The 44,520-nt window shown below is 58.2% G+C and carries 39 protein-coding genes and 1 pseudogene; 26 read left to right on the top strand and 14 right to left on the bottom strand.

What is annotated here, in order from left to right; genetic code table 11:
- Positions 1-126 precede the first annotated feature (126 nt).
- The gene (locus RCH93_RS03590; protein WP_306546946.1) at positions 127-2,304 is read left to right on the top strand and encodes a diguanylate cyclase domain-containing protein; all 2,178 of its coding nucleotides are present in this window, start codon (positions 127-129) and stop codon (positions 2,302-2,304) included.
- Between the two features lie 379 nt (positions 2,305-2,683).
- On the opposite strand, the gene RCH93_RS03585 is transcribed toward RCH93_RS03590, so the two are convergent.
- On the bottom strand, positions 2,684-4,930 hold the full coding sequence (locus RCH93_RS03585) for an ATP-binding protein (protein ID WP_306546945.1): 2,247 nt from the start codon (positions 4,928-4,930) through the stop codon (positions 2,684-2,686).
- A 202-nt stretch (positions 4,931-5,132) separates the two neighbouring features.
- Between RCH93_RS03585 and RCH93_RS03580 the strand changes: the two are divergent.
- The 14 genes and pseudogenes from RCH93_RS03580 to RCH93_RS03515 all read left to right on the top strand — a co-directional run.
- A pseudogene (locus RCH93_RS03580) lies at positions 5,133-5,435 on the top strand (YajD family HNH nuclease); the annotation flags it as partial.
- Between the two features lie 201 nt (positions 5,436-5,636).
- Positions 5,637-5,981 carry an FUN14 domain-containing protein gene (locus RCH93_RS03575; RefSeq protein ID WP_306546944.1) on the top strand — a complete coding sequence of 115 codons (345 nt, stop codon included), beginning with the start codon at positions 5,637-5,639 and terminating at the stop codon, positions 5,979-5,981.
- Positions 5,982-6,191: 210 nt separating this feature from the next.
- Complete coding sequence (locus RCH93_RS03570; RefSeq protein WP_306546943.1) at positions 6,192-7,025, top strand: EFR1 family ferrodoxin; 834 nt, start codon at positions 6,192-6,194, stop codon at positions 7,023-7,025.
- 129 nt (positions 7,026-7,154) lie between these two features.
- Positions 7,155-9,281: a Tex family protein gene (locus tag RCH93_RS03565; protein ID WP_306546942.1), complete on the top strand. Its 2,127-nt coding sequence runs from the start codon at positions 7,155-7,157 to the stop codon at positions 9,279-9,281.
- Between the two features lie 265 nt (positions 9,282-9,546).
- Complete coding sequence (locus tag RCH93_RS03560) at positions 9,547-10,725, top strand: CaiB/BaiF CoA-transferase family protein (protein WP_306546941.1); 1,179 nt, start codon at positions 9,547-9,549, stop codon at positions 10,723-10,725.
- Between the two features lie 26 nt (positions 10,726-10,751).
- Positions 10,752-13,652, top strand: coding sequence for a response regulator (locus tag RCH93_RS03555; RefSeq protein ID WP_306546940.1), 2,901 nt, complete (start codon positions 10,752-10,754; stop codon positions 13,650-13,652).
- A 112-nt stretch (positions 13,653-13,764) separates the two neighbouring features.
- The gene (locus RCH93_RS03550) at positions 13,765-14,310 is read left to right on the top strand and encodes a nitroreductase family protein (protein ID WP_306546939.1); all 546 of its coding nucleotides are present in this window, start codon (positions 13,765-13,767) and stop codon (positions 14,308-14,310) included.
- Between the two features lie 137 nt (positions 14,311-14,447).
- Positions 14,448-15,032, top strand: a complete 585-nt coding sequence (locus RCH93_RS03545; protein ID WP_306546938.1) for a hypothetical protein — start codon at positions 14,448-14,450, stop codon at positions 15,030-15,032.
- A 99-nt stretch (positions 15,033-15,131) separates the two neighbouring features.
- Positions 15,132-16,205 (top strand): carboxysome shell carbonic anhydrase domain-containg protein, encoded by a 1,074-nt coding sequence (locus tag RCH93_RS03540; protein ID WP_306546937.1) that lies wholly within the window; start codon positions 15,132-15,134, stop codon positions 16,203-16,205.
- 117 nt (positions 16,206-16,322) lie between these two features.
- Positions 16,323-16,847 (top strand): outer membrane beta-barrel protein, encoded by a 525-nt coding sequence (locus RCH93_RS03535; RefSeq protein WP_306546936.1) that lies wholly within the window; start codon positions 16,323-16,325, stop codon positions 16,845-16,847.
- Positions 16,848-16,993: 146 nt separating this feature from the next.
- Positions 16,994-17,461 (top strand): flavodoxin family protein, encoded by a 468-nt coding sequence (locus RCH93_RS03530; RefSeq protein WP_306546935.1) that lies wholly within the window; start codon positions 16,994-16,996, stop codon positions 17,459-17,461.
- A 207-nt stretch (positions 17,462-17,668) separates the two neighbouring features.
- Entirely contained in the window at positions 17,669-17,974 is a 306-nt protein-coding gene (locus RCH93_RS03525; protein WP_306546934.1) for a putative quinol monooxygenase, read from the top strand.
- Between the two features lie 27 nt (positions 17,975-18,001).
- Positions 18,002-19,534: a polyphosphate:AMP phosphotransferase gene (pap, locus tag RCH93_RS03520; protein ID WP_306546933.1), complete on the top strand. Its 1,533-nt coding sequence runs from the start codon at positions 18,002-18,004 to the stop codon at positions 19,532-19,534.
- Positions 19,535-19,573: 39 nt separating this feature from the next.
- The gene (locus tag RCH93_RS03515) at positions 19,574-20,200 is read left to right on the top strand and encodes a LysE family translocator (RefSeq protein ID WP_306546932.1); all 627 of its coding nucleotides are present in this window, start codon (positions 19,574-19,576) and stop codon (positions 20,198-20,200) included.
- Between the two features lie 53 nt (positions 20,201-20,253).
- On the opposite strand, the gene RCH93_RS03510 is transcribed toward RCH93_RS03515, so the two are convergent.
- Both RCH93_RS03510 and RCH93_RS03505 read right to left on the bottom strand, forming a co-directional pair.
- Positions 20,254-21,327 carry an acyltransferase family protein gene (locus RCH93_RS03510; protein ID WP_306546931.1) on the bottom strand — a complete coding sequence of 358 codons (1,074 nt, stop codon included), beginning with the start codon at positions 21,325-21,327 and terminating at the stop codon, positions 20,254-20,256.
- Between the two features lie 159 nt (positions 21,328-21,486).
- Positions 21,487-21,732 (bottom strand): hypothetical protein, encoded by a 246-nt coding sequence (locus RCH93_RS03505; protein ID WP_306546930.1) that lies wholly within the window; start codon positions 21,730-21,732, stop codon positions 21,487-21,489.
- A gap of 248 nt (positions 21,733-21,980) precedes the next feature.
- Here RCH93_RS03505 and RCH93_RS03500 point away from each other — a divergent pair, with 248 nt between their 5' ends.
- From RCH93_RS03500 to RCH93_RS03460, 9 genes are all read left to right on the top strand, one after another.
- Positions 21,981-22,799 (top strand): Sir2 family NAD-dependent protein deacetylase, encoded by an 819-nt coding sequence (locus tag RCH93_RS03500; protein ID WP_306546929.1) that lies wholly within the window; start codon positions 21,981-21,983, stop codon positions 22,797-22,799.
- Between the two features lie 165 nt (positions 22,800-22,964).
- Positions 22,965-23,603 carry a pyridoxamine 5'-phosphate oxidase gene (pdxH, locus tag RCH93_RS03495; RefSeq protein WP_306546928.1) on the top strand — a complete coding sequence of 213 codons (639 nt, stop codon included), beginning with the start codon at positions 22,965-22,967 and terminating at the stop codon, positions 23,601-23,603.
- A gap of 69 nt (positions 23,604-23,672) precedes the next feature.
- Positions 23,673-25,916, top strand: a complete 2,244-nt coding sequence (locus RCH93_RS03490; RefSeq protein ID WP_306546927.1) for a mechanosensitive ion channel family protein — start codon at positions 23,673-23,675, stop codon at positions 25,914-25,916.
- 18 nt (positions 25,917-25,934) lie between these two features.
- Positions 25,935-27,344, top strand: a complete 1,410-nt coding sequence (locus RCH93_RS03485; protein ID WP_306546926.1) for an FAD-binding oxidoreductase — start codon at positions 25,935-25,937, stop codon at positions 27,342-27,344.
- Positions 27,345-27,355: 11 nt separating this feature from the next.
- Entirely contained in the window at positions 27,356-28,615 is a 1,260-nt protein-coding gene (locus RCH93_RS03480; RefSeq protein WP_306546925.1) for a (Fe-S)-binding protein, read from the top strand.
- Complete coding sequence (locus RCH93_RS03475; protein ID WP_306546924.1) at positions 28,612-29,874, top strand: lactate racemase domain-containing protein; 1,263 nt, start codon at positions 28,612-28,614, stop codon at positions 29,872-29,874. Before RCH93_RS03480 ends, RCH93_RS03475 begins: the two co-directional genes overlap by 4 nt.
- 130 nt (positions 29,875-30,004) lie before the next feature.
- Positions 30,005-31,354: a cytochrome c biogenesis protein ResB gene (locus RCH93_RS03470; RefSeq protein WP_306546923.1), complete on the top strand. Its 1,350-nt coding sequence runs from the start codon at positions 30,005-30,007 to the stop codon at positions 31,352-31,354.
- A gap of 49 nt (positions 31,355-31,403) precedes the next feature.
- Positions 31,404-32,252: a c-type cytochrome biogenesis protein CcsB gene (ccsB, locus tag RCH93_RS03465; protein WP_306546922.1), complete on the top strand. Its 849-nt coding sequence runs from the start codon at positions 31,404-31,406 to the stop codon at positions 32,250-32,252.
- Between the two features lie 163 nt (positions 32,253-32,415).
- On the top strand, positions 32,416-32,805 hold the full coding sequence (locus tag RCH93_RS03460) for a cytochrome c3 family protein (protein ID WP_306546921.1): 390 nt from the start codon (positions 32,416-32,418) through the stop codon (positions 32,803-32,805).
- Positions 32,806-32,902: 97 nt separating this feature from the next.
- Here RCH93_RS03460 and glyS read toward each other — a convergent pair whose 3' ends face one another.
- The 11 genes from glyS to nrfH all read right to left on the bottom strand — a co-directional run bounded on the left by glyS (position 32,903) and on the right by nrfH (position 43,323).
- On the bottom strand, positions 32,903-34,984 hold the full coding sequence (gene glyS / locus RCH93_RS03455) for a glycine--tRNA ligase subunit beta (protein WP_306546920.1): 2,082 nt from the start codon (positions 34,982-34,984) through the stop codon (positions 32,903-32,905).
- Between the two features lie 63 nt (positions 34,985-35,047).
- On the bottom strand, positions 35,048-35,797 hold the full coding sequence (locus RCH93_RS03450; protein ID WP_306546919.1) for a GTP cyclohydrolase, FolE2/MptA family: 750 nt from the start codon (positions 35,795-35,797) through the stop codon (positions 35,048-35,050).
- Between the two features lie 38 nt (positions 35,798-35,835).
- Entirely contained in the window at positions 35,836-36,192 is a 357-nt protein-coding gene (locus tag RCH93_RS03445) for a response regulator (protein WP_306546918.1), read from the bottom strand.
- An 8-nt stretch (positions 36,193-36,200) separates the two neighbouring features.
- Positions 36,201-37,199, bottom strand: a complete 999-nt coding sequence (gene galT / locus RCH93_RS03440) for a galactose-1-phosphate uridylyltransferase (RefSeq protein ID WP_306546917.1) — start codon at positions 37,197-37,199, stop codon at positions 36,201-36,203.
- 8 nt (positions 37,200-37,207) lie between these two features.
- A complete protein-coding gene (gene dksA / locus RCH93_RS03435) occupies positions 37,208-37,570 on the bottom strand; it encodes an RNA polymerase-binding protein DksA (protein WP_306546916.1) in 363 nt (120 codons plus the stop codon).
- A gap of 45 nt (positions 37,571-37,615) precedes the next feature.
- A complete protein-coding gene (gene moaC / locus RCH93_RS03430) occupies positions 37,616-38,110 on the bottom strand; it encodes a cyclic pyranopterin monophosphate synthase MoaC (protein ID WP_306546915.1) in 495 nt (164 codons plus the stop codon).
- A complete protein-coding gene (gene dnaJ, locus RCH93_RS03425; protein WP_306546914.1) occupies positions 38,103-39,260 on the bottom strand; it encodes a molecular chaperone DnaJ in 1,158 nt (385 codons plus the stop codon). The genes moaC and dnaJ overlap by 8 nt, the downstream gene beginning before the upstream one ends.
- A 23-nt stretch (positions 39,261-39,283) precedes the next feature.
- A complete protein-coding gene (gene rpoZ, locus RCH93_RS03420) occupies positions 39,284-39,553 on the bottom strand; it encodes a DNA-directed RNA polymerase subunit omega (protein ID WP_306546913.1) in 270 nt (89 codons plus the stop codon).
- Between the two features lie 176 nt (positions 39,554-39,729).
- Complete coding sequence (locus RCH93_RS03415; protein WP_306546912.1) at positions 39,730-41,034, bottom strand: adenylosuccinate synthase; 1,305 nt, start codon at positions 41,032-41,034, stop codon at positions 39,730-39,732.
- Between the two features lie 253 nt (positions 41,035-41,287).
- Entirely contained in the window at positions 41,288-42,787 is a 1,500-nt protein-coding gene (gene nrfA / locus RCH93_RS03410) for an ammonia-forming cytochrome c nitrite reductase (protein ID WP_306546911.1), read from the bottom strand.
- Positions 42,788-42,810: 23 nt separating this feature from the next.
- Complete coding sequence (nrfH, locus tag RCH93_RS03405; protein ID WP_306546910.1) at positions 42,811-43,323, bottom strand: cytochrome c nitrite reductase small subunit; 513 nt, start codon at positions 43,321-43,323, stop codon at positions 42,811-42,813.
- A gap of 472 nt (positions 43,324-43,795) precedes the next feature.
- Between nrfH and RCH93_RS03400 the strand changes: the two genes are divergently transcribed.
- Together RCH93_RS03400 and tatB are read left to right on the top strand one after the other, a co-directional pair.
- Complete coding sequence (locus RCH93_RS03400) at positions 43,796-44,134, top strand: nitrous oxide-stimulated promoter family protein (RefSeq protein WP_306546909.1); 339 nt, start codon at positions 43,796-43,798, stop codon at positions 44,132-44,134.
- Positions 44,135-44,244: 110 nt separating this feature from the next.
- On the top strand, positions 44,245-44,520 hold a 276-nt coding region (gene tatB, locus RCH93_RS03395), incomplete at its 3' end, for a Sec-independent protein translocase protein TatB (RefSeq protein WP_306546908.1).

The following is a 44,520-nucleotide window of genomic DNA, read 5'->3' as shown; positions in this document are numbered from 1 at the left end:
TCATAATGGCCAAAAAATTGTTGAGCATTATGCACACACTCATCGTGCATCAGAAAACCTTCGATTATTCAAAGGCTTTTCAGGTTACGGCTTGACAATTCCCTTTAACGGGCATTTTGGGCGCCCGTGTCTGTGAAGAAGTGCAACGGCTCCAGGAAGACGCAGCTAACATTCCCACCTTTGGCTTTTATTGCTGTGGTGAATTTGCACGAACAGCCGGGGTTCTTGGCACCCACAACGCCACCATCACTGCCATGGCCCTTTAACTACTACATGGCACATGGACAACTTGCCACCTCCCAGGGCTCATCTTCTGGCTTTCCTGATAGTGCCCTTGTGCAACTGCAGACAGCACGGGATGCTGCCTTACAGGCGGCGCGTGCAGCTGTGCGTGACACCACCCGATTGACCCGCCTGCTCGCTATCCTTAGCGAACCTGGAACACTTGACCAACTCCTCGACAGAGCCCTATCGACGCTTTCGGAATTGTTTATCGCCGACATCATCGTCCTACTCGATCCTATAGGTACGGGGGGATTTCTTCCGCTTGCTTCCGTAGGGTTGCCTGAGTCGATGACGCTGCAACCTTTTTCTTTCGCACCTGACCACTATCTCCACCAGATGATGCGAGAAAGAAAATTACGGATAATCGACAATGTGGCCGAGGACGAAATCCTTGACCCCCGTTTTCGTGAACTGGAAGCCCAAGTCGTGGTAGGCTTACCGGTCTTCGGGGAAAACTCGATCCGGGGTGTGCTGGTCGTTGCCCGCTGTCAAGGTGAACGATTTGCTGATTCAGAGATCGATTTGCTGGCCACCATGGCCTATCGCATCGGCCTGACCCTTGAAGATGACCAACGTAAAGTGCAATTGGAGGAAATTATTCAAAGTGGGAATGTGATCGGCCGCCATCTTGACCCCCACATGATCACTTCACAGGCTGCTCGACTCATTCAAAATATCACTCGGGCTAAGAGTGGCGCCGTTGCCTTACGTAATAGCCGTGGTGAGTTTTACTGTGCGGCGCTGCATGGCTTACCTATGAATGGCTCGCAAACGGTCTGCCGCCTCGCCTCGCAGCTTGTAAAACATCCGCAATTTACTATCGATCTCCCCTACAGCACCGACGCTGTCGCGGAACTGCTGCAACTGGTCGACACGGATATATTGCCCCCAACCCCTATCCAAACCATGCTGGCTTTTCCCATTCACCAGAATAATTGCCTGGTAGGGATACTCTTTGCCTTTCGGTTCCATTCGTTAGCCTTTAACGCCATTACCTCACAGATGGGCATGCTGTATACCAATTATGTGGCAGCAGCCCTGGAAAATGCCCATTTATTTCAGACTGGCCAGAGAGAATTGACAGAACGCATCAAAGCGGAGCAGGCGTTGCGGGCCAGCGATAACCGTTTTCGGGCTATTATTCGCAGTGTCTCTGATATCATCACTATTCTTACCCCAGACGGGATCATCCACTATATCAGCCCAGCGGCGGAACTGTTGTGGAAATACTCCGTGATCACTCTATATGGACAGAATATTCTTGATTACCTACCCAATGATGATCGCACCAATCTGAACGAACTGCTCCAGCAGGTTATTTCTCAGGATGAAAAAAACGAAATAAAGGGGGGGGTTCGCATCCTCGATAAGGAACAGCAGTGGCGTTTTTTCGAAGTCACTTTGGTCAATCTTTCCCACGACCCTGAAATTATGGGAATCGTAGCCACCTTCCATGACGTGACGGAGCGTAATCTCTATGAACTGGAACTCAATAGGTTAGCCTTCCATGACCCCCTAACTAGCCTTCCTAACCGTGCCCATTTCATGGAACGGCTGCGCATTGCCCTGGCGCAGGCCGACAGAGCGGACCTATGTGTAGCGGTCATTTTTTTTGATTTGGATAATTTCAAGCAGGTCAATGACACCCTGGGGCACGAGTATGGGGACAAAGTGCTTTGTACTGTTGCTGATAGAATGCGATCTTGCATGCGCCAAGGCGATACTGCCGCACGTTTGGGTGGTGACGAATTTACCCTAATGATCGAAGGGCTGTCCTCCCTCGAGCAGGTTATCCCTGTGGCCAAACGCCTGCTTCATTTACTCCATGAACCCATTGAAATCGATGGACACACAATTTTGGTGGGTGGCAGTATGGGTATTTCTTTGAGCATACCGTTCAAGGACAATCGTGAGCAACTGCTCCGAAAGGCGGATTTGGCGATGTATCAGGCAAAAAAAAGCGGTAAAGGATGTTTTAGAATATACGAGGAGAATTGGGCAACAAATCCTGACGGCTGAGCGCTAGTTGTGCTGTTCTTTTAGACAAGGTCGAAAGACGAACTGATGACCGATCCCAGCGCCCCCAGAACCGAGCGGCTAAAATAGCTGTCGATTACATCACACCCAACCACGCTCCAACGTGATTCAAAATTCAAGATCTGACCCTGGCAACCCACTGAAATTTCTTCTTCAGCCAGGGATAGATGCTGCACCCTTCGTCAACCATTGGCAAAAGAGTATGTACCAAGCTTTGATGCATGCATTGGTTAGTGACCAGCGAGGTGAGTATTTTCAGTGACGATAGCAGCGTAAATGGGGACGAATTTTTAAAAAAGAAGTCAATACTCCTCCTGTTTCTATGAACCGACACCTCCGACCGTTCAAAATTCGCCTATTTTCAGCCATTCAACATCCGATATACTTTGTCGGCCAGGATTTTTACGGTGAAGGGCTTCTCGATAAACTGAACGCCTTCGTCAAGAATGCCTTGATGCGTGATAATATTTGAAGTGTAGCCGGACATGAAGAGGCATTGCACCTCCGGGTGAAGTGCCTTGATGCGGTCCGCCAACTCGCGGCCGTTCATTTCCGGCATGATGACATCGGTAATCAGCAACCGGATCGGACAGGAAAGCTCGGTGATGCTGCTTAACATTTCGCCCGGCGTGGCGGCGGCGATTACCTGATAGCCCAACTGCTCAAGCATTGCTTGAGCGAGGTGGAGAATGGTGAGTTCATCCTCCACCAGCAGAATGAGCTCTCCGTGGCCTTGAGGGATTTCGGTTCGCAGCTCCTTTGCCTCCTCTGTCGTCGCTCCAACATATCGAGGAAAATAAATTTTAAAGCAGGTCCCTTTTCCGGGTTCGCTGTACACGCCGATAAACCCCTTGTTTTGCTTCACCACGCCATAAACGGTCGCCAAGCCCAGTCCGGTTCCCTTGCCCAGCCCCTTGGTGGTGAAAAACGGTTCAAAGAGCTGGGCCTGAGTTGCCTTATCCATGCCGTAGCCATCGTCGCTGACCGAGAGCATGACGTAATCTCCGGGGACGCATTCGAAATGGTCCGCAGAATAGGCCGCATCAAGCGTCATATTAGCCGTCGCAATAGTAATGGTTCCCACGCCGTCTATTGCGTCGCGCGCATTCACAGCAAGGTTCACCAGCAGTTGGTCGACCTGCGCCGGATCGACTTTGATTGGCCACACGGCCATTCCCGGGGCCCAGACTATGCGAATATTTTCTCCAATCAATCGCTGCAGCATTTTCAGCATGCCAACAATGGTGTCATTGAGTTCCAAGACAACCGGAGAAATGGTCTGTTTGCGGGCAAAGGCCAAGAGTTGTCGGGTGAGATTCGACGATTTGTCTGCCGCTTGGCGAATGTTTTCCAAGCTTGCCCGACTCGGGTCATCACTGGAAAGTTGGCCCAAGAGCATTTCCGCATGCCCAAGTATCACCATCAGCATATTGTTGAAATCGTGCGCCACACCGCCAGCCAACCTTCCTACGGATTCCAGTTTCTGCGCCTGAATCAATTGCTGTTGCAGCCTGTCTCTTTCCATGTCGGCTTGGCGCAATCTGCCTGCCATTTGATCAAAAGCCTCAGCCACCTGGCCGATTTCTCCATCCTTGGGGTCTACGCCGGTCAACATGTTGAAATTGCCGGCCCCAAACTGTGAGGCGCAGTCTGTCAGCCTTCTGATTTTTTTTAAAAATAGATTTCGACCGATCCCCCATGAGAGAAGCAACGCCAGCAGCCATGAACCGCCTGTAAGCAGCGCATTGCTAAACATGACGTTGCTTGCGTTCTTTGCCAGGATCTTCTCAGGTATGCCAACAAACATATACATATAGGCAGGAGTCCCCGGCCCCAGGTTCAATCTGCTAAAGGCTATGATGCGGCGGACCTTGTCCGAACCTTCTTGAAACATGACGCCGTTTTTTTCGCCTGTTCTCACGAAGTCCCAAACCAATGGCGCAATGGGTTTGCCCAAATCAAATTCCGCGCCGGGGACTGGAATTCGGAACAGCCGCAGGCCGGCATGATCCACGATGCCAAAAAACGAGCCTTTGGGAACCGATTGCTCTGAGAAATGCTCCCTGTATTGTTTCAGCTCCACAGCTGCGATCAAAACAGCTTGAACTTGGCCTTTCTCATCCAACAGGGGATAGGAAAATGGAAAAGCTGGTTCGTAAGTCGTGCGACTGATGATATATTCCCCGGTGGAAAATTTTCGGGTGAGGCAGGCGTCCTTAAAATGTTTGCGATCTGCGAGGTTGACCGGCGGCGAGGGGATGGCTGAAGCGATGACGTCACCATTACGGTTTGCCATGAGTATATTGGTGTAAATAGGATTAAGCCGGATGATCTCTTTGAACAGTTCGTTGCACGCTGGCAGATCAAACTTGTTCACTGAAGGAACCAGCGTGAGGGAGGACAACATGACCTGGGCTGAAGCGGTAATACGCTCTTGAGTGACGGCCATGCTCTGCACCAGGCGCAGGGTTTCCAGCTCTCCATCTCGCAGGGCTTTTTTGCGCGCCTCGAATCCGGAATAGAGAAGGGCCAACAAAGAGGGCAGAACAGCAACCGTCACCAAAACCGGGATCAACAGGCGGACGGAATGAAAAAAACGAAGATTCATAAAGTTAATCTGCAAGCACGCAGTTTTGGTTAGATGTTAAAAAAAAATCGCTGAGCCAAAGCACACTTGAAAAGTTCATGATAGGGCTTTGCCTCTTTGGATTTTATAGTGTTAGCAAATTTTCCATTTGACGGCTTGTTCAATTTTCTGAGTCCACTTCTCCGCTGAGCGCAGCGGTAAAAAGTTAACTTTCCTCCTGCCAATGAAAAAAGTAGATTATCGAAACCAAGCACTCAAGCTGCTTCCATGGGTTTGCGGGAAATGCGGTCGTGATTTCTCTGGAAAAAACCTGCGCGAATTGACGGTTCACCACAAAGACCATAATTACAAAAACAACCCGCCCGACGGCAGCAATTGGGAGCTGTTGTGCATCTACTGCCACGACAACGAGCACTCCCGCTCCCTCGACGCTGAATGGCTGCCCACCGAAAATCCAGATCGAAGCGCAGGACCGGCCATCACCCACAACCCTTTTGCCAATCTCTCGCATTTATTGAAAATAAACCGACCCAAGGCAGAGAACAGCGAATTGGCGGCAGAGCCGACCTCTACCTCCGACGAAATGGAAACGCGCCCTGAAGGCGGCACGCGGAAATCACCTTGACCTGAACACGGCCTTGAGGGTTTAATGCCCGGACTCACGCCCTGGGCATCCGGGGCACTGCACGCCCCCATCGCCGGCCCCCTGCCGTTTAGAGGAAACGCTTTGACTCAACCCATACCTCATCCAGCCTCTCTGGACTTTTTTTCCGCCGCCTTTCTCTTGCCCAATATCGGCGCGCCCTTCCTCGTTGGCCTGGCCGTGGGCTACTTTGCCAAGAAAATGCTCAAGGTGGCCCTATTCCTGGGCGGAGCAGCGGTGGTGCTGCTCTTTGTTGGCGAGTACTACGGCGTTACCCAGATCAACGACCAGGCCCTGCACCAGACCGCCCAAGCCGCTGCCGATCTCGCCAACCAATCCGGCAGCTTCCTTTACAGCCGCCTGTCCCAACTCACCTGGAAGGGCGGCAGCGCGGTGGCCGGCTTTCTGGCGGGCCTGAAACTGGGATAAAACGCTCCTGCTGTTCCATAGGTTGGAGCAGCCGTCATCAGGGTCAAGGCGCCTGGCTTTTCAACCCAACATGGTCCCGCCTCCGCCCAATCCGCAGGGAAGAACGCATGGAACAAACTGGGCAAGGAACCCGCCAGGCAAAGGCATTTTCAAACGCGGCATCGATCATACTGATGCAATGCAATTAATCGGACCCGAAACACCACCGCCATGAAACATAGTGTCGTTTATTTTTCACCAGCAGGGTCAACACGGTTGGTCGCTGACGCCATCCACAGCCGCTTAACCGAACATGGCCAGGAGGTCGTGCTCGTTGATCTCAGAACGAGCCGTCGGGCAGCGACTGAACAATCAGCCTTTTTGCGCCATCCCTGCTGTTTGTGGATAGGCTCTCCAGTCTACTGCGACCATGCCGTGCCGCTCGTCGCAGACTTCATCGAAGGGCTGCCGCCCGCGCTCCCAAGGAGCTACGCGGTTCCGTTTGTCACCTGGGGAGGAGTAACCAGCGGCGTCTCTCTCGCTGAGACGGCGGAACAGCTCCGCAAGAAAAACTTCATGCCGCTGGCTGCGGCCAAGGTGCTGGCGGTGCATTCTTCCATGTGGCGCGCCTCGCAGCCATTGGCGGCAGGGCATCCAGACCAGGAGGATCTGGCCCAGATTGCGCTGATGGTGGACAACGTGATCGGCAACCTGCAAAGGGCGGAGATTGCGCCGCTGGATATAAAGGTTCTCGACTACCTCTCCCCTGCTTTACGGGCTGACGCTGCGAATAAAAGTTTGGCGGCGGCCAAGGCGGCAATGCCGCCCCTGACGGTGGACGAACAGCGTTGCCTGCAATGCGGCGACTGTGCCGAGAGATGCCCTGTGGCCGCGATCAGCCTGGCGCCCTTTCCGACGATTGCCGACGATTGCGTGCTGTGTTTGCAATGTGTCCGCGCTTGCCCGCAAGAAGCATTTATTTTTGACAATGACGCGGTTGCCGCCAGGATTGCAGCCATGGCCGGGCGCAGTGATGAAAACAAGGCCACTCAGATTTTCCTCTGAAAAACCCGGCCTCGCCGGATTGCTCTCTCCACCGACAGGTCGGGTTGCCGGGCCAAGGCGCAATCCGGAACAACCTATCAAACTTCGCCTTGCAAGCGCCACTCTATCGCCCCCTTACCCAAACACACTATGATACGGTCCCACGCACAAATTATTGCCAATGAATTGCACATCAGGACGGAGCAGGTGGACACTGTTGCGGCGTTGCTGGATGACGGCGCCACGGTTCCCTTTCTTTCCCGCTATCGAAAAGAAGCCACCGGCGCCCTGGACGAGGTGCAGATTGCCGCGATTCGTGATCGAAGGAGCGAACTGGCCGACTTGGACAAGCGCCGTTCAGCGATCCTTGCTTCGCTTGGCGAGCGGGACCTCTTAAACGACGCCTTACAGCAGGCTGTGAACGCCGCCCCTGATCTTGCCGCCCTTGAAGACGTTTACCTGCCCTTTCGCCCCAAACGACGAACCCGGGCGCAGATTGCCAGGGAACGCGGCCTCGAGCCCTTGGCAAAAATATTCTATGGGCAAGATGCACAGACAGCGGCGCCTGAAGCGTTTGTCGATCCCGACAAGGAGGTGACGACCGTTGAGGACGCCCTGAGCGGCGCCCGCGACATTATTGCCGAATGGATCAGCGAAGACGGCGCCGTCCGTTCGCGTTTGCGAACTTTTTTCCACCGGAAAGCCGTGGTCAAGGCCGCCGTGGTGAAAAACCAGGAGGAGAGCGGCAGCAAATTCAGGGATTACTTTGATTGGCAGGAGCCTGTCGGCAAGGCGGCGGGCCATCGGTTGCTGGCCATGCTCAGGGGGGAAAACGAAAAAGTTCTGAGCCTTTCCATCCGCCCTCCTGAAACCGAAGCCCTGGAGTTGCTGCGTCGGTTCCTGGTCCGCTCCCAGAGCATTGCAGGACAGCAGGTGGCCCTGGCCGCTGAAGACAGCTACAAAAGGCTGCTCGCGCCTTCCCTGGAAAATGAGCTGCGCGGAGAGTTGAAAAAGCAGGCGGACCAGGAAGCCATTCTTGTTTTTTCAGAGAATTTGCGGGAATTGCTGCTCGCCGCGCCGCTGGGGCAAAAAAGAACCCTGGCGTTGGACCCGGGGTTTCGGACCGGGGCGAAGCTGGTCTGCCTGGGCAAGCAGGGAGAATTGCTCCATTTCACCACCATTTACCCAACGCTCTCCCGAAAACAACAGGAAGAAGCGGCGCAAACGGTTGTCGAGTTATGTAAACGCTACGCTATTGAGGCGATAGCCATTGGCAACGGAACCGCAAGCCGGGAGACGGAAGCCTTTGTCCGCGCGCTGGAACTGCCGGCCGAAGTGATTGTCGCCATGGTCGATGAAAGCGGCGCTTCTATTTATTCCGCCTCCGAGGTCGCCCGGGCGGAGTTTCCCGATCACGACCTCACGGTCCGGGGCGCGGTGTCCATAGGGCGCAGATTGCAGGATCCCCTGGCGGAACTGATCAAACTTGACCCTAAGGCCATCGGCGTTGGTCAATATCAGCATGACGTCAATCAAAAAGCGCTCAAACAAAGCCTGGATGATGCGGTCGTCAGCTGCGTGAATAAAGTCGGGGTCGAAGTGAACAGCGCCAGCAAAGAACTTCTAACCTTTGTTTCCGGACTGGGGGAAACGCTGGCCGCCAATATCCTTGCATACCGCAGCGAACATGGTCCGTTTGTTGAGCGGCGGCAACTGCTCAAGGTTCCTCGATTGGGGAAAAAGGCGTTTGAGCAATGCGCCGGTTTTTTGCGCATCCATGACGGCGCCAATCCCCTGGACCGTTCCGGCGTTCATCCCGAACGATACGGCATTGTCCAGCAAATGGCCAAGGACTGCGGTTGCGCCGTGCCGGCGCTTATGCACAATGAACCCCTGCGCCAACAGATCGAGCTTGATCGATATGTCGACGAGCAGGTCGGATTGCCGACATTGCACGACATCATGGCCGAACTCGGCAAACCGGGCCGTGACCCAAGGCAGGCGTTTGCCGCTTTTGCCTTTGCAAAAGGGGTTGAAAAGGTAGAAGATTTGGAGGAAGGGATGCGTCTTCCCGGCATCGTGACCAATGTGACCAAATTCGGGGCCTTTGTGGATATTGGCGTCCATCAGGACGGCCTGGTCCACATCAGTCAGTTGGCTGACCGTTATGTCAAAGATCCGGCGGAAGTGGTCAAGGTCCGGCAGCAGGTGCAGGTGCGGGTGCTTGAAGTGGACGCCAAAAGAGGACGCATCGCGCTTTCCCTGCGCGACGTCTGATTCCCGTGGCCGCAGAGCGTGCAGCAACGGCTGCAAAGCGCTTTCGGCGGCAGCCTGCGACTCAAATCCCCGCCGGAAAACGCCAACACCAGCAACCGGGGATGACGCCGGCGATCAACTGGGCACAACAACCGGCTGGGCCATCGCCCGCCACGGAGTACTGACCGGAAAGCAAACACTGGGCCAAGCGCCGCATCGCCTTTAGTTCGCCTTTGACGCGCTGCGGCGCAGCGCAACTCATCCCCCATGACGTAAGGAGCGTTCCATGACGGCTGCATTCACCGGAGTGAAAGTGTTGGATTTGTCGCGTCTCCTGCCCGGACCGTTCTGTTCCATGCTGCTGGCTGATTTTGGCGCCGACGTCGTCAAAATTGAAGATCCCAACGGCGGCGACTACATCCGCTGGTGGCCGCCGCTGCTGGGGAACAACAGCGGGTTTCACATCGTTTTGAACCGCAACAAGCGATCCCTCACCTTGAATCTGAAAAAGCAGGCAGCCAAGGACATCTTCAAGCAATTGGCCGCTGAGGCCGACGTGGTGCTGGAGGGTTTTCGCCCCGGCGTCATGGATCGGCTGGGCTTGGGATACAAGCAGTTGCAGGCGATCAACCCGCGTCTGATCTACTGCGCCGTCACCGGCTACGGCGCCGATGGGCCGAGGGCGCAGCGGGCCGGGCACGACATCAATTATCTGGCGCTGGCCGGCGTGCTGTCCTACAGCGGCCAGGAGGGCAACCCGACCATCTCGGGGGTGCAGATTGCAGATCTGGGCGGCGGGGCCTTATACGCGGCGTTCAGCATCGCGGCTGCACTGTTTGCCCGGGAGCGACTCGGCAAGGGCCAGTTCATCGACATGGCCATGGCCGACGGGGCGCTCACCTGGAACTGCCTGCGCTGGGGCAAGCATCTGGCCGACGGGATTGTGCCCACCCAAGGCGACGATTTCCTCAACCATGGTTTTGCCTGTTACAACCTCTACCAGACGCGCGACGGCCGCTCCATGTCGCTGGGCGCGCTGGAGCCGCAATTCTGGCGGCTGTTTTGCCAAACTGTCGGTCGCCCCGAATGGAACCAACCAAATTATTTTGAACCAGGCCCCCATCAAAAGGAGCTGCAGCAGCAAATAGCCGACCTCTTTGCGAGCAAGGATCAAGCCCAATGGATTCGAGTGTTTGCCAACGCGGACTGCTGCTGTGAACCGGTGCTGCACCTGGACGAGGCCATGCGCGACGAGCAGATACTGCAGCGCAATATGGTGGTCGAGTTGCTCCATGAACGCTGGGGCGTCTATCGTCAACTGGGCGTTGCCCCCAAATTGTCGCTGACGCCGGGAACCATCCGCAGCCATGCCCCGGAACTGGGCGAACACACCGCCGCCATCCTCGCGGAAATTGGCGTAACCGAAGGCGCACAGGAACAGTTGAGAGCAGACGGCGTCATCTGACCCAGAAACAACCACCAAGGCCCATCATGAAAGATCGTTGGATCATTCCCCTTTGTTTGTTGTTGTCACTTGCCTGTTTCGCCGTGTTCAACCCGTCGGCTCTCCATGCCGACGGGGAAAAAGGTCCGCAAGGCGTTGTCCGCGTTGGCGTCTTTCCCTTTGAACCCTTTAATTTCGTCGACCAAGATGGAATGGCGCAGGGGTTGAACGCCGACCTGCTCCGGGAAATTGTTAAAGATGAAAACTGGTCGATACGTTTTATTGCCGGAAGTTGGGCCGAGGGGTTGCAGCGGTTGCAAAACCAGGAAATCGACTTGATGGTTTCCGTGGCCTATTCCGAAGAGCGCAGCAAAACAATGGATTTCACCTACGAATCGGTTGCCGAGTTGTGGGGCCAGGTTTTTTTGCGGGCGGACATGCCTTCGCAGAACATTTCCGATCTCGCCGACAAACGCGTCGCGATCATGCGCAAGGACATCAGCGGCGCCAATTTTATTAAAACGGCCGAACAGTTAAACATTCATTGCACCATCGTTGAACTCCCCAGTCACGCCGACGTCTTTGCCGCCGTGCAGAAAGGGGAAGCCGAGGCCGGCGTTGCCCCTCAGCATTTTGGTTTGCGCCATGCCGGAGAGTACGGCCTGGTCGCCAGCACCATTATGTTCAGCCCGTTCTCCATCTACTTTGCCAGCAAGAAGGGAACCCAGCATGAACTGCTGAGCCATATCGACGCTCACCTGTCCCGTTGGAAAAAAGATAAAAATTCGTATTTGTACCAACGGCAAAACTATTGGCTGGCAAATCAAAAGGGCCCATGGAAATGGCCCCCTTGGCTCACCTACGTTTCCTTGGCCGGGGGCGGCGCGATTCTGGTCTTTGCCGGATTTTCCTTTTTCCTCAGGAAAGCCGTAGTCCGCAAGACCAGTGAGTTACAGCGCAGCGTGGCGTGGCATCGAGCCATCCTGCAGACGGCGATGGATGGATTTTGGGTTTTTGACGGACAAGGCCGTCTCCTGGAGGTCAATCAGGCGTACTGCCGAATGAGCGGGTACAGCGAGCAGGAACTGTTGACCATGCACATAGCGGATGTGGAAGCCGGCGAATCCGAAGACGACATCATCGCCCGGATTCAAACCATTACGGCGCAGGGAGAAGCCCGTTTTGAAACCCAGCATCGCCGCAAGGACGCGAGTTTATTTATGCTTGCAATCAGCGTGCAGCGCAGTCCGGTTGACGACGGCCGCTTTATCGCTTTCCTTCAGGACATCACTGAGCGCAAGCAGGTGGAGGAGATCAAAGCCTTTTTGGCGCGATCAAGCATGGCGGGATCGGTTCAACCTTTTTTCAACCAGTTGGCCGAATATCTGGCTCGCTTCCTCGACATGGACTTCGTCTGCATTGACCGTCTCGATCCCGACGGCCTGACCGCCCACACCGTCGCGGTCTGGAGCGACGGCCATTTTGAGGACAACGTCTCCTATGCCCTGCAGGACACCCCCTGCGGCCAGTTGGCAAGCCAGGAACTCTGTTGCTATCCGACGAGCGTCTGCCAGTTTTTCCCCAAAGATCAGGTGCTGTTGGATCTGCAGGCCGAGAGCTACGTCGGGGCGACGCTCTTCAGTCACACCGGCGAACCCATCGGACTGATCGCCGTCATTGGCCGCAAACCGCTGCACAACCGCAAAGTGGCCGAGGACGCCCTGCAACTGGTGGCGGTGCGTGCCGCAGGGGAAATGAAACGTCTTCTGATGGAGGAAGAAAACAAAAGCCTGCAGGCGCAACTGATGCAGTCGCAGAAAATGGAAGCCATCGGCACCCTGGCCGGCGGCATTGCGCACGACTTCAACAATATCCTGAGCGCCGTGCTTGGCTACGCGGAAATGGCCAGAGACGCCAGCCCTGAAAAGTCGGCCCTCGCCCGGGATCTTGACAAGGTGCTTGAAGCAAGCCATCGGGCGGCGGCTCTGGTGAAACAAATCCTCGCCTTCAGTCGCCAGGCCGAAACCGAGCGCATCGCTCTGGAACCCGTCCCCATCGTCAAGGAGGCAATCAAGCTCCTCCGCCCCACCCTGCCGTCGACAATCGTCATCAAGCAGCATCTCGAGAGCCCGACCCGACCAATCTGCGCCGACCCAACCCATATTCATCAGATTGTGATGAATCTCTGCACCAACGCGTTCCACGCCATGGAACAAACCGGCGGCGTCCTTGATATTTCCCTTGAGGATTGCGAGCTTACCCCCAGCGACCTGCAACGTTATCCGGACATACGACCGGGAAACTTTGTCCTGCTTGCCATCGGCGACACCGGCTCGGGCATTCCCCCGGAGATCAAGGATAGAATTTTTGATCCCTATTTCACCACCAAAGGGGTCGGCAAGGGCACCGGCATGGGCCTGGCCATTGTTCACGGCATCGTCGCCACCTCCGGCGGATTTGTCGTCTGCGAGAGCGAACCGGGAAAAGGGACGATCTTCCGCATCTACTATCCGGCCATTGAACAAAATGCGGTCGCACTGACCCAATCTGCGGCGAGCAGTCTGACCGGCAAGGAACACATCCTCCTGATCGACGACGAGGAAATGCTTGCCGAGATGGGTCAGGCCATGCTTGAGCGCCTTGGCTACGAGGTGACCGTGCGCACCAGCAGCCTGGAAGCGTTGGCCGACTTTCAGAACCAGCCGGACCGGTTCGACGCGGTCGTCACCGATCAGACCATGCCGGGCCTCACCGGCATGGAACTTGCCCAAAAGATGCTGCAGATACGACCGGACATCCCGATCATCCTCTGCACCGGGTACAGCAACCTCGTCAACGAGGAGCAGGCAACCCATTGCGGGATAACCGGATTCGTGATGAAACCAATGACCAAACAAGAAATCGCCACCCAACTCAGGAAGGCGCTGGAAGGCAAGTCGTCCGTGTAAATGCGTCGTCAGGCAGTTTTCCGGCGCCAAGGCCCGGCCATTGCCGCCGAACCGCCGCGCCGACTGCCTGGGTCTACCGCTGGTCCCGTCCACCCGTTTTACAGGTTCTGCCATGGATTTTTCGCAGTTGATCACCGTCAGGCAAAGCGTCAGAAGCTATCAGGACAAACCGGTTGAAGAAGAAAAGCTCGCGCAGTTGATCGAGGCTGTCCGCCTCGCTCCCTCGGCGAGCAATTCCCAACCCTGGAAACTGATTATCGTCAACGACCCCGCCCTCAAGGACAAGGTGGCCAAAGCCACCTTCAGCGCATTGGTTTCGTTCAACAAATTCGTTCCCCAGGCCCCAGTGCTGGCGGTCTTGGTGATTGAAAAACCCAAGATCGTCACCCAAATCGGCGGCATGTTGAAAGACCGGGAATTTTCTCTGATCGACATCGGCATCGCCGCCGAGCATTTTTGTCTCCAAGCCGCAAACCTCGACTTGGGAACCTGCATGCTCGGCTGGTTTGACGAAGCGGCCGTCAAGCAACTGCTTAACATCCCTCAACACAAGCGAATAGGCCTGGTCATTGCCCTTGGTTACGCCAAGGAAGACGACCATGTGCGCAGAAAAAATCGTAAATGCACGGAGGAAATGAGCAGCTTCAACACCTACTGAGGCCCGCCGCCCGAGGTGATGCATCCTCCGCCAAATCATTCTCCCGAGGCGCAGTGATTGGCAGGCGGGTCAGAGTGTGATAGATTCCTTTCCTCGCTATTCCGCAACCCTGTTCCATCAATCCAACAGAGCAAAAAATGAAACCGGTTACCCTGTTAAAAATTCTCTCCGTGCAAATGATTGCCGCAGCCATGCTGGCCTCGGCCGCCATGGGCGCGGAAAAATTGACCACCTACAGCAACAAGGAGTTTGGCTTCAGCTTTCAATACCCCGCAGCATGGACCCTGAGCCCGTCCTCCCTACCCAATCTGCGGGTCAAAGTCGTCGCTCCCGCCAACGGACCCATGGCGGAATGCGCGGTTGTGGTGAAGCGGTACCCCAATGCCGCGTCCGCGAAACAGAGCGATATTGACCAGATATTCATTGAACCGCCGACGGCGGCCGAGTTGGAGGAGGTATTAAGCCAAGGCGGCGAGATGGTGAAGGTGTCAAAAGCCAGTGCGGGCCGTCTCCATTCGCGCCCCGCCCATTTTGCGCAATTCCACTACCGGAAAAATGGAGACGCCTACGTGTTCGGGCAGGCGGCGCTGACGGCCACGCCCGGCTTAACCTGGTCGGTATCGTGCAGCGCCCAAGGAGACGACCCCCAAAAGGCCGACAAGAATTTGCACTATTGGCAGAGCAGGATCGACGCCCTTATTGGTTCGTTTCAATTCAAATGACAGCACGCATCAACGCTGTGTCGGCGGCAACAACAGGCCGCCCCAAGAATTGCCGATTTTAAATAGAATCCGGATGGCTCAAAGCGTGAGGAGCAGCCGATGAACGAGATCCACAACAAACCTATTGCAGCGCGGATTGACTGGCTGTTCGAGCTGGCCAGCCGTCACGGCGAGAACTACCGCAGCCCTGAGGCGTGGCTGGCGCGTCAACGCTATCTCTCCGAACACCCCACCGCGATCGCGGTTTTGAAATGCATGGACGGCCGCATCAACATTCCGGTGGCGACCAACACCCCCACCGGCATTCTCATGCCTTTCCGCAACTTGGGCGGCATGTTCGATCTCGGCTGGCCCCACCTCGGCGAGGTACTGGCGCATCACGTCCTGCGTATGACCGCCTCGGGAAGACGCGTGCTCATTCTCATCACCTATCACTGGTCCAAGGGCGACCCCAAACGCGGCTGCGCCGGATTCAACCACGACACGGCGGCGGCGATTGCCCACACCCGGGAAATTCGCCGCCAGGTCGAACACATCTTTGGCACTGGCCACGGCACGGTCTACCCGCTGGTCTGCGGCTTTGAAACCGATGAAGACGCCCTGGTGATCCACGGCGCCGACAATGCCGCGCTTGATCTGGCACGCGTCTCCGCCGCCGACGCCGCGACCCTCCCTCATCAACTGGCCGCCTTGCTGCCCGACATGCCGACACAGATGCGCGCCGACCTCCTGCCCTTGCTGCACGGCAACCTGGAGCACATCGCGCAAGTGCGCGAACAGGCGCAACGGCACGAGCGCACGCTTGACATTGAGCACCGCGAGTGGACGATCTGCCTGGGGCGCGGCTTCGACTTCCTCCACACCCCCAACCTGGCCCTGATCATTGGTCCCTACAGCCCCGACCTGGCCGATCCGCTGCGCAAGGCGGCGGCGATCATCGAGAACAACATGCGGGCAGGCCGCATCCCGGACGACGGTTTCCTGCTGCTCGCCTCTGTGCCTTACGACGAGATCGGCGTCGACCGAGCCCGAGCCGAGTTGAAATCGCGCTTTCTTTCCGACTTTGCCGCCGAGGTCATTGGCAACGAATTCAGCGCACTCGCCCCCAAAATGAAAAAATACACCGCAGTGCTCGACTGGCGCTCGCGCCGTCTCGAACAGCTCGACGACTGAGGGAGAACGGCCGGGCTCTGTGCCTCGTGCTTCGCTAGATTGAAAAACGAAATAACGACGCCGCAGACGGCGGCAAGAACATCTTACAAAACAAACGGATACACAGGGAAAAGAACCATGAAAAAACCTTTGATGAAGCTGCTGCTCGGCGCTGGTGGCCTAATCCTGCTTGCCGGCGCCCCTGCTACAGCGGTCGATCTCTACGGTTTTGGCAGCTATTGGGACAAAGGAGACGCCGAGGGGACCTGGGGCACGGGCGTCGGCCTCAGCCTGCCTTTATTGACCGATCACCTCCGGCTCGACGGCAGGGTCTATTTCTTTGAAAACAGCACCTTGGGCAAAGACGACGAACTCACGCTGGTTCCTGTCGACCTGGGCGTGCAGGTGCATCTGGCTCCTGACGCCGCATTGAATCCCTACGCCCTGGGCGGCGTGTCCTTTATCTACGCCGATGCGGATCGAAGCGATGTGGATTCGAGCTGTGGCGGCTATCTGGGCGGCGGACTTGAATGGTCGCCCTTGTCGATCATCAAGCTGTACGGCGAAGTGGCGTATCGCTTCCAAGAGCTGGCAGGAGGTCGCGGCGACGACATCGATGTGAGCGGATATACCGGAAACCTCGGCGTGAAAATCAATTTTTGACGTTTTTTCGACATCCGCCCTCCCCCTCTGCGCGGCGGGTTCAGGCCACGGCGCGACGCGAGACGCGCGCAGCGTTGCGCGGAGAAATGCCTAAATGCCGGCAATGAAGCGCCTGCCAGACAGCGACAGACGGCAAGGAGTTGCCCATGGAAAAAAAGAAAAAGAGCCTCCTGGTGATCTATCACTCCCAGGGCGGGACCATGGACCGCTTGGCGCAGCGGTTTGCCCGCGGCGCGGCCCTGGAGGCGGAGGTTGCGGTGATCCTGAAAAAAGCCGGAGAGGCCGACGCCAACGACCTGTTGCAGTGCGACGCCATTGCCATTGGTTCTCCTGAATATTTCGGGACCATGGCAGGCATGATCAAAGATTTTTTTGATCGCACCTTTGAGACGGCGCAGGAACAGACCATCGGCCTGCCCTTTGTGCTCTTTGTCTGCGCGGGCAACGACGGGCGCGGCGCTCTGACCCAGATGGACCGGATTGCAGCCGGCTACAAATGGCGCAAGGCGCTTGAACATCGAAGAATTGCAGGCCCGCCAACGGAACAGGATCTGGCCGATCTGGAAGAACTGGGGCACACACTGAGTGCAGGCCTGGATTTCGGCATTTTTTGATTCGCCGCCGCAGGGCAGTGGTCGTGCGCAGGCGAGGCGCATCGCATTTTTTGCGGGCGGTTGAAATGACTATCCCTGGAAAGATCCCCTTGAAAACATTCCAGAATCATGCTCTTTTTGCCGCATGGGAGTGCGGGCCGGCCACCTCATGCGCCAACAAGCGGCCCCCGTTCACCATAACCCCATTTCCCCCACAGAGACGCCCTTATGAGCAGACTTGCCCTTGTCGTTGCCATTGATTGCGAACCCGAACACCAACAAGCCGTCCTGCGCGCCCTCCTTGCCCACCGCGAGCGCTGTCTTGCGCAGGAACCCGGCACCCTGCAATTCGAGGTGCTGATCCCGCTTGACGAGCCAACCAAAATCCGGCTGTTTGAACTCTACGCCGATAGCGTCGCTCTGGCCGCCCACTCCCAGGGAGCGAGCATTGCCAGGTTTCGCCAAGAGGTTGACGGCAAAATCATCAGGGTCGTCAGCCATAAATGCGCGGCGGACAACGCCTTGACCGCGTGAACGGACCATCAGAAGAGGTGCAAAGCCATGTTTGAATCTGCGGAATTAGGCCACAAGATCAAAAAATCCCTGTATGAACAGGAAGTCCCGACACTGCGCGAGGACCTGCTCAACACCCAGACGGAGCTGGCGAAATCTGCCCGGTTTCCGGTGATTATTCTGATCGGCGGACTGGACGGCGCAGGACGCGGCGCAACCGTTAACCTGCTCAACGAATGGATGGACCCGCGCCACATCCAGACCCACGCCATGGGCGAACCCTCGGACGAGGAGCTGGATCGGCCCATGATGTGGCGCTTCTGGCGGGCCCTGCCGCCCAAAGGGAAAATCGGGCTGTTCCTGGGTTCCTGGTACACTTGGCCGATCCTGAACCGGGTCAATGGCGTCACCAAGGAAGCCGACCTGGAACAAAGCATGGAACGGGCCAAACGGCTGGAAAAAATGCTGGTGGACGAAGGCGCCCTGGTGATCAAATTCTGGCTGCATCTCTCCAAGGAGCAGCAGGAAAAACGGTTGAAGTCCCTGGAAAAGAACCCCCTAACCCGCTGGAAGGTCACTGACCGCGACTGGAAACGCCACAAGGCCTACGACAAGTTCCAGGAAGTCCATGAAAACGTCATCCGCCACACCAGCACCGCCGAGGCGCCCTGGCTGATCGTGGAAGGCGCGGACGCCCATTACCGCAACCTGACCATCGGCAAGGTCATTCTCAAGGCGATCCAGGACCGGCTGGAGCAGGACAAAACGCCGCCGCCCAAGGTTTTGGCGCCGCCGCTGATGCCCTCCATCGACAACCTGCACCTGCTGAAAACCCTGGACATGACCCAGGCGATCGACAAAGACAAATTCAAGCTCAAGCTGGAGAAATACCAGGGCAAGCTGAACTCGCTGACCCGCGATCCCAAGTTCAAATACCTGTCGGTGATTGGAGTGTTTGAAGGCAACGACGCCGCCGGCAAGGGCGGCAGCATCCGCCGCATCACCGGCGCGCTCGACGCCCGCTTTTACCAGGTCATCCCCATTGCCGCCCCCACTGAGGAAGAACGGGCTCAGCCCTATTTGTGGCGATTCTGGCGGCATCTGCCCCGCAAGGGACGGGTGACAATTTTCGACCGTTCCTGGTACGGCCGGGTGCTGGTGGAACGGGTCGAGGGGTTCTGCGCCGAGGCCGACTGGATGCGGGCGTACAGCGAAATCAACGATTTCGAAGCGCAGATGGTCCGGCATAATCTGCTGGTGGTCAAATTCTGGTTGGCCATCACCAAGGACGAACAATTGCGCCGATTTGAAGACCGGCAGAAGACCGGCTTCAAGAGCTTCAAAATCACCGAGGAGGACTGGCGCAACCGGGAAAAATGGGAGCAATACGAACATGCGGTGTGCGACATGGTGGACCGGACCAGCACCATGCTGGCGCCGTGGACCCTGGTGGAGGCCAACGACAAGAACTTTGCCCGCCTCAAGGTGCTGAAAACCCTGTGCGAACAGATTGAAGCCAAGCTTGAGGCCTTGCGCGAAGAGGGCGTCGACTACCTGGACAAGCCCAAAAAACACCGCTGACGCCGCAGCCCGCCAACACTTTCAACGTCAAGGAGACCCATGTTTGACCCCAGCACCCTGATTCTGTTCACTTCCGCCTCCCTGCTCCTGGCCCTGGCGCCGGGGCCGGACAACCTCTTCGTGCTCACCCAGTCGGCGCTCAAGGGCCGGCTGGTGGGCTTGGTGGTGACCTTGGGTCTGTGCACCGGCCTGATCGTCCACACCAGCGCCGTGGCTCTGGGGGTTGCCGCCGTGTTTCAGGCCTCGGCCCTGGCCTTCAACCTGCTGAAATACGCGGGCGCGGCCTATCTGCTCTACCTGGCCTGGGGGGCTTTTCGCGCCGGCGCGAGTGTTTTGAGCAGCGAATCCGATCAGGAGATCAGCCTTGCGCGCTACTACCTACGCGGCATCGTGATGAATGTAACCAACCCAAAGGTGTCGATCTTCTTCCTCGCCTTTCTGCCCCAATTCACCCGCCCGGAACAAGGGCATCTGCCGCTGCAGATGTTGGCGCTCGGGGCGGTTTTCATTCTCGCAACCCTGCTGGTGTTCGGCGCGATCAGCCTGCTGGCCGGGGTGCTTGGCCAATGGCTCCGCCGATCCGCGCGGGCGCAACAACTGCTCAACAAAACTGCGGCCGTCGTCTTTGCTGCGCTGGCCGTCAAACTGGCCGTTGCCAGCCGCTAAATTCTGCTTGCCCGCCGACGCGGCAGCCTTGTTGCAGCCTGATTGCAGCCCGCTCACCGCCCGCCGGTAATCAGGCTGAGCGGGCGGGGACAGAGTGTGCTCAGAATGCGGTGGCAGACCACCAACACAGCCACCAACAGCAGGGGAATGCCCAAGTAGAGCGCCAGCATGGTGTAGGCCCCATCCAATGGAATATATTTAAACGCCAGCATACGGACAATGCCCAGCAGCGGCTCGTGGGCCGCGTAAACAAAAAAACTGGCGCCGCCAAGGGCGACCAGACCCTTGCACAGCCACGGGATGCGCAGGATCTGTTTAGTGACGCAGAGGGCGGCTAGCACGCCGACGATCAGACCGGTGCGATGAAGGTAGACGTTGAACCAGGCCTCGTACCAGACAACGTCGGCAATCAGGAGCGGCACGTAGGCAAGATAAATCAGCTTGGCAAAGCGATCAAAGGCGAACAGGCTCTGCCCCTTGACCCCGCACAGGGCGCCTGCGGAAAAAAAGAGCACGCCCACCGCCGCCGGCATGGAGATCGGCCAGCTTTCCGTAACCCAGCAGACATAGACCGCCAGGAAAAAGGGGATGGGCACAAAACGAACAATCGCGGCAAGCGCCGGGGCCAGCAGCACCAGCAGCATCAGGTCGCGGATGAACCAGAAATGGTAGGCAATGGGGTAGCCTTTAAGCCCGAACACGGCGTTGACGTAATCAAAGAGGCCATACTCGGCAATCTTTTTGCCCAGCCCGGTGAAATAGGGCTGGATCGACGGGATGGCCTGGGCCAGGGCGATGAAGGCCAGGGCCGCCAGGTTCCAGAACAGGAAAGGGATAAGCAGGCTGCGCAGCCGGGAGAGGATCTTGTTGAGGTAGGTCTGCTGCGACCAGTGGAAGGTGGCGAAAAAGAGATACCCCGACATCAAAAAAAACAGGGGCACCGCGGTGCGGGCAATCCCCTCGGAGAGCAGGATGCGGATGACGTTGGTCAGGCTGTTGAGGTCGGCGGTTCCGAGGCTGCCGCCCGAATAGTGGATGACCGTGCCGTAGGCGTGGATGTAAATCACGCCGATAATCGGAGGAAAGCGAAGCAGTTTCAGCCGCAGCGACGATTCGTTGTCTATCATGATCTGTGTGAGGAAAAAAAGAAGGGGAGAATGGCGGGCCGGATCAGGGGCCGTCGGCGCCGTTGCAACCGACGCAAGGCGGCCTGACGAAAACAACAAGCCGGAGAGGCATTCCTCCGGCTCGTCTGGAAGGTGCAATGGTCGGGGGACTGCCTGGCATCAGCGCCGTCCGCCTCCGTGATGATGGCCACCGTGACCGCCGTGACCGCCGCCGTAGTAGCCGCCGCCGAAATAGAAACTCGGGGCAAACCACATCCAACCCGGATCGGCGTACACCGCCGGCGCATAGGGCGAGTAATAGGGTCCGTAGGGGTAGGGATCATAGTAGTAGGGGTCGCGGTAGTAGCCCACGCAACCGCCACAGGTGAACAGCAGCACTGCGGCCGCAAGCAAACGACGTTTCATGGCGCTCCTCCTTGCCGCCCATCAGCGGGCGGTGCCTTCATTATACCATAGGTTCCCGCTGTTGGTCACCGTTCTCTTGGCGACGTCGCCGGCGGGGCGCAAAATTGTCGCGCGACCAGCTGGAGAGGAGAATTTCCTTGAAAAACCGCTGTTTCTAGTCTTAATACAGGCTGTTGTCCGGGAAGGGCTCTTCGTCCCGCCGGCACGCCTTGGTGCAGATCGCCTACTCAAGACTCGGGAGCAATGCCATGCGAGAGGAAATGCAGAACGTACTGCGGGAGATTGCAGGCGGAAGCGGCAGGATCACGGCGCTGACCGGCGCCGGCATTTCCGCCGAGAGCGGCATCCCCACCTTTCGCGGCCCGGAGGGCTACTGGACCGTGGGCTCCAAGGTCTACCAGCCGCAGGAGATGGCCACCTTTCACATGTTCTGCCAGATGCCCGACGAGGTATGGAAATGGTATCTGTACCGGATGGGCGTCTGCGGCGGGGCCGAACCCAACGCCGGCCATCTGGCCCTGGCGGCGATGGAAGAGCGCTTCGGCGACCGCTTCACCCTGATCACCCAGAACGTCGACGGTTTGCATCTGCGCGCCGGCAACAGCCTGGAGCGCACCTTCCAAATCCACGGCAACGTCTTTTACATGCGCTGTTCCCTGGAATGCAGCGAGGCCTTCTACCCGATTCCTGCGGCGGTGCGCCCCAAGAACAAGGAAGAGCGCCTGACCGACAGCGACCGGGAGCACCTCAAGTGTCCGCTGTGCGGGGCGCGGTCGCGGCCCCACATCCTGCTGTTTGACGAGAGTTACAACGAGCACCACTACCATTTCTACAGCTCGCTCAAAACGGCTCAGAACACGGATTTGCTGATTGTGGTCGGCACGGCCGGGGCCACCAATCTGCCCAACCAGGTGGCCCGCGAGGTCTATCTGCGCGACGGGGTGATCATCGACGTCAACATCGAAACCAATCCCTTTGCCCAACTGGCCGAGACCAGCACCCGAGGTTTTTTCGTCAAGGAACCAAGCGCCTCGGCCCTGCCCGCCATTCTTGCCGCCATGGCCTGATCGCACCCTCTCGGCGCCGTCGCCGCTTTCCCCGGCGGCGACCGTCAACGGAGCCTGCCGGCGACCACGAACCCCCTTGACCGGCAAACTGGGCGCAAGACGGAGTTGACCATCTGAAGAGTTCGGCTTATCTTGCTTAGGTTATGTGCTCAACGGAGAGAAGATATGGATATCAAAGGATTGCGAAAAGAATACGACAACCCGGTGCTGAGCCGGGAGATGCTTGCGCCTGACCCGTTCCATCAGTTTGAACGGTGGTTCAACGAAGCCTGCGCCATTGAGTTGCCCGAACCCAACGCCATGACCCTGGCCACGGTGGGCGCGGACGGCCAACCGACCCTGCGCACCGTGTTGCTCAAGCTTTTTGACCAGAACGGCTTTGTCTTCTTCACCAACTACGGCAGCCGCAAAGCTCAGCAGATCAGCGGAAACCAAAAGGTCGCCCTGCTCTTCCCCTGGATCAAACTGGCGCGGCAGGTAGAGGTTACTGGCATCGCCGAGAAGATCAGCGCCGCCGAATCGGCCCGCTATTTTGCCAGTCGACCGCGCGACAGCCAGCTGGGCGCATGGATATCCAAGCAGAGTTCGGTGCTCACCTCCCGCCAATTGCTGATGCAGGAGCTCGATAAAATAAAAAACAAATTTCTCAAGGGCGAGATACCCCTGCCTGATTTTTGGGGCGGTTATCGGGTCCGTCCGGTCACCGTTGAATTCTGGCAGGGCCAGACCAGCCGACTCCACGACCGATTTCTCTACCGCCGCGGCGAAGGCGACCGCTGGACCATCGAACGACTGGCGCCCTGAATCGGCGCGCCATCGGCCGCAGCGCTATTGCCCTCTCCCTCTTTTCCTTTATTCAACCCGGATTTGCCCATGCGCACATCGCTGCTTTGTTCGCTCATTCTGATTCTTGCCTGCAATGTCTTTGCCGAAGAGCAGCAGGCTTCCACCAACCTCTCCGTGACCCCGCTGGTGGTGACGCCCTCGCAGCAGGAGCCTGCTCCGGCCGGCAAACAACCAGACTGGCTGCCCTTGCCGGAAACGTCCCCGGCCGCGCCGTCTCCGTCGACGGCCTCCCCGTTTCTGACTCAGCCCCAGGCGGAAGAAAAACCGCAGGCTGAGGCTCCGCCGCCCGCCCAACCTGCCCAGCAGCCTGCTGCAGAACCGAAAAAAGCGGCAACCGCTCCAGCAATCACAGAGCCTCCGGCAACCGCTCCGGCAACCACAGAACCTCCGGCCAAAAAACCGGTAAAACCCAACCAGCGCGGCAAGGTCAGCGCCATTGCCAAAAGCGTGGGGCCGGGCAACAACGTGCCCTTGCTGCTCGCCGGATCGGTGGACGACACTGAGCTGCTCAAGCAACAAATCTCCCCCTGGACCACCCTGTTTGGCGCGTACAAGCCGCTGCTGCAGGTGACCGCCGCGCCGCCGCTGCTTGCCGGCGCCCGCCCCCTGCAGTCGATGACGGCGACCGAAGAGCCGGAACCGCAGATCACCATCGAATCGGTGATGGCCCAAAAAGTGGCCCGGCAGGAAGAAGGCGAAAAGGCCAGCGACAGCCTCGATATCCTCGCCTCCCTGGTGGAACTGCAGAAAAACATCAAACAGCAGATTGCAGTCATCTCGAAAAAGCTTAAAGCCAGCACCTCGGATGCGGAAAAGCAGAGCCTTCAGGACGAGTTGACCAAGCTGGACAAGCAGCTTTCCGAGACCGGAGCGGATTTTGAACGGATCGCCACCGGGGTGGAACCGGCAGTCTTTGCCGAACAGCAACCAGTCACCTTCAGCTGGAAGGATGAGGTCGCCACCCTGCTCGAGCCCACCATCAAAGAGTTGAAACAGCTGACCGCCCGGGCCCGGCTAAAATCCGAACTCAAGGAAACCATCGCCGACCACGGCAAACAACGGGCAGCGGCGCAACAGGCGGTGGCGCATCTCAACCGGCTGATGGACGACGCCAAGGATCCCAAGATTAAAGCCTATCTGGGCGAACTGCTGCCCGCTTGGCAGAATGTGGAAAAGCGGATCAGCAGCAAACTGGATCTGGCCCAGCGCGAACTGGCCAAGCTGGAGGACAAGGACGTCTCGCTCCTGCAAAGTTCCAGCAACTCGGTGCGCGAATTTTTCCGGGACCGCGGTTTGTATCTGTTGATCGCCTTTGCCGCCTTTGTGGTCATCCTGCTCGCCTTCCGCTTGGCGGCCCGCCTGCTTTTCTTTGTCCTGCCCGGGGCCAAGAAAGAGCAGCGGCCCATCCACGTCCGCATCCTCGACATCTTCTTCCAGGTTTTTTCGGTTTTTTTCGCCATCTGCGGACTGATTTTCGTCCTCTACACTGCGGAAGACTGGTTTCTGCTCAGCGCCACCATTGTCCTGTTCTTCGGCCTGGCCTGGACGGTGCGCCAAACCCTGCCCAAGATGTGGCAGCAGGTTCGGCTGGTGCTCAACATGGGGTCCATCCGCGAAGGCGAGCGCGTCATTTATGAAGGCGTGCCCTGGAGGGTGGAATCGCTCAACGTCTTCTGCAAGCTCTACAACCCTGCCATGGCCATGTACCTGCGCATCCCGATTGAAAATATGCTCGGCCTCGTTTCCCGGCCCTACCACAACGACGAGCCCTGGTTTCCCTGCAAACGAGGCGATTGGATCGCCATCGACGGCAAGCCCTTTGCCAAGGTGGTCAGCCTTTCCCACGAACAGGTGGAGGTGGTCGAGCTGGGCGGGCGGCGGACGGTATATCAGACCGGCGATTTTCTGGGGATGTCGCCGGCCAACCTGTCGCGCAATTTCAGCCTTCGGGTGGTTTTCGGCCTGTCCTACGACCTGCAGGCCGAGATCACCACCACGGTTCTGGAAACCATGAAAACATTTCTCCAGCAAAAGCTGGAAGAAAACGGCTACGCCGAAGACTGCCTCAGCCTGACGGTGGATTTCCTCCAGGCCGGGGCCTCGTCCCTGGACGTGGCGGTGTTGGCTGATTTCAAGGGCGAACAGGCTCCGGCCTACCGGCGGATTGAACGCGCCCTGGGCAAGTGGTGCGTGGACTGTTGCAACGCCAACAACTGGGAGATTCCTTTCCCGCAGATGACCGTGCACCTGCCCTCGGGCGTCAAGGCGTGAGCAACGGATGAGGAATTGATGCAAAACGATCAGCTTCTGCAGCAACTGGCCGACATCGTCGGCGCCGCCAACGTCTCGGCCAGCGCCGTTGACCGGATCACCCATTCCTTTGACGCCACCCAGCGGCAGTGTCTGCCCGATGTGGTGGTCCATCCCGGCAACGCCGAGGAAATCAGCCGCATCGTCCGCCTGGCCAACGCCCAGCGGATTCCCCTGCTGCCGCGCGGCGCGGGCAGCGGTTTCACCGGCGGCAGCCTGCCGGTCCACGGCGGAATCGTGCTGGTGCTGACCCGGATGAACCGCATCCTGGAAATCGACGTCGACAACCTGATCGCCGTGGTTGAACCGGGCGTGGTCACTGGACGGCTGCAAAAGGAGGTGGAGCGGCTTGGCCTGTTCTATCCGCCCGACCCGGCTTCCAAGGATTTCTCCACCCTGGGCGGCAACATCGCCGAATGCGCCGGCGGGCCGCGCTGCGTCAAGTACGGGGTGACCCGCGATTACGTGCTGGGCCTGGAGGTGGTGACGCCCACCGGCGAGATCATCCACACCGGCGGCCGGACCATGAAAAACGTGGTCGGCTACGATCTGACCCGTCTCTTTGTCGGCTCCGAAGGCACCCTGGGCGTCGTCACCCGGATCATCCTGCGGCTCCTGCCCAAACCCGAGGCCCGCAAGACCATGCTGGTCGCCTTTGCCTCCATCGACGGCGCGGCCGAGGCGGTTTCCGCAGTCATTCGCGGCAAGATCATCCCCACCACCCTGGAGTTCATGGACGGATCCGCCATCGACTGCGTGCGCAAGGCCGCCCCCCTCGATCTGCCCCTGGATTGCCGGGCGGCGCTGATCATTGAGGTCGACGGCGACCTGTCGGTGCTGGACAGCCAGGTCGACAGGATTCTAGCAATCATCGAGCCGCTGGGCGTGCTTGAAACCCGGGTGGCGGCCACCAGCGAGGAGTCGGAGGCGATCTGGAAGGTTCGGCGCAGCGTCAGCCCCAGCCTGCGCAACCTCAACCCCCATAAATTCAATGAGGACATTGTCGTGCCGCGCTCCAAGGTGCCAGAGATGATCCGGGCCCTGGAGGCCGTCTCCAACCGCTACGGCGTGCCGATCGTCAACTTTGGCCACGCCGGCGACGGCAACATCCACGTCAACGTCATGGTCGATCTCGCTGAGGCAGGCATGGAAGAAAAGGTGCAGTCGGCCTTGCACGACATCTTCCGCGCCACGGTCGGCCTGGGCGGCTCGGTCAGCGGCGAGCACGGCATCGGCACCGCCAAGGCCGCCTATATCGGCATGGAACTGGACCCGCCGACCCTGGCCGCGATGCGCACCATCAAGAAGGCCCTGGACCCTAACAACATCATGAATCCGGGCAAAATTTTTCTCGAAGACCAACCGGAACCGGGCGCAACCGCCGGGTAATTGCACGACTCATGGCTGAACTGAAAACACTGGAAGACTATCGGGACGAAATCGCCCAATGCGTGCGCTGCGGCGCCTGTCAGGCCCATTGCCCGGTGTACCTGGAAACTGGACGGGAAGGTTCGGTGGCGCGGGGCAAGATTGTCCTGGCGGCGGCGGTGCTTGACGGCGAAGTGGAGCTGGACGAACGATTGCGCGAGGAGATCAGCCTCTGCCTGCTCTGCGGCTCCTGCGTGGTCAAATGCCCGAACCATACCCCGACCGACGCCATTGTCGGCGTGCTGCGACGGCAGATCACCGAGACTCACGGCCTCACGCCCATCGGCAAGGGCGTGGCGGCGCTGACCGGCTCCAAATCGCTCATCAAAACCCTGCTCAAGGGCGCGGACCTGCTGTCGCCGCTGCTGTTCAAAAAGATCCCGGAAACCAGCGGCCTGCGGTTGCGTTTTTCCCCGGAGTTGCTCAGGGAACGCAGCCTGCCGCCCATTCCGGAGCGCAACCTCTTTGCCCGCGTGCCCGAGTTGCTGGAGGGCGAAACCGACAAGCCGGTGGTCGGCGTGTTTGCCGGCTGCGCCCTCACCTATCTCTATCCCCAGGTGGGCGAGTTGCTGGCACGCCTGCCGCACAGCCTGGGCTACTCAGTGTTCGTGCCCAGGGATCAGGGCTGTTGCGGCATGCCGGCCCTTTCCTCGGGCAACGGCCCGCTGATCGACAAACTGGCCGGCGCCAACCTCAAGGCCTTTGCCGGCCGCAAGATTGCCGCCGTCCTCACCGGTTGTGCCTCCTGTCACGGCATGCTGGCCGGCCACTCTGCGGAAAAAACCGGCAACCCCTTCGGGGCCGAACTGGTCGACATCCATGTTTTTCTTGCTAAAAACGGACTGATTGAACGCTTGGCCGCCCTGCCTAAATGGAAACAGCGTGTTCGGGTGACTTACCACGACCCCTGTCATCTGCATAGCGCAGGCGTTGTCCGCCAGCCGCGCGACCTGCTGCGCGCCCTGCCCCAGGTTGAGTTTGTCGAGATGGAAGACGCCGGCCTCTGCTGCGGTCTGGGCGGGACCTTTACCGCCGCCCACCCTGGCTTAAGCCGCTCGATTGGCGACCGCAAGCTGCAGGGACTGCAGGCCAGCGGCGCCACGCTGATTGCCAGCGGCTGCCCCGGCTGCATCCTCCAATTGCAGGACATTGTCGACCGGGCCGGGTTGCCGGTGCGGGCGGTGCACACCCTGGAATTGATCCAGCAGGCCTTGAGCGAATCGCCGCAATGACGAACCCGCGCGCCATTGCCCTGCGCTACGGACGTGGCCAGTTGGAGTGCGCGCTTCCCGCCCACGCCGAGATCCTGACCATCCGCGAGCCCGGCCATTGCCTCAACCGCGCCTCCTTCCTGGCTGGCCTGCACCGGTTGTTGCCGCAGGTGTTGCCTCCGGGTCCGATTGCGGTTGTGGTGGCCGACAAGACCCGCCTGTGCGACTATCCGATTGTCCTGCCCTGGCTGACCGAAGCGCTGCTTGCACGGGGCGGGGATCCCAGCCGCATTGTTTTTTACATTGCCTACGGCGTTCATGCCCGCCAAAGCGACGCCGAATCGCTGGCCGCCTACGGCCCGACCTTTGCCGATTACCGGTTCATCCACCACAACAGCGCCGATCCAGAGCAGTTTGCCGAGTTGGGCCGAACCAACCGGGGGACGCCGGTGCGCGTGCGCCGAGATCTGCTCACGGCCGGAATGATCCTCACCGTGGGGGCCATCTCCCACCACTATTTCGCCGGGTTCGGCGGCGGCCGCAAACTGCTCTTCCCCGGCTTGGGCGAACGGGAGGCCATCTTTTGCAACCACCGGCTGTTTCTTGATCCTAGCCTGCACGCCCTGGCCCCCGGCTGTTGTCCTGGGCAGACAGAGGGCAATCCGCTGGCCGAGGATCTGGCTGAAATCAACCGGCTGCTGCCGCCCTATCTTTCCCTCCACGGGCTGCTCGACAGCCAGGGCCGGGTGGCGGACTTCCGCTTCGGAGCAAGCTACGACGATTTTCTTGCCGCCTGCCGCGAGCACGACGCCCTCTACCGGGCCAAGGTCGACGCCGCCTATGATCTGGTGCTGGCCTCAGCCGGCGGCTATCCCAAGGACATCAACTTCATCCAGGCGCACAAGGCGATTGACAACGCCGCCGCCTTTGTCCGCGACGGCGGCGAGTTAATCCTCCTGGCCGAATGCGCCGACGGCGTGGGCTCGACCACCTTTCTCCCCTATTTCGAGTTGGGTGGATGGGAGGCGACCTTTGACCGCCTGCTGGCCGATTACAGCGGCAACGGCGGCACAGCCCTGGCGATGATGGCCAAGACCAAACGCATCCGCATCGCCCTGGTCACCAATCTGGACGAACCCTTGTGCCAACGGATCGGCGTAGCCCGAATCAGCCGGGAGGAGGCGTGCCAACGGGCCGTTTTCGCGCCAACATGCGCCGTCGTCGAAAACGCCTCGCTGCTGATTCGAGCCAGACCCCAAGCAGACCACATTGTGGCTTAATCACGCCGTACCTTTATCTGTTGCCAGTTACCCGGCGCCGTGCTAAGGAAAGATTGCGCCACTCATTGCTTTGCGCCGTGTTGCCGCCCAAAGGACACCCTCTGACCGCTATTTTCCGGATACATTTTCCATGACTCAGCAAAAAAAGAATTCGATCCTCAGTCTGTTCGCCTCGGTTCAGTTGGCCCTGTCGCTGCTTTTCCTTCTCGCCGCCACCTCGATCATTGGCACCCTCATTCCCCAAAACAACCCGCCGGATTTCTACATTGAGCGGTATGGCTTCAAAACGGCCCAGTTGCTGCGGATCCTCGACATCCCGGACATGTACAATTCGTGGTGGTTCCTGGGCCTGCTCTCCCTGTTTGCCCTCAACCTCACGGTCTGCAGCCTGGAACGCATTCCTCAGGTGATCCGCACTCTCCGCCGGGACGGATTGACCGTGCCGCCCGCGCAGTTGGCTAAATTCCCTCTCCATCGGGAACTGCGGCTGGCCCATGCCATGGAAGCGGCAACCACACGGGTCGAAGCCCTGTTCACGACCCTGGGCTGGCGGGCGCGGACAGCGAACCTGGAGCAGGGCCGTCTGTTATTTGCCGAACGAGGCGGCTGGACCCGGTTCGGCGTCTATGTGGTGCATTGCTCCATTCTGATCATCCTGGCCGGCGCCCTGGTCGGCTCGTCGACCGTGGCGCGCATCATCGGCAACCCGAAGTTTGCCTTCAAGGGATCGATCATGCTGCCGGAGGGCGAAAGCACCAATCACCTGATTGCCTTCAAAAGCGGCGAGCACATTGACCTGGATTTCCATCTCCGCTGCGACGCCTTTGCCATTGAGTACTATCCCAACGGCATGCCCAAGACCTATCGCTCCAAGGTGACGGTCATTGACAAGGGACAGCCGGTGCACAGCGCCGACATTGAGGTCAACCAACCGCTGACCTACAAGGGCGTCACCTTTTACCAGTCAAGCTACCAACCTTATCAGAACTATCAAGTTTCGTTGAAAAAACAGGGATCGACCGCCGCAACCAGCGCCATCGTCGCCACGGCCAAACAGACGGATTGGCCCGAGGCGGGCGTCAGTTACGGCATCATCAATCGGGAAAGCCAGGGTGAAGCGACCCGGCGGCTGAAGATCTGGTTTACCGACAACCAGGGCGAGCCCTCGGTGTTCTGGGTCAACAACAATCAGGAGGCGATCATCGAACGCCCTTCCGGAACCTATCTGCTCACCCTGCGCCAGCTGTACGCCACCGGCCTCCAGGCCACCAAAGATCCCGGGGTCTGGCTGGTCTATCTCGGCTGCCTGCTGATGTTGGTTGGCCTCTACATCGCCTTTTTCCTTTCCCACCGCAAACTCTACGCCTTCATCCAGCCGGATGCGGACGGCTGCCGCATTCTTTTCGCTGGCGAGGCCAATAAAAACAAGGTAGGCTTTGAAGATAAATTCTCCGAGCTTATCAACACGTTAGAGAAATAATTCAAATCAATACCTATTCCCAGCGTTCCTGCCTGGCAACGGATAGACTATGGACAGTTCGCAACTCTTTGGCGTTACCATGATCGCCTACATTGTGGCCGCAGCCTTTTACATCGGGCTGTTTCTCTTTAAAAATGAACGGGTAGGCGTATTCGGCATGGCCCTAGCCATGGCGGGGGTGGGCATCCAGACTGCGGCCACCGGCCTGCGCTGGTATGAGTCGTATCAGATGGGCGCCGGCCATGCACCGCTGACCAACATGTATGAATCGCTGGTTTTTTTCGCCTGGTGCACGACGATCATTTATCTGGTGCTGGAATTTCGATTCAAGACCCGGGTGATGGGCGCCTTTGTCATGCCCTGCGCGGCCGTGGCCATGGCCTACGCCTCGTTTTCGGATCGGATCGACGACCAGATCAGTCCGCTGATTCCGGCCCTGCAGTCCAACTGGCTGATTGCCCATGTGGTCACCTGCTTCATCGGCTACGGGGCCTTTGCCGTGGCCGGCGGCCTGGGCGTGATGTATCTGCTGAAGCAGTCGGCGTCGAACGCAAACGACCGCCAGCCGTTGCTCAACGCCTTGCCCGAATTGAAGGTGATTGACGACCAGACCCACAAGACCATCGTGTTCGGCTTCATGTGGCTTTCGGCGGGCATTATCACCGGCGCCGTCTGGGCCAACGAGGCCTGGGGCACCTATTGGAGCTGGGACCCCAAGGAAACCTGGTCCATCATCACCTGGTTTCTCTACGCCCTGACCCTGCACGCCCGCTTTACCAGGGGGTGGCGGGGGCGCCGCATTGCCTGGCTGGCAATCCTCGGTTTTTTAGCGGTTTTTTTCACCTATTTCGGAGTCAATTTCTTCTTGTCCGGACTCCACAGTTACGGTTCGGTGTAGGATGACTGCAAACGGACTTTTCGGGCTCAAGAAACAGTTTCAAATCGTTTGCCTGCCTTGACAAGATCTATCCCGACACGCTATAAAATCTGCACTGTGAATATCACTTTTGAAAGATGGAACAATGGATGCAGGTTGGAGACGGGGCATGAAAAGAGTGTTGGTGAGCGGAATACTTCTCGCATTTTGTTGCGCCCCTTGCTCCCTTGGCGAGGCGACCACCGCAGGCGACACCGACAAGGGACCGGCGGAGATGACCCTGCAGACCACACTCGACCCGGAAAAACCGCCCAAGCCTGCGGTGTTCCCCCACGGCGCGCATCAGGCGCGGCTGGGTTGCAAGACCTGCCACCACGGCAAGACGGCCGAAGGCAAACGTCTTTCCTATGTTGCCGGGCAGAAAATCGAAAAATGCGAGACTTGCCACAACAGCAAGGCCGGCATGCCGGAGAAATGGGGCACCTTTAAAAACGCCGCCCACGTTCTCTGTCAGAATTGTCACCGCAAGAACAGGCCGGAATTGACCGAATGCAAGGTGTGCCACAAGAAATAAGCCCACCCCGCACCATCCCGCGTTGCTCACGGCAAGAAAAAAGGCTGCCCGTATCGGACAGCCTTTTTTCTTGCCGTTTTTGCCTGCAGACAGCGCGCTATTCGCGCTCCACATGCATCCGGGAGATGTCCCCCACGCAAAGCACCAGTTCCCCTAGCGCGGTCAACAGGTTAAGCCGGTTCTGCCGAATCGCCGCGTCTTCGGCCATGACCATCACCTTGTCGAAGAAACGATCCACCGGTTCCTTCATCTCCAGCATTTCCAACAGTGCGGCAGGATACGATCGGCTTTCGATCAACGGCAGGGCCTTGTCCCGCACTCCGGTCAATGCCGTCAACAGGTCGCGTTCCTCTGGCTCGCACAACAACTGGGCATTGACCTCGGTCGCTTTATTGTCTTTGATGATGTTTCTGATTCGCTTGAACGAACCGGCCAACACCCGGAAACTCTCCTGACCGCGAATTTGGTCCAGTGCTTCAATGCGCTTCAGACAATCAACCGGATCGTCAAACCCCACACTGGTTGCGGCCTCGACCAGTTCCTGGGGCAAGCCGCCGGCAATTTGCTCATTCTCAAAACGAAGCCGAATGAAGGCCACCACCTCGTTAACCACTTCCGAATTTTGAGCAACAACGCCCTCATAGCCGCGCAACGCGGCGGTTGCCGCCTCGCTCAGGGAAAGCGAGATGTTCAGCCCGCGAATGATGTTGATCAGCCCGATCGCCTGACGCCGAAGACCAAAGGCGTCTTTGTTGCCGGTGGGCTTTTCGCCGATGGCAAAGCACCCCACCAGGGTGTCCAGACGATCCGCAATGCCCACCAGTGCGCCCAGAAGCGACTGGGGCAGTTCGCCGCCGGCCCGGACCGGCAGGTAATGTTCCTCGATGGCCTGGGCCACGACCGGTTTCTCGCCGTCGTGCAGGGCGTAAACCCGCCCCATGACGCCTTGCAAGGTGGGAAATTCGCCTACCATGGCGGTCAACAGATCGGCCTTGGCTAAGCGGGCGGCTCGGGCCACGTCCTCCTGCAGTTCGGGAGCGATTTTGGCGGCAAGATCAGCGGCAAGGGAGGTGATCCGCTCGCTCTTTGCCTGCATGGTCCCCAATTCTTTCTGGAACACAATGCCGTGCAATTCCAGGCAACGGTCGGCCAGCGGCTGTTTGCGATCCTCGTTGAAAAAGAACAGTCCGTCCTCAAGTCGGGCCCGCAACACCCTTTCGTGGCCGCTGGCGGCGAGTGAAGCGTCGGCCACCTTGGTGTTGTTGACCGCCACAAACAGGGGCAGCAACTTGCCGTCAGCCCCGGCCACAGGGAAATATTTCTGGTGCTCGCGCATCGAGGTCACCAGGGTTTCTTGGGGCAACTGCAGGAATTTCTCGTCAAAATGTCCGCAAACGCCGTAGGGGTGCTCCACCAGGTTGGTCACCGTGTCCAGCAGCCCTTCGTGAAGGATCGGCTGCGCGCCGACGATTCCTGCCCCCTCGCGCACAGCCCGCTGCACTTCGGCAATCACCTTGGCTCTGCGTTCAACAGGATCGGCGACGACAAAGCGCTCGGCAAGGCCGCTCAAATAGGCGTCCACCCCGTCCACCTCAAAGGATGCGGGCGCCAAAAAGCGGTGTCCTCGGGTGGCGACGCCGCAGGTCACGCCTTCAATGTTCAGGGGCAGCGCCGCCCCGTTGTAGAGGGCGAGAAGCCACTGGATAGGGCGGGCAAAGGCCATGCTGTAATCGGCCCAGCGCATCGATTTGGGAAACACCAGCTCGCGAATGAGGGATTCCAGCAAGGCCGGCAGCAGGGCTGTGGTTTCCTGCCCCTTGACGTCTTCAATCACCATCAGGTACTCGCCTTTAGCGGTGGCCACGACCTGCAGCTGCTCCGGATCACAACCGCGGGAGCGGGCAAAGCCGACAGCCGCCTTGGTCAGTTTGCCCTCAGCGTCAAAACCGGCCTTTTTGGAGGGACCGATATGCTCCTGACGGCGATCCGCCTGACGGGATTGCAACTCGCCAATCGCCAGGGTCAAACGACGCGGCGTGCCAAAGGTGCGGATGGCGTCAAAGCTCAGATCCAGCGCCCGCAGTTTTTTGGCGGCGTCGCTGGCCAAGGCGTCTAAAGCCGGTTGAATGTAACCGGCCGGGATTTCTTCTGTTCCGATTTCAAAAAGAAGTTCACTCATCGCAGTCTGGTGGTGTTGAGTTGGTGGAAAGTCCTGCAGAACAACTGCTCCGGCGCAATGCTTTCAAGCGACAACCGGAGGCCCGACGACACTGTCCGCGCAGTCTCCCGGCGGTTCGGGCCATTCGACGGAGGCAAACGCTGAATACCCGCTGGCAATATTTTTCACAACAACTTTGTACCAATCAAAGGCCTGCCGGCCCTGCAGGGCGGCACTGACCCGACGGCACAGGGATTCCACGGTTTGGCCTTGCCCAGGGAGGGCGCCGCCTTGCTCGACCAGGGCAATCAGGTCCTCAATCCACAGGAACGATTTCATGCGCACAGCGACGGTGACCACGCCCCATATTCCGGAAAAAGCCGTTGTTGCCGGCGGGTTGATATGGGTCGGCAGCGAAACCGGCACATCGACCTCGACTACCAAATCAAGCTCGCGGGCCAGCGAACCGTGCAGGCGGCAATCGTAGCGCACCATGCTGCCCGGTCGCCCAGCCTGTTCGGCCTGAAAAAAATAAGGGAAATCGATCTCGAGATGAGCGGCCTCGGCATCCAGCCGCAGTTTCATCTCTTCTAAAATCAGATGAAAGGTCTTCAGATTGAAAGCGCCGTGAAACTGGTTCAGGATCTCGACAAAACGGCTCATGTGCGTGCCCTTGAACCGGTGCGGCAGGTTGACGTACATATTCACCCGCGCCACGGTCTGCTGGGTGGCGCTCGCCTTGTCGAGCACCATGATCGGATAGGCGATCTGCTTGACGCCGACCTTGCGAATGTCAATCCGCCGCGAGTCGTGCAGGTTTTGAATGTCTTTCATGAAAGGGATCGACGCGCGGTTGTCGGCGCGATCAAAATTCAGGCGAGATATTTGCGAATTGTGGCCTTCAGTTCGTCCATGTTGGCCGACTTGACCACATAGGCTTCAGAGGCCCAGCTGCCGAAATCCTGTTTGTATTCCTGATAGGCGGAGCTGAGGATGATCGGCAGGTTTGCCTGCAACTCCTTCATCTGGCGCAACACTTCGATGCCGTTCATCTCCGGCATGTTGATGTCAAGCACCACCAGATCCGGCGGATTTTCCCGAAACTTGGCCAAGGCTTCGACGCCGTTGTAGGCGGAATCCACCACATATCCTTCGTCCTCAAACTCTTCCCGATAGAGCAGTTGGATGCTTTCCTCGTCGTCAACCAGCAGGATGCGTTTCTTGTTCACAGTTCCTCCTACAGTTTTACCTCGCGGAGGTACCGACAGGTCTCCTCCGGCGGCATGGGATTGATGTAGAATCCGGTCCCCCACTCAAATCCGGCAATGGAGGTCAGCTTCGGCACAATTTCAAAATGCCAGTGGTAGTGTTCCAGCGGACCGGAACGCAGGGGTTGGGTGTGGAGAACGAAATTATAGGGAACATGGGGAATGCAGGCGTCGATGCGGCGCAGGGTCTCGGAAAAGATCTCGGCCAGGGCGATCAACGAGGCGTCGTCCTGTTCGATGTAGGAAGAATTGTGATACCGCGGCATGATCCAGGTCTCGAAGGGCGAGCGCGGAGCAAAAGGAGCCAAGGTGACAAACTGTTCATTTTCACAAACGAGGCGTACCTTTTGCTGGATCTCCTGGCGGATGATGTCGCAAAAAACACAGCGATCCTTGTACTTGTAATACGACAGACTGCCCTCGAGCTCTGAGGTGACCATCCGCGGCAAGATAGGCAGGGCAACCAGCTGGGAGTGCGAATGTTCCAACGAGGCGCCGGCGGCCTTGCCGAAATTTTTAAACACCACCACATAGTTAAAACGATTGTCCTTCGACAGATCGCGAATTCTGTCGCGGAATGCACGGAAGGTCAGCAACATGTCGTGCGGCGGCAGATGAGAAAACCGGTCGGAATGATTGGGACTCTCGATGATGACCTCATGGGCGCCAATGCCGTTCATCCGGTCGTACAGCCCTTCGCCCTGTTTGTCGAGATTCCCCTCAATGATCAGGGCCGGGTATTTATTGGGCACAACGCGGACTTTCCAACCCGCGGTGTTGGGATAGCCCCATTCGCGTCCATAGACCAGCACCTCTTCCGGGGTGGTCTTTTCGTTGCCGGGACACAACGGGCAGAAACCGCCCTTGACCTTGAACTCCTCCACCAAAAAATCGGTGGGGCGTTTGCCCCGTTCCTGGGCAATAATGATCCAGCGACCGAGAATCGGGTCTTTGCGTAATTCAGGCATACAGACGCCTATCTCCCCTGCTCTTTTTCGCGCTGCTCCTGCCGGGTTTTGCAGTCGATGCAGTACTTGGCCACTGGGCGGGCCTGCAGTCTTTTCACCGCGATTTCCTCACCGCAACCGGCGCACACGCCGAAGCTGCCGTCGTCGATCCGGGCCAACGCCTCTTCGACCTTGTCCATCAGCTTGCGTTCCCGACCGCGTATGCGCAACTCGAAACTCCGATCGGATTCCATGGTGGCGCGATCGTTGGGGTCCGGGATGTTGCCGGTGTGGCTGGTCATCTCGTTCAAGGTCTGCTCGACATCGGTGTTGATGTCCGCCTTCATTGCTTCAAGCTGCTCTTTGAACCGCAGCAAATCTTTATCATCCATGTGTATTCTCCAACAAGGTGGTTCTCGCGATCTGCCTTCAGTATATCATGGGGACACAGGCCTGACAAACTCTCCGCTCTTGCCGCCGCTTTTGCGCAACAAACGAATATCTGAAACAACCATACTCTTGTCAACGGCCTTGCACATGTCGTATATGGTCAACGCCGCCACCGACACGGCGGTCAGCGCCTCCATTTCCACCCCGGTGCGGCCGGTCATTGCAACCGTGGCTTCCATGTGGACGGCGCACTGTTCGTCGTTAAACGAAAAAGCAATGTCCGCTGCCGTAATCGCCAGGGGGTGGCACAACGGAATCAACTGATCCACCTTCTTGGCCGCCATGATGCCGGCAATGCGCGCCACGCCGAGCACGTCGCCTTTCTTGATTGTGCCCTGGCGAACCATGTCGTAGGCCTGCCGAGACATGGTGATGGATCCGGCCGCCACCGCCTGCCGGGTGGTCTCCGCTTTCGCGCTGACGTCCACCATGCGGGCGTTGCCGCTGGCGTCAAAATGGGTGAACTCCAGATTCTCAACCATTGGCGACCTTTTCCGAGTCTTCGGTCTTTTTCTTGTTTTTACCAAGGTGCCCATGGAACAAGCGGGCAAAAAAGCCTTCTTCTTCGCGCTCTTTGCTCAGTTCGTCAAACTCGCGCAACAGTTCTTTCTGTTCTTTGGTCAGCTTGGTGGGCGTCTGCACCTGAATTTCGACCACCATGTCGCCCTTGCCGGAGCCGCGCAGACTGGGAACGCCCTCGCCGCGCAGAGTAAACCGTTCGCCGGACTGGGCGCCGGCTGGAATTTTGAGCTTGGCGCTGCCGTGGATGGTGGGCACGTCGGCCTCGCAACCGAGCGCGGCCCGCACCATGGACACCGGCAACCGCAGATAAATGGTCTGCCCGTCGCGCTGAAAATGTTCGTGTTCGTCGACGTGGATAACCACATAGAGATCACCCGACGGTCCGCCGCGCCGGCCCCCCTCGCCTTCCCCGGACAGACGCATTCGCGAGCCGGTGTCAACGCCGGCGGGAATGCGGATGCTGACCTTCTTGTTGCGGTTGATCAATCCCTCGCCGTGACAATCGTTGCAGGGGTCGGTAATCACCTGACCGGCGCCGTTGCACCGGGGGCAGGTGGTGCTCACCTGGAAAAACCCCTGGGAACGGATCACCTGACCGCGCCCCTGACAGGTTGGGCAGACCTGGGGCTTGTGCCCTGGCCTGGCGCCTGAGCCTTCGCAGGTCCAACAGGTTTCCCTTTTGGTGACCTCGACCTGCCGATTGACGCCGTGGACCGCCTCCATGAAGGAAATCCTGATGTCGTAACGCAGATCCTCGCCCTGCACCGGACCGTTGGGGTCGCGCCGCCGCCCCCGTCCGCCGCCGCCAAACCCGAACATGTCGCCAAACAGGTCGTTGATGTGCGAGAAAATGTCTTCGCTGTTTCCAGGCCCGCTGTAGCCGCTGTTTTTCAGGCCTTCTTTGCCGTAGGCGTCGTAAATCTGCCGTTTTTGCAGATCGCTGAGCACTTCGTAGGCCTCGGCGGCCTCCTTGAATTTTTCCTCGGCCGCGCTGTCTCCCTGGTTGCGGTCCGGGTGATATTTCATCGCCTGCTTGCGGTAGGCCTTTTTGATGGCCTCAGCCGAGGCGTCTTTGTTGACGCCGAGGATTTCGTAATAGCTCTTGCTCATAATCTTCTACACTACGCTTGGCGTTAATCTTCGGCGCCGCTTTCTTCAGCCGCAGTTTCCGTAGCCTTCTGGTCCGCCTTGCGTTGCCTGGGCAGGTCCATAATATTGTCGAACGTCACCTTGCCTGCGGCTATTTCCCGCAACGTCATCACGATCTCTTTGTTCTTGCCGGCGACCAGAAAGGGTTCGCCCTTGCGATGTTGACGGATGCGTTCCACCGCCAAATGAATCAGGGCGAAACGGTTGTCGTCGCCTACTTTTTCCAGGCAATCTTCTACTGTAATTCGAGCCATGTTTTTGCCTCCATGGAATAAAAATCCCGGAGGGAACTACCTCCGGGAGTGCGCACATACGTTGCCGGTTTCCGCCGATTCTAAAATGGACAAGAAATTCAGCTGGATACCAGTCGTTCTAGTAATAATCATTATCCGGGGATTAACAAGGGCCGCCACGGAGCAGCCCTCCAGTTTTAGCCGGCAAAAGGATTGCGGAGCAGCAGGGTCTCCTCGCGATCAGGGCCGACCGAAATAATCGCCGGGGCCACGCCGGTTAAATCCTCCAGCCGCTTGAGATACGCTTGCGCCTGCGCAGGCAGGTCTTCGTAGGCGCGCACATCGGAAAGTTCGCCTGCCCACCCGTCCATTTCCTCGTACACGGGCTGGGCCAGCCGGGCCTTGCGGATGTTGTCGGGCATGTGCAGGAAAGTTTCGCCCTCCACCTGATAGCTGGTGGCGAGTTTCAATTTCGACAATCCGGACAGCACATCCAACTTGGTGACGGCGAAACCGGTCAACCCGTTCAACCGCACCGCGTCGTTGGCCACCACGGCGTCAAACCAACCGCAACGGCGGCGGCGGCCAGTGGTCGCGCCGTACTCGTGCCCCTTCTGCTGCAGGGCGTCGCCGATGGCGTCGCCTTCCGGCAGTTCGGTGGGAAAAGGTCCTTCGCCGACCCGGGTGGTGTAGGCCTTGAGAATGCCGATCACCTCGTCGATGTGACTGGGGCCGAATCCAGAACCAATGCAGGCGTTGCCGGCAATGGTGTTGGACGAGGTGACAAAGGGATAGGTGCCGTGGTCAATGTCCAGATGGGTGCCTTGGGCGCCTTCAAAGAGGATGTTCTTGCCCTCTTTCCGGGCCTGATCAAGCACCACCGAGACATTGCCGATGAAGGGCGCCAACTGTTCGGCAAACCGCTCGAACTGATCGACAATGGCTGCAAAATCGGCAGGAGCCGCCCCGAACTGCCGGGTGAGGACAAAGTTTTTCTCCTCCACCGCCGCCTGGAGCTTGTCCTTGAACAGCGTCGGATCAAGCAAATCGCCCACTTTCATGCCAACGCGGCCGACCTTGTCCATATAGCAGGGACCAATGCCTCGACCGGTGGTGCCGATCTTCTTTTCCTTGGCCAACGCATTTTCTCGGGCCTGATCAAGACACTGATGGTAGGGCATGATCAGATGGGCGTTACTGCTGATCAGCAGTTTTTTGGGGGCAACGGCAAACCCTTTCTCCGCCAGTCCGGCAATCTCTTTAAGTAGCACGCCCGGATCGATAATGACTCCGTTGCCGATGACGCAGGTTTTGTCTTCGTACAGGATGCCGGAGGGAATAATGTGAAAGATGTATTTCTTTCCATCCACCACCAGGGTGTGACCGGCGTTGTTGCCGCCCTGAAAGCGGACAACATAATCCGCGTACCGGGTCAGCAGATCAACGATCTTCCCCTTGCCCTCATCACCCCATTGGGTGCCGACCACTACAACACTGGCCATGTTCTCTCCACAATGTATGCTGTAAAAGCGGAGCGCGTCCGCCTTTCAAGAAAAAAGTATCCTCACATCAAACTTGTCTAATCTAGCAGAAATCGAACAAAAAGTCAAACATGGGGAAAAACGCCCTGTTTCAACAAGAAAGCCGTTAAAACAAAGAAATAATCGGCTTGCAGGCAGGGCAAAACAGCTGCGGCCCCAACGGATACGCTCCGTCGGGGCCGGACAGGGTGGGATAAATTCGGCGTTGCGGGGTTCAGTTGTAGGAGGTTTTCAGGACCATGTCTTTGCGGGTTGCCGGATCGTAGAGCCCTTTGGCCTCGCTCTGCTTGATCCACTCCTGCCGCAGGGTGTTGAGGAAGGTCTTCTTTTCCTCAATGAGCTTTTCAAACGGCAGCCCAATGATTGCCTGGGCCTTTTCCTTGGTGGAAAAATCGGGGCCAACGTAATCGGCGGCATTGTATTTAGCCAGGACAATGCGCAATTTCAGACGAGCGTCCTGCCCCTTGTTGATGGCACCGGCAAGCACCCGCAGGGTTTCCTCAGGCGCGTGAAAAAAGGCGCCGTGGCCGGCAACGGCATAATCCCAGCGCCACTGCCCGTGGCGGATGTCCTGAAGGGCCAGTTTCATCTCTTCCTCGGTCGCACCGAGCTCCCACGCCTTGGCAGCCTCCAGATGGGCCTGGGCCAGGACGTCGGTGGCCATCTTGGCTAATTCGTTTTTACGCGCCAGTTTTTTCTCCACGGTCTCGCGGAATTCCTTTTCCGTGCCCTTGTGGCAGTTCAGACAGGTGTTGGCAATATTGTCGAGCGGGCTGCCGATCTTGTGATTGGAGTATTTCACCCCGCCCTCGCGGACATACGGCATGTGGCAATCGGCGCAGGAGAGGCCGTTGCGGTAATGCACCCCGGTGACAAAGGTTTCATAGTCGGGATGCTGGGCTTTGAGCATCGGCGTCTTGCTCATTTGATGGGTCCAGTCGGAAAAATTATAGTCGTCATAATAGGCTTCCATATTCTCGGCGGACAGCCCGTTTTTCCACGGAAAGGTGACCACCATGGCGGTTTTCTTTTCACCCTTGTCGTCCCACTCGGTCTTTTTGAAATAATACTCGGCGTGGCACTGGGCACAAACCAGCGAGCGCATGTCCTGGTGGGTGACGTCGGCGGTTTTCAGACGGCCCTCGGCTTCAAGACCGCGCTTGAGATAGTCGCGGGTCAGGGTCAGCTTCATGGTCGAACTGTCGTGACAGTCGCCGCAACCAATGGGATTGACGATCTCGTCGCCGTATTTAGCCCATTTGCCGGTGAAAAATTCCATTTCGCCGTCGCGCTTGATCAGTCGCGGCACATCCGGCGATTTACAGGTCCAGCAGGCGGTGGGCAGCGGGCCGGTCTTGCCGTCCACCGGGGCGCCGGTGCGTAGGGTGTTGATGTTGTCTTCTAGCGCGTAATAATGACCGCGCGGTTTGTTGTAGTCTTTGGAGAAGGCGTACCCGGCCCACATCACCACCAGCGCGGGATCCTGTTTGAGAACATCGGCGATCTCGTCGCTTTTTCTGGTCTGCATGTAGGTGTCGTACTGCCGGGGATAGTGCTTGCCCCATTCCGAGGCGCGGGTCTCGTTTTCTTTGATGACCGGAACCGCGCCAATGGCCTGTTGCTCGGCCTTGTTCTCCTTGATGGACATGGTCAGCAGCACCATCGGCGCCAAGGCGAGCACAGAAAGGGTGAAAACAATGGGTGATTTTTTCATGCACATTCTCCTGGTTGAGATCCTTAAAATACCTTGACCGAAAAATTATTTTGCGTTGCCGTCAAATTACGCATGGTTCCGTGAGGCACGTCCCGATGGCACTGCCAACAACGCCGCCCCATCTGGACGCCGCTGTCTTCGACTTTCTCATACAGGGCGCTGTTGGCCAGCATCTGCGAGACGTTCTCCCGGTGACAGGAGATGCAGTTGTCCTGAATTCGTTTTGCGGCGTCGGCGCTGATGCGCAGATTGTATCCATAGGTTTTAAAGGTCATGGCCACCGAATGGTGATAGCCGTCGCGCGCCTTGGCCAGCATTTTGTTGACAAAGGTGTCGCGGGGCAGGTGACAATCGATGCAGGTGGCGCGATCCCGGTGCGAACTGTGCTGCCAGGTTTCGTAGTGGGTGATCATGGGGTGACAGTTGACGCAGACCTTGGGATCGCTGGAGAGATAGGACAGCATCTTGGATTCATTTACCAGGTTGGCAAAAACGCCCACAACCACGACAACAGAAAATATGGCTAAATATTTCATAGGCTGACCAGTGTACCCCACAGTCTCGGGTTGTTGTATTTTTGCAGCGTGCAACCGGGCGCTCCCGCGTTGCGCCCGCCCATGCGCCCCTCTTGCCGCCCCGCTCAAAGCGAGGTCTCACGCAACTGAACCGACAACCGCTTGCGTTGCCCCGCCTTGCCCGCACAAAGATAACTCGCTGATTTGAAAGCAAACAACATACCACACGCAACAACGAGGCAACTTCAGCGCCATGCGCAACAGAGTAACAAGGCCACGTTACCGTTAGGTATCACATCGCCATCGCCAGCCGCTACCAATCCGTAACAAAACAATACTCGCCATTGCCTTGCGTTGCAAATTTAACCAGAAATTCGAGGAGTACTGTGACATCGCCGTAAACTGCCCGCGTATTTGGTTTGCCGCCGCGTCTGTCAAAATGGTAGAGTGAGCGCCCGACTGTCGCCAACCATCAATGGTATTGCCCAACCTTATGCCGCATACTTTTTCATCACGACGTCTGCAACGCGAAGCGCGCACCGTGGCGGCCATGATCCGCCGTTACTGCCGTGATCGCCACGGGTCTGCGACCGAACTCTGCGCAGATTGCCGGGAACTGCTTGACTACGCCCACAAACGATTGCGCCACTGCCCTTTCCAGGAAAACAAGACCACCTGCGGCAAATGCCCGGTCCATTGCTACACGCCGGAAAAACGCGAACGCATCCGCGCAGTAATGCGCTACGCCGGGCCGCGCATGCTGTTCTCCCACCCGCTGATGGCGCTCCTCCACCTGCTGGACGGCCTGCGCCGACCACGGCGCAAAGGCTGAACCACCGCCGCTTGACACCTCCCGCCAAATCTCGTAGAGTTGACGTTTTGCAGCGGCCCGCACGCCAGCTGGAACACCCTCCATTTCAACCCTTTCCCCGGTAATTGTCCATGTTTGGAATCGGCCTCCCGGAAATGATCGTCATCTTTGCCGTCGCCTTGATCGTCGTCGGTCCGGACAAACTCCCCGGCCTGGCCCGATCACTTGCCAAGGGACTGATGGAGATGAAAAAGACCCTCAACCAAGTCAAAGAAAACCTGACCCAGGAAGGTGAAACCTTGGATTCGGTGCAGCAAGATCTGCGCAAAACCGCCGCCGAGCTCCGGGAGAAAATGATCGACGCCGATCCCGATTCCTGGCGACGCGCCTCCGGCCTAGCAGACAAG

The sequence above is a fragment of the Desulfobulbus sp. genome (assembly GCF_030824455.1).
Taxonomy (GTDB): Bacteria; Desulfobacterota; Desulfobulbia; order Desulfobulbales; family Desulfobulbaceae; genus Desulfobulbus.
Note: the sequence above shows the minus strand (reverse complement) of the source record. Positions and strands in the feature narration are given on the sequence as shown.

Excerpts from the sequence above, each read along its gene's own strand:
- RCH93_RS03545 (WP_306546938.1), top strand. The coding sequence starts at position 14,448 with ATGAAACCGGTTACCCTGTTAAAAATTCTCTCCGTGCAAATGATTGCC.
- RCH93_RS03525 (WP_306546934.1), top strand. The coding sequence starts at position 17,669 with ATGAGCAGACTTGCCCTTGTCGTTGCCATTGATTGCGAACCCGAACAC.
- glyS (WP_306546920.1), bottom strand. The coding sequence starts at position 34,984 with ATGAGTGAACTTCTTTTTGAAATCGGAACAGAAGAAATCCCGGCCGGT.
- pdxH (WP_306546928.1), top strand. The coding sequence starts at position 22,965 with ATGGATATCAAAGGATTGCGAAAAGAATACGACAACCCGGTGCTGAGC.
- RCH93_RS03530 (WP_306546935.1), top strand. The coding sequence starts at position 16,994 with ATGGAAAAAAAGAAAAAGAGCCTCCTGGTGATCTATCACTCCCAGGGC.
- RCH93_RS03570 (WP_306546943.1), top strand. The coding sequence starts at position 6,192 with ATGAAACATAGTGTCGTTTATTTTTCACCAGCAGGGTCAACACGGTTG.
- RCH93_RS03555 (WP_306546940.1), top strand. The coding sequence starts at position 10,752 with ATGAAAGATCGTTGGATCATTCCCCTTTGTTTGTTGTTGTCACTTGCC.
- RCH93_RS03400 (WP_306546909.1), top strand. The coding sequence starts at position 43,796 with ATGCCGCATACTTTTTCATCACGACGTCTGCAACGCGAAGCGCGCACC.
- galT (WP_306546917.1), bottom strand. The coding sequence starts at position 37,199 with ATGCCTGAATTACGCAAAGACCCGATTCTCGGTCGCTGGATCATTATT.
- ccsB (WP_306546922.1), top strand. The coding sequence starts at position 31,404 with ATGGACAGTTCGCAACTCTTTGGCGTTACCATGATCGCCTACATTGTG.
- RCH93_RS03540 (WP_306546937.1), top strand. The coding sequence starts at position 15,132 with ATGAACGAGATCCACAACAAACCTATTGCAGCGCGGATTGACTGGCTG.
- nrfA (WP_306546911.1), bottom strand. The coding sequence starts at position 42,787 with ATGAAAAAATCACCCATTGTTTTCACCCTTTCTGTGCTCGCCTTGGCG.
- RCH93_RS03505 (WP_306546930.1), bottom strand. The coding sequence starts at position 21,732 with ATGAAACGTCGTTTGCTTGCGGCCGCAGTGCTGCTGTTCACCTGTGGC.
- RCH93_RS03480 (WP_306546925.1), top strand. The coding sequence starts at position 27,356 with ATGGCTGAACTGAAAACACTGGAAGACTATCGGGACGAAATCGCCCAA.
- pap (WP_306546933.1), top strand. The coding sequence starts at position 18,002 with ATGTTTGAATCTGCGGAATTAGGCCACAAGATCAAAAAATCCCTGTAT.
- dnaJ (WP_306546914.1), bottom strand. The coding sequence starts at position 39,260 with ATGAGCAAGAGCTATTACGAAATCCTCGGCGTCAACAAAGACGCCTCG.
- RCH93_RS03500 (WP_306546929.1), top strand. The coding sequence starts at position 21,981 with ATGCGAGAGGAAATGCAGAACGTACTGCGGGAGATTGCAGGCGGAAGC.
- nrfH (WP_306546910.1), bottom strand. The coding sequence starts at position 43,323 with ATGAAATATTTAGCCATATTTTCTGTTGTCGTGGTTGTGGGCGTTTTT.
- RCH93_RS03485 (WP_306546926.1), top strand. The coding sequence starts at position 25,935 with ATGCAAAACGATCAGCTTCTGCAGCAACTGGCCGACATCGTCGGCGCC.
- RCH93_RS03470 (WP_306546923.1), top strand. The coding sequence starts at position 30,005 with ATGACTCAGCAAAAAAAGAATTCGATCCTCAGTCTGTTCGCCTCGGTT.
- dksA (WP_306546916.1), bottom strand. The coding sequence starts at position 37,570 with ATGGATGATAAAGATTTGCTGCGGTTCAAAGAGCAGCTTGAAGCAATG.
- RCH93_RS03510 (WP_306546931.1), bottom strand. The coding sequence starts at position 21,327 with ATGATAGACAACGAATCGTCGCTGCGGCTGAAACTGCTTCGCTTTCCT.
- RCH93_RS03565 (WP_306546942.1), top strand. The coding sequence starts at position 7,155 with ATGATACGGTCCCACGCACAAATTATTGCCAATGAATTGCACATCAGG.
- RCH93_RS03475 (WP_306546924.1), top strand. The coding sequence starts at position 28,612 with ATGACGAACCCGCGCGCCATTGCCCTGCGCTACGGACGTGGCCAGTTG.
- moaC (WP_306546915.1), bottom strand. The coding sequence starts at position 38,110 with ATGGTTGAGAATCTGGAGTTCACCCATTTTGACGCCAGCGGCAACGCC.
- RCH93_RS03415 (WP_306546912.1), bottom strand. The coding sequence starts at position 41,034 with ATGGCCAGTGTTGTAGTGGTCGGCACCCAATGGGGTGATGAGGGCAAG.
- RCH93_RS03450 (WP_306546919.1), bottom strand. The coding sequence starts at position 35,797 with ATGAAAGACATTCAAAACCTGCACGACTCGCGGCGGATTGACATTCGC.
- RCH93_RS03560 (WP_306546941.1), top strand. The coding sequence starts at position 9,547 with ATGACGGCTGCATTCACCGGAGTGAAAGTGTTGGATTTGTCGCGTCTC.
- RCH93_RS03535 (WP_306546936.1), top strand. The coding sequence starts at position 16,323 with ATGAAAAAACCTTTGATGAAGCTGCTGCTCGGCGCTGGTGGCCTAATC.
- RCH93_RS03490 (WP_306546927.1), top strand. The coding sequence starts at position 23,673 with ATGCGCACATCGCTGCTTTGTTCGCTCATTCTGATTCTTGCCTGCAAT.
- RCH93_RS03585 (WP_306546945.1), bottom strand. The coding sequence starts at position 4,930 with ATGAATCTTCGTTTTTTTCATTCCGTCCGCCTGTTGATCCCGGTTTTG.
- RCH93_RS03550 (WP_306546939.1), top strand. The coding sequence starts at position 13,765 with ATGGATTTTTCGCAGTTGATCACCGTCAGGCAAAGCGTCAGAAGCTAT.
- rpoZ (WP_306546913.1), bottom strand. The coding sequence starts at position 39,553 with ATGGCTCGAATTACAGTAGAAGATTGCCTGGAAAAAGTAGGCGACGAC.
- RCH93_RS03515 (WP_306546932.1), top strand. The coding sequence starts at position 19,574 with ATGTTTGACCCCAGCACCCTGATTCTGTTCACTTCCGCCTCCCTGCTC.